We start from the raw sequence: 57,671 nt of genomic DNA, 5'->3' as shown, positions 1-57,671 counted from the left end.
ACATGGAGAAGCCGAAGGCGGCCAGCGCGAGCACGGCGTCACGGGCGAGGCGAGCCGGGCGGACCCGGTCGCGCTGCCCCGAGACGAGGAAGTACAGCTGGGCCGCCGTCGCCAGGAGGTACGGGACGGTCGCGGTGAAGGTCGTGACCAGCACCAGGATCTCGAACACCCGGGCCGTCCCGGCCATGTAGTTGTAGACAGTCAGCAGCGAGGCGAGGACGACCGTGACGGTCACGCCGAAGGTCGACACGCCCCGCCGCTTCACCGCGAAGCGTGCCGGGAACAGGCCGTCGCGGGCGGCGGCGTACGCGGTCTGGGCGCTGAGCAGCGTCCAGCCGTTGAGCGCGCCCACGATCGACACCAGCGCCGCGCAGGCGACCGCCGCGCCGCCCCACGTGCCGCCGAACATGGCGTTGACGGAGTCGGTGAAGGGAGCGCTGGAGGTGAGCAGCTTGTCGTGCGGGACGGTACCGAAGACGGAGAGGGTGCCCAGCAGGTACACCAGCGCCGCACCGAGCGTGCCGAGGACGGTCGCCCGCCCGACGTTGCGCCGCGGATTGCGCACCTCGCCCGCGCTGACCGCCGCCGACTCGACGCCGAGGTAGCTGAAGAGCAGGATCGCTGCGGACGCGGAGACCGCGCCCAGGGCACCACCGTCCGTGGCCTGGAAGGGACCGAGGTTGTCCGGGTCGAAGAAGAACAGCCCGCCGATCGCGACCAGCAGCAAAGGCACGAACTTCAGCACGGTGGAGACGAGCTGCACCGCGCCGACGTAACGGGTCCCGGCGAGGTTGGCGAGAGCCGGCAGCCACTGCACGACGAGTGCGGCGGTCATCATCAGCCACGGCGAGCCGTGCAGGGGCAGCAGCACGTCCAGGTAGCCCACGGCGGTGACGGCGAGCGCCGCGTTGCTCACCCAGGAGGTGATCCAGTACGACCAGGCAGCCAGGAAGCCCGCGAAATCACCGAAGGCCTCGCGCACGTAGACGTATGGCCCGCCGGTGCGCGGGTCGCGCTGCGCGAGCCGCCCGAAGACGAGCGCGAGCGCGATGGCACCGACGGTGAGCACGCCGAAGGCGACGAGGCTGATGGTGCCGTACGGGGCGACGGACACGGGGAGCAGGAAGATGCCGCCGCCGATGATGTTGCCCATGACCAGCGCGGTGGCGACCGGAAGCCCGAAGCGCCGGGCGTGCCGGCTGTCCCCTTCGCGCTCCGGGGCCGGAAGGTGCCCCGTCCGGGCGGAGGCGGGGCCGTGGGCCGGGGCGGGGCTGCCCGGGGCCGGAGCCGATTGCGAAACGGTTCCGGTGTCGTGCATGGGGATGGTGCGCCTTTCATCGTGCTGGGTACCGTCGCCTGCCCTGCGGTCGGCGCCACGGCCCCCCGGCCTGTGCAGCGGCGGCCCAACGTGCGGGCGCACGCCTGCTGCGGGAACGGCCGGGGGATGCATCCCATGGTCGGTTATCGGACACCGCGCATCAAATCGCCGGTGAATGTTCACTGAAGCGCCGTCTGCGACCGAAAATCGGACGGAACCGGGGCTGTGCGACCGCGCATCCTTCTCTGCGGGTGCGAAGGCGCCGACGGCCTCGGCGGCCGGCGAGCAGCCCGTCGGCGACCGGTCGGCGCAGGGGCGCCGCGGAGCCGGCCGACCCGAGCTCCGTCGGCCCATCTGCTGGTCGCCCGGCCGTGAAGCACGGCTCCCCCTCAGCCACGCCGTTGCCGGGCAGCGGGGACACACACCGGGCTCACGGCGAGGACACGACATGGGGCGCCCTCCGCCTCTGTGTCCTCGCCGTCGTGCGGCCCACGGCCGACGGCGGGAGAGTGGAGGTGACGAACCGGGCAGTGATGGGAGGGCCCGAGCAGGGAGCGGCGTGCTTCGTTCGATCGGGCTCCGGCCGGAGGGAGTCAGGCGTGAACGGCAACGACACACCGCGGACCCATCAGGGCAAGCGGCACTTCGACCCGGCCCCGGGGCCGGGTTCGCAAGACGAGCAGGAGAGCGGCGCCCCGCGCTTCGTCGTTCAGATCCATGATGCACGCCGCATGCACTTCGACTTCCGACTGGAAGTCGATGGCGTGCTGAAGTCGTGGGCAGTACCACGCGGCCCTTCGGAGAACCCGCGCGACAGACGGCTGGCCGTGCCGACGGAGGACCATCCGCTGGAGTACCGCGAGTTCGAGGGGGTCGTTGCGACGGGCCAGTACGGGGGTGGCACAGTCATTGTCTGGGACCAAGGCGCCTACCGGCCGCTCAGCCACGACCGGCAGGGCGCCCCTGTCCCGTTCGACGAGTCCCTGGGGAACGGCCACGCCACCTTCTGGCTCGACGGGGTCAAGCTGCACGGCGAGTTCGCCCTGACTCGCTTCCACGGCGGCCACAAGGGCGCCCCCGCCGGCGAGGAAGTGTGGCTTCTGGTCAAAGCAGACGACAACCGCGCTGTCCATGACAGACCCGGCACGCCCGACCCACACCGCGCGCGTTCGGCCCGCACCGGACGCACTCTGCGCCAGGTCGCCGCCGAGGAAGCGGGAACGCCGTCGTAGCCATCGCGCCGGCCGGCAGTGTGCCCGCCCCGATCGAGCGACTCGTGGCCCGGTGGACGCGGTCCTGCTCCCTCAGCCGGCCACCGGCAGCTGTGCGTCGTCCCGCAGCAGGAGTGGAATTCGGTCGAGCGGAGCATCGAGGGTGCGCCAGGTGCCACCCCCGTACGTCGTGCCCGTCCAGGCACACCTCCAGTGGGCACCTGCGGGCAGATAGGTCTCGCGGCTGATGGCACCGGATTCCGTGACGGGGGCGATCAGCAGATCCGAGCCGAGCAGGAACTGGTCGGCGACGGTCCAGGCCTGCTCGTCCTCGGGGAACTCAAGGAACAGCGGGCGCATCGGCGGCAGGCCCTCGCGGGCGGCTGAGGCCATCTGTTCGGCGATGTACGGGCGGAGGCGTTCGCGCAGCTCCAGGTAGCCACGCATGATCTCGTACGCCTCTTCGCCGTACGACCACACCTCGTTGGGCCCGCCCGCCATCTCGCCGCCCAGCGGCAGCCACGGCAACCGGAAGCCGTGCAGCCGGAAGATCGGGCACAGCGCGCCGAACTGGAACCAGCGGACGAGGACTTCGCGGTACGCCGCGTCGTCGGGATCGCCGCCGGCATTGTTGTCGGCCGTGTCCTTCAGTACGGCCAGGACGGGCTCGCTGCCCGTGGGGACGCGCGGCGTGCCCGGGCCGGCGCCGGCGGTCTGCGCCCACTGGTAACCCTGCCGGCTGCTGTCCCCATGCCGTCGCGCCCCACAGAGCGCTGCAGAAGGTCCGCATGGCGGCTTCCCGGTCGGCCCGCCGGCGGTTGGTGACGGTGCCGACGGCCTGGGTGAGCGGACAGCATCAGACCAGCCAGGAATGCCCGGACAGCGGCCGTCGACGTGCGCAGCTGAGTAGGCGTCAGACCAGCCGCGGGGCTCGGGTCGACGCCGAGCTCGGCGTATGTCCTGCAACGCCTCGTAGGCGTCCGAGAACTCATCACCCATCACTTCGGGCTGGAACTCCAGCTCGAAGTCATCGCCGATCTCGGCGACGTGAGGCTAGGTCCGGAGGGCGAAGGACTTCCTGGCCATGAGGGCTCCCATGTGTCGTGCAGTGCCCGGCCCAAAACCAGCGGCGTACACCGAAGGTTAGCCGGGCACTGCGGGACGTCGGCAGTTCCACCTCCTCATGGCGACGACGGCCCTCCACGCACAGCCTCAAAGATCTCCGTGGCCCGAGTGGCTCCACCCCGGTAGAGGAGCGTAGCGAGGGCCAGACCAACACCGCCGGTCAGATAGGTCTCTGCCCCTGAGGGAAGGTCGAGGAACGCTATGGCAGCGCCTGCGGCAGCCACCACCAGCGCGATGACGGCAACACGTACGGGCTCCCGGTCCGGTACGGGCTCAAGGCCATCCAGGTGGTGATCATCCAGCATCACACCTGTCATGTTCCGGGAGTATCGGTCGGCGATGATCAAGGCCAGATCCGATAGCTCGGAAACGGCCGCAGGCATATCTGTATCGAGGCGAAATTCCGCCTTCCGCAATGCGGCCACAACTTTACCAGCGTGATCTTTAAGAGCTTTGCGGCGATGCGGCCAGCGGTAGGCGTCTGCCGCCTCCCGGCGATATGCGCGACCCACCTCTCTGGCGAGAGAATTGACCGCAATCCCAACCGAGCGTTTCCCAGAAGATCTACCAGTCCATTTATCGGGGTGACGCTTGGCAAGTGCACAGGCACGAACGACCTGCCTCGCCCGATTGACGAGCAGATACCGATGTCGCACGCGGGACTTCCAAGAGAGGGCTAGCCGCCCCCCGGTCGCAGTTCGCAACATCGTGTAGCAAAAGTACAAGACGAAGCACAAAAAGATTGACACAGAAATATAGGGACCGACAACCTTGATCGGCCTCATCGGATCCTGCTCAAGGAGTCCTATGAAGTCATGCCCGTTCGCCTCGAAATCTCGCCGAGCCAAATACAGCGGCCGCCCTCCCTCGCTCTTCATGGAGCTGGTGAACGCCGTCACGGTGGTCACGAAGAGGACGTAAGACAGGAACATCGCGAGAATTCGGACAGGAATAAGGCCGAGGCTGTCGGCCCGCTCGTAGCGGCGCACGGCAATGCGCAGCCGGGGAGTGGGGTGTCTGCCCGCATGCAAGTACGCGACGTCAGCCTCGAATTGCTCAAGGATCCTCTTGGCGACGGAGCCGCGTATCAGTAGGGGGTACCTGCGCTGGAGCCACCTGATCATGGGGCAGATGATGGCACGAACATATTGCCGCCCGAATGGAAACGGGAGAAGCTCGCCCCCTCTCGCGTCGACGACAACCACCCGTGACCAGAGCGCTTCGCGCAGCGCCTGGGCCAGGAAGTTGTTCGCAACGTTGCCCGGGTGGTCGACCCGCTGCGCGAACACCGCCCGCCCGCTCGCCTGGAACCTCGGCGCTCGTGCACGGCGCGGGCGGATGACGTGGGGCCTGGTCCCATTGATGACGTAGATGCCGGCGGGGTGGGTTGAGGTGATGATCGCGGCCATGCCGCGGCCGCTGCCCTGGACGCTGAAGGTGATCCCGCGTCCCCATGCTGCCGGGGGCCAGCTGCTCGGCCCGTCGTACGACCGGTGCGGCCCGGCGCCGCAGGATGCGCTCGCCGATCCCGCCCGGCCGGCGCAGTGCGCGTTCCAGCCGGGTCGCGTCGATACGGACTCCACGCTCATGGTGAGACCTCCTCCGCACACGGGGCGCACCCGGGCAGGGCGACGACGACGCGCTGCTCGATACCGACGCATCCGCCCTGGGGGCCGATGATCCGCTGCCTGCCTCATCACGAAACGCCGACCGCGGCGTCCACCGGTATGGGGCAGGCAGCACATGAGGCTGTTGTCGACGGTGACAGCGTCGAGATGGGTCACTCGGGCCGCGGCCGCCAGCTCCTCGCAGGTGGGCGGGCAGCCCTGTTCGTCGAACATCGGGGCGCGCCGCAGGAGCGTGATGACTGACCAGCTCGACGGCAGTCGTCGGCGGTGGGGTGCATCCGCGCAGTCCGCGTACCTCTTGGTCCTCCTCGGGGAACCGGGTCGAGGGGTGGATCCGGGCGACGTTCACCGTGAGCTGTCCGCCGGCCGTGTCGCCGTTGCACGGGTCGACGCATTCGTCCCATGCCGGTGTCCCTGGCACGACGCAGGCCCGGCACGGGCAGCCGGGCTGTTCGGGGAGGCGGTGGCGGTCTGGTCGAGTGTGGCGCACACGCAGCCGAGGACGGCCTCAGTGAGGTCATGGAGGGCGAGAGGACTCAGGGCCGTTGCCGCACCACCCTGGGGCGTCGGAAGTCCGGCGAGTACACCCGGGACGCGCTCGCCTGCCGGTACGGGTTCACCGCGAACAGCCAGGCGTCAGCGAACGGGAGGCCGGTTCGGCCTTCGGAGTGGATGAGCGTCGGGTCGGCCTTCTCCCACTGAACGCCCTGCCTGGTCATGCGGGTGATGTTCGGGTTGGCCCTGCACCCGCACGAACCGCTGCCCCCCGTGCAGCCCTTCATGAGATGGCAGGTCAGTTCTGACACCGCAGCAATCGCCGCAGAGTCCAGCGGGAGGCCGGTCCTGTACGTGACGCACAGGGTGCCGGGTGTGCCACAGGGGGCGGCCAGCCATGTCCTGGCACGTCACCCAGCACTCGCCGTCCGTACGGACCAGCATGTTCGGGGAGTCGACCCGGTACGCCTCCGGCACCAGGACGTCCTCACCGTCCTGCACCGACACGACGTCGCACACCGGGCCGTCCAGGCGGATCTCGCACAGCTCACCTCACGCACAGTCCGAAGTACAGCCGCAGACGCTGGCGTTGCGCCACTGCCCATCCGCGCCGAGTTACGGAATCCACCCACCGGTGCTCTGTGCCCTGGTGGGGAACGAGTAGGAGTCAAGGCCCGCTTTGCGGCAGGGGCGGACCGTGGCGGGGCAGGACAGCCCGGTTCGGCGGTAGCAGGTCGACCCGAGCGGGGTGAGCATCGGGCCCGGGGTGCCGGCCGCGTCCTGGGCCATCACGTCATACGGACCGACACCCCACTTCCCGCCCGTCCTCGTCGAGCCCGTGAGGGTGAAGTTCACCGTCTCATTGGCGAGTTCGAGGTCACGATGATGCCGTTGGAGACCCACGGCATGAGGAAGTACTGCCAGACCCCTTCGCCGGTGGCCTCCTCGGGGCAGACGTCCTGTCCCAGGACGTCGGCCCACAGCTCCAGCGCGAACGCGGAACGGCAGGGGATAGAGCCGGAGTCGAACCGGTTCCGGGCGGGCCCATCGGATGACGGCGTCAGGCCTTCACGACCTTCAGTCCGCTCTCGCCCACGACCGTCACCTCGTACGGCCGGTCCGTGTCCGCCGTGACACGCACCATGTTGCCCTCGCGGACCACCTCGTACGTCGCGGCGGGCGCGCCCGTGAGTTCGGGGACCGTCACCGTGCGGGTGAAGTCGCCGATCCCCTCGGGGGCGTGGATCCGTAGCGTCAGGTTGTTCAGCCAGTCGCCGTCGGGGCGGGAGGGGTCCGCGCCCAGGGCCAGGACCGCACCGGGGCGGACCAGCAACGGAAGGCTGTCGAAGCCGTGGACCTCGTGGTGCCACGCCGGGCCGGTGACGGTCTCGCCGGAGAGCAGGTGGGTCCAGGTGCCCTCCGGGACGTAGTACTCGACCTGGCCGTCCTCGCTGAAGACCGGGGCCACCAGGAGGTCCGGGCCCAGCAGATACTGGCGGTCCACAGTGCGGGTGGCCGGGTCGTGGGGGAATTCCAGAAGCATGGGGCGCATCGTCGGGACACCGGTGCGATGGGCCTCGACGGCCGCCCCGTACAGGTACGGCATGAGGCGGTGCTTCAGCTCGGTGAACTGCTTGGCGACCTCGACCGCCTCGTCGCCGAACTCCCACGGCACCCGGTAGGACGAGGAGCCGTGCAGGCGGCTGTGCGAGGAGAGCAGGCCGAAGGCGAGCCATCGCTTGAAGACCGCGGGGTCGGGGGTGCCCTCGAAGCCGCCGATGTCATGGCTCCAGAAGCCGAAGCCGGACAGGGAAAGTGAGAGTCCGCCGCGCAGGGACTCGGCCATCGCACCGAAGGAGGACCAGCAGTCGCCGCCCCAGTGGACGGGGAACTGCTGACCGCCGGCGGTGGCCGAGCGGGCGAAGAGAACCGCGTCGCCCTGGCCGCGCTCCTTCTCCAGGAGTTCGAAGACGGCCTTGTTGTAGAGGTGCGTGTAGTAGTTGTGCATCCGCTCCGGGTCGGAGCCGTCGTGCCAGACGACGTCGGTGGGGATGCGCTCGCCGAAGTCGGTCTTGAAGCCGTCGACGCCCTGGTCGAGGAGGACCTTCAGCTTGCTCTGGAACCAGGCGGTGGCCTCGGGGTTGGTGAAGTCCACCAGCGCCATTCCGGCCTGCCAGCGGTCCCACTGCCAGATGTCGCCCTCGGGGGTGTGGACGAAGTAGCCCTTCGCCGCGCCCTCCGCGTACAGGGCGCCCTTCTGCGCGATGTACGGGTTGATCCAGACGCAGATCCGCAGGCCCTTCTCCTTGAGCCGGGCAAGCATGCCCTCCGGGTCGGGGAAGACCCGCGGGTCCCACTCGAAGTCCGACCACTGGTACTCGCGCATCCAGAAGCAGTCGAAGTGGAAGACGGCGAGCGGGATGCCGCGCTCGGCCATGCCGTCCACGAACGAGGTGACGGTCGCCTCGTCGTACGAGGTGGTGAAGGAGGTGGTCAACCAGAGGCCGAACGACCAGGCCGGCGGCAGCGCGGGGCGGCCGGTGAGTGCGGTGTAGCGGGTGAGGACGTCCTTGGGGGTCGGTCCGGCGACGACGAAGTACTCCAGCGTCTGGTCCTCGACGCTGAACTGCACCTGGCCGACGGCCTCGGAGCCGACCTCGAACGAGACCTTGCCGGGGTGGTTGACGAAGACGCCGTAGCCGCGCGAGGAGAGATAGAACGGGATGTTCTTGTACGCCTGCTCGCTGCTGGTTCCGCCGTCCGCCTGCCAGATGTCGACGACCTGGCCGTTCTTGACGTACGGAGTGAAGCGCTCGCCCAGGCCATGGATGGTTTCGCCGACTCCGAGGGCGAGCTGGGCGAACATGTGGTGGCCGCCGTCCTGGACGGTGGCGAAGGCGGTGCCCTTGTGTCCGGCCGAGGTCAGCAGGTGGCCGTCCGCATCCAGGAACTCCAGGCCGAAGGTGCCCTCGGTGGGCAGCCGCAGGGTCAGCGGGCCGCTGGTCAGCTCGGCGACGGGGCCGTCCGTACGAGTGGTGCCGACGCCCTGCCCGGTGGCGCCCTGCAGTTCGAAGTCGGGGCCGGGGCGGCACTTGCCCGCGAGGTGGGTGATGCGTACACCGATGATGCCCTCTGCGGGCGAGTACGCGTCCACCGTGATCAGGGGGGCGTTGAGGGTGTCACCACGCCGTTCGACGCGCTTGACGGCGGCGAAGGCAGTGAGGCGGTCGGTGTCCTGGTGCAGGTCGCGGACTTCGGTGGCGTATGAGGCGTGCACACCGTCTCGCATCTGCCAGAAGCCGTCGGTGAACTTCATGGGGGTCTTCCTTAGCCGTTCAGGTTTTCCGGAGTTCAGTCAGGAGATCAGGAGTGACGGAGTGGCTCGGTCGAGGACGGCGGTCACCCGGTCCAGCCAGGCGTCCGGGCCGGGCTCAGCGGTGAGAGCTGCGGCCTGAGGGGCGGAGCGGGTGTCGTTCCACAGGAGTGCGGGGCGCAGAGGTGCGCCGTCGGCGTCCAGGGTCGCCAGGCCGTGCTGCCGGCCGGCCAAGGCGGCCGGATCGGGGCCGGACGCGGCAAGGGCGGCGGCGACCGAGGTGCGGAGCGCCTGGCACCCGGTCTCGGGGTCGCTCTCGCGCGCGCCGTCGCGGCCGGTCACGGTGTGCAGGGCTCGGCGCACCGCGAGCAGCCGGCCGGTCGACACGTCGACGATCACGGCCTTCGTGGACCGGGTGGAGCTGTCCGCTCCGATGACGGTCGATGCCGGTGCGCCGGCCGCTTTCGTGGCTGGTCGCAGCGGCATGACGTACCTCGTTCCTATGAGTCCCGATTTTGATCGTACACAAAACAAATCTTTTGTCGAAGCGCTTCGACAGTGCGCGAACACCCTTCCGACCCACCCTGGTCAAGCGCAGGACCTCATGGACAGCAGTCAGGTTGCCCACATGTGACGCATGTGCCACGGGGCTGCTCTAGAAACAAACGCTGAGATGCCGTATTAGTACTGCCAGCCAACAAATCGGCCGGCCGGCAGAGAAGTCGTCCGGGCCCTTGTCGACAAGAGGCAGACCAATGTCGAACCGCTTCACCTCCGCCGCGGGCAAGCTCACCTTCGACCTGCTCGGCATCCGCTGACACCTCGGGGTGTCCGGCGACGGACCGCCGCCGGACACCCCCGCCTCGCCCGGTACGGACCTGCCGACCCGTACCCGGGCGTATGAATCTCCTGGTCGGGACGGAGAGGTCCCGCCGGGCCGGCACCCCTCTCATGCAAGGGCACCCACGTGACAGCATCTTCCCGGGACGGTCTGCGCCATCGGCGCCGTCGTCGTAATCGGCGGGTCATCGTCCCGCTCACCGTTGTCTCCGCGATAGTCGCCGGCACAGTTCTCTCAGGTTGTGGCCAGCAGCGGGACGACAACGTGTACACCGTCCTGAACTCCTCGACCGACGACTCGTACCACAGCTGGGACGCCGCCACCCTGTCGCGGTGCAGCAAGAAGCTCGGCGTCACCATCGAGCAGCAGAGCGTTCCGGCCGCACAGGTCATGACGAAGTCGCTGCGGATGGCCTCCTCGAAGTCGCTGCCGGACATCGTCCAGTTCGACGGTTCCGAGATGCCGACGTTCGCCGGGACCGGCGGGCTGGAGGACCTCAGGAAGCTGGGCGTCTCCACCGACGACATCCCCCAGGGCATCGTCGACTACGGCTCGTACAAGGGCACCTATTACGGCGCGGCGCGCACGGTGAACACCCTCGCGCTGTTCTACAACAAGGACGTCCTGGACAAGGCCGGCCTTAAGGTGCCCACCACCTGGGCCGAGATGCAGGAGAGCGCGAAGGAGCTCACCCGGGGCAGCCGGTACGGCATCGCCCTGAGCGCGGGCGGCGCGGAGGACGGCGTCTACCAGTTCACGCCGTTCATGTGGTCCAACGGCGGAAGCGAGACCGACCTCGGCAGCAAGGAGGTCGTCGAGGCACTGGACTACTGGAAGGCGCTGCTCAAGGACGGCTCGCTGTCCAAGTCCACGGTCAACTGGACCCAGGCGGACGTCAACGACCAGTTCATGGCCGGCAACGCCGCCATGATGATCAACGGTCCCTGGCAGGTCGAGACCCTCAACGCCAAGAAGGGGCTCAACTGGGGCATCGCGCAGATCCCCGTCCCCGAGACCGGCGACGACTCGGTCGGTCCGCTGGGCGGCGGCATGCTGACCATCCCCGACATCGGTGACACCGCCCGGGAGAAGACCTCCGCCCGCATCATCAACTGCATGACCAGCGAGCAGGAGGAGATCACCTACGCGCTGAACAGCTGGATGATCCCGGCCAACCAGAAGGCCGCCGACACCTGGCGCAAGAAGGTTCCCGAGCTGAGCTCGCTGGCCGACCAGGTGGCCACCGCCCGGTCGCGCACCGCCGAGCTCGGCGCGGGCTGGTCCTCGGTGTCGCTCGCCCTGCAGAGCGCCTTCCAGGCCGCTCTCACCGGCCAGTCCAGCGAGAGCGTCCTCAAGCACGCACAGCAGCGTGTCGAGAGCGGGAACTGAGGTAACTGAACATGTCGACCACCACTGCTCCCGCGCCCGTCGCGCCGATCGCCACGAGTACGAAGACTCCTGACCCGCTGAGGGCCAAGCGCCGCAGGAAACTCTCCCAGTGGGGCTTCCTCGCCCCCGCGGTCGTCTTCATGCTGCTGTTCTTCGGCTACCCGCTCGTCCGCAACGTCGTGATGAGCTTCCAGGACTACTCGCCGTCCACCTTCTTCACCGGTAAGGCCCCGTTCAACGGGTTCGACAACTGGAAGAACGTCTTCCAGAACGACCTGTTCGGCAAGGCTCTCCGGCAGACCATCCTCTTCACCATCGGTTCGTTGATCGGCCAGTTCTGCATCGGCCTGGCGCTGGCGGTGTTCTTCACCAAGCGGTTCCCGCTCAACGGGGTGCTCCGCTCGCTGATCCTGCTGCCGTGGCTGGTCCCGATGGTCGTCTCCGGCATCGTCTGGCGGCGCATCCTCGACCAGGACACCGGTGTCCTCAACTCCTTCCTCGGCATCTTCGGCCTCGGTGACACCCCCTGGCTCACCAGCACGAGCATGGCCCTGGTCTCCGTCGTCCTGGTCAACATCTGGATCGGCATCCCGTTCAACATGGTGATCCTCTACGGCGGACTCCAAGAGGTCCCCAAGGAGCTGTACGAGGCCGCCGCGCTCGACGGTGCCTCCGCCTGGAGGGCCTTCCGGTCCATCACCCTGCCGCTGCTCAAGCCCGTCATCACCGTGGTCCTGGTGCTCGGCTTCATGTCGACCGTCAAGATCCTCGACCTGATTCTGGCCCTCACCGACGGCGGACCCGCCGACTCCACGCAGACCCTGGGCACCCTGACGTACCAGAACTCCTTCGTCTCGCTGGACTTCGGAGCCGGTGCTGTGGTCGGCAACATCCTGATCCTGATATCCGCCGTCTTCGCGGTGTTCTACCTGCGGGCCAACCGCAACGAGGGGAAGTGACCGGCATGGCGACCATCACCCACATCCCCGCCGTCCCGTCGCAGGCCGACCGGAACAGGCCGAAGCGGCGCTGGGGCTCCATGACCGCGGGCCTCGTCATCCTCTGCGTGATGCTCTTCCCGCTCTACTGGATGATCAACACCGCGCTGCAACCCGAGTCCGGTCTGCTGGAAGTGGACGCGATCCCGCACAGCCTGGACCTGTCCGGCTTCAGCTCGGCCATCAGCGAGCAGGGCACCAACCTGCTGACCTCGCTGGCCGTCGCACTCGGCGCCGTCGTCATCTGTCTGGCCATCTCCGCGCCCGCCGCCTACGCGCTGGCCCAGTTCAGGCTGCCGGGCACCAAGATGATCGTCTTCGGCACGCTCATCACCCAGATGGTCCCGGGCATCGTCATCGCCAACGCCCTCTACAGCGCGTACGTGGACCTCGGGCTGGTCAACTCGTACTTCGGCCTCATGCTGGCGGACTCCTCGCTGGGCATCCCGTTCGCGATCGTGCTGATGCGCTCGTTCATGGTGGCCATCCCGCGGGAGGTCATCGAGGCCGCCGAGGTCGACGGTGCGGGACGCTTCCGTACCTTCGTCCAGGTCGTGCTGCCGATGAGCCGCAACTCGCTGATCACCGCCGGTCTGTTCTCGTTCCTGTACGCGTGGAGCGACTTCATGTTCGCCCTCACGCTGAACACCACCGACGACGTCAAGCCGATCACTCTGGGCATCTACCAGTACATAGGCGCGCACGTCGGTGACTGGGGTTCGGTCATGGCCGCGGCCGTGCTGTCCGCGATCCCCGCGGCGATCCTGCTCGTCCTCGCCCAGAAGTACATCGCTGCCGGTATCTCCGGTGGCTCCGTCAAGTAAGGTCCGTCATGAGTGAGTTCCCCGCCTTCCCGCCCGGTTTTGTCTTCGGCGCGGCCACGGCCTCGTACCAGATCGAGGGCGCCGCGCAGGAGGACGGCCGCGGCCCCTCCATCTGGGACACCTACAGCCACACGCCCGGCAAGACGGACGGTGGCGACACGGGTGACGTGGCCTGCGACCATTACCACCGCTACCCCGAGGACATCGCGCTCCTTCGCGACCTGGGCGTGGAGTCGTACCGCTTCTCCATCGCCTGGCCGCGGATCCAGCCCGACGGCAGCGGGCCGGCCAACCGGAAGGGCCTGGACTTCTACTCCCGGCTCGTCGACTCGCTGCTCGAAGCGGGCATCGAACCGGCCGCCACCCTCTACCACTGGGACCTGCCCCAGGCGCTGGAGGACCGAGGCGGCTGGCGGGTGCGGGAGACCGCGGAGCGGTTCGGCGAGTACGCGTCGATCGTCGCCGAGCACCTCGGCGACCGGGTGCCGCGCTGGATCACGCTCAACGAGCCGTGGTGCAGCGCCTTCCTCGGCTACTCCGTGGGCCGGCACGCGCCGGGTGCCAAGGAGGGCAACGGGGCGCTGGCCGCCGCGCATCATCTGCTCGTCGGTCACGGCCTGGCGATGAAGGCGCTGCGCGCCGCGGGTGTCCGCGAGGCGGGGATCACACTCAACCTGGACCGCAATGTCCCGGCCACCGAATCGGACGCCGACCTCGCCGCCGTCGTCCGCGCCGACACCCAGCACAACCTGGTGTGGACCGAGCCGATCCTCGCGGGCCGCTACCCGGCGACCGATGAGGAGACCTGGGGCGAGCTGATCACCGCGCAGGACTTCCGCCGTGCGGGCGACCTGGAGCTGATCTCCCAGCCGCTGGACTTCCTGGGCATCAACTACTACCGCCCCATCGTGGTCGCCGCCGCCCCGTACCGCGAGGCGGACCCCGCGCTCCGGGTTGCCACCGACAACCGGTACACGGAGACGGACTACCCGGGCGTCCGGCGCACGGCGATGGGCTGGCCGGTCGTCCCCGAGTCCTTCACCGATCTGCTGACCGCGCTGAAGCAGACGTACGGTGCCGCCCTGCCGCCGGTGCACATCACCGAGAACGGCTCCGCCGAGTTCGACACCGTCGACCCGGACGGTGCCGTCCACGACGCCGACCGGGTGGGCTACCTGCGGAGTCACCTCACGGCTCTGAAGGCGGCGATGGACGCCGGTGTCGACGTACGCGGCTACTACGTCTGGTCGCTGCTGGACAACTTCGAGTGGGCGCTGGGCTACGCGAAGCGGTTCGGGATCATCCGGGTCGACTACGACACCCAGGAGCGGACCCCGAAGGACAGCTACCGCTGGTATCAGCAGCTGATCGCCGCGAACCGGTCGTGAACGACGTCCTCAATCGCCGGACGGGCTGGATTCCGGCCTGTCCGGCGATTGAGTCCTCGTACACCTCCGGACCGCCGCACCCCGCACCCCGCACCCCGGCATCAGCCCGCGGAACATCCCGCCCAGGGCGACCGCCTCCGGGGTCGAACAGGTTCACCGCGCCGGAGAGCGCCAGGCCCATCGTGTCGCCGTCCAGAACGCGGCGGAACCCTGGGACACCTGATCGGAGCACCGGTGAACCGGTGAAATTCGAGGTGACACCGCCAGTCGTACCGCCGTCCATGCCGGCAGGCTCCACCATCGATTCAACCGGGAGGAACGGTGGACCGATGACGCAGGACCTGCAGGAAACCGCGTCGGCCGAGCCGGTGGCCAACAGGCGCATCAATGCTGGTGTAAGACTCATGGGCTGGCTGACGACCACGGACCACAAGGTCATCGGCAATCTCTACATGGTCACCGCGTTCGGGTTCTTTCTGTTGGCCGGAGTGCTGGCCATGCTCATGCGAACGGAGCTGGCCCGGCCGGGACTTCAGATCGTCAGCGCAGAACAGTACAACCAGCTGTTCACCATCCACGGCACCATCATGATGCTGCTGTTCGCCACGCCGATGTTCGGCGGCTTCGCGAACGCCATCATGCCGCTGCAGATCGGCGCACCCGACGTCGCCTTCCCTCGCCTGAACGCGCTCACCTACTGGCTCTTCCTCTTCGGCGGAATCATCGTGGTGTCCGGATTCGTGGTGCCCGGCGGCGCGGCACACTTCGGCTGGTTCGCCTACGCCCCGCTGAACAGTGCCGTCTTCTCGCCCGGCGCCGGCGGAGACCTCTGGACCATGGGCCTGGTGCTGTCGGGGATCAGCACGACCCTGGCATCGGTCAATTTCATCACTACGATCGTCTGCCTGCGCGCCCCCGGTATGACCATGTTCCGGATGCCGATCTTCACCTGGAACGTTCTGTTCACCTCGATCCTCGCGCTGCTCGCCTTTCCGGTGCTCGCTGCCACACTGCTCGCCCTCGAAGCCGACCGGAAGTTCGGGGCGCACGTCTTCGACTCCGCCAACGGCGGGGCACTGCTGTGGCAGCACCTGTTCTGGTTCTTCGGCCATCCCGAGGTCTACATTGTCGCGTTGCCCTTCTTCGGAGTGGTGAGCGAGATCATTCCAGCGTTCAGCCGTAAGCCGATGTTCGGGTATTTCGGAATGGTGATGGCCACGGTCAGCATCACCATGCTCTCGGCGGTTGTCTGGGCCCATCACATGTTCGCTACGGGGGCCGTTCTCCTGCCGTTCTTCTCCGCCATGTCGTTCCTCATCGCCGCGCCCACCGGTGTCAAGTTCTTCAACTGGATCGGCACCATGTGGCACGGCAGTATCTCGTTCGAGACACCCATGCTCTGGGCGATCGGCTTCCTCGTGACTTTTCTCCTCGGTGGCCTCAGTGGGGTGCTGATCGCCTCGCCCCCGCTGGACTTCCATCTCACCGATTCGTACTTCATCGTCGCCCACCTCCATTACGTGCTCTTCGGAACAGTGGTCTTCGCGATGTTCGGCGGCTTCTACTTCTGGTGGCCCAAGTTGACCGGACGCATGCTGGATGAGCGCCTCGGACGTATCCATTTCTGGACCTTGTTCGTCGGCTTTCAGCTGACCTTCCTGGTCCAGCACTGGCTGGGGGAGGTCGGAATGCCCCGGCGTTACGCCGACTATCTCGCGGCGGACGGATTCACCCTGCTCAATACGATCTCGTCCGTCGGCTCCTTTCTGCTGGGCCTGTCGACACTGCCGTTCCTGTACAACGTGTGGCACACCAGCCGTTACGCACCGAAGGTCGAGGTGGACGACCCGTGGGGGTTCGGCCGTTCCCTGGAATGGGCGACCTCCTGTCCACCCCCGAGGCACAATTTCCGGGCTCTGCCCCGCGTACGTTCCGACTCGCCGGCCTTCGACCTGCACCACCCCCTGAAGGAGAAGCCGGGCCTCGGCCGAGGCGGGTCCCACTCCATTTCGGGCGCTGAGGAGGAGTCGGGCGAATGAAGACCGAGGCCATTCTCTTCGCCGGAGTCGCGGGGTTCTTTCTCGTGACCGATGCTCTCTACGCCGTGTGGTCCCGGGATCCGACAGGCACGGCGGCGCTCACCATCTCGTTCCTCATGGCGCTGCTGGTCGCGTTCTTCTTCGCCACCAACTACCGAAGGAAGGGGCTGCGCCCCGAGGACCGCGGAGACGGGAAGATCCATGAGCGGTCCGGCCCGGTGGACTTCTTCTCTCCGCACAGCATCTGGCCGCCGCTGACAGCCGCGGGGATGGCCCTGCTCGCTCTCGGTGTGGTGTTCGGTCTGTGGCTCTTCCTGATCGGGCTGGGCCTGGCCCTGGCGGGGGTGTTCGGAATGGTCTTCCAGTACGCGCGTGTGCAGGGCTGAGGGCGGCTCTCAGTCCTCGGGCTCGCGGACCAGCTCCGGCGGCGCAGTCCGCTCCACGACCCGGGACCGTTGCTCGTCCGTGGCGGGCAGTTCCACGAGGTCCCCGTAGTACCAGCCGCTCAGTACGGTCCGAAGCCGCCGCCGACGCGGGATCGGGCCCTCCGCGGGAAGCTCCAGGGGCGTCGGGACATCGCGCATCAGAATGCGGTAGCGGGCTGTCGGGCTCAGGCTGCGGTGGCTCTCCGAGAGATCGCCGTTCATCGACTGGGTCACCTGGCCGGTCTCCTCGCCCTCGGTCAGCCGGCGGCGGTCCCTCATCTGAAGGGCGAGGCACAGGCGCTTGGTCAGCGCGAAGGCCAGGAGCGGGGCGGCGATCAGCGCGATCCTGAGGATCCAGGTCATGACCTCGACCGAAACCCTGAACGAGAAGGCGACGACATCGTCGCCACCGGCGACCAGGAGAACGGCATAGAAGACGATGGCCGCCACGCCGAGCCCGGTGCGGGTCGGCCGGTTGCGCGGCCGGTCGCACAGATGGTGTTCCCTGCGGTCGCCCGTCACCCACTGCTCGAAGAAGGGGTAGAGGAACAGCAGTGTGAAGACCACGCCCGGCAGCACGAGCGTCGGAATGAACACATTCCACATGACGGTGTGACCCGCGATGTCGGTCTCCCATGGCGGCATCAGCCGGAGCGCGCCCTCCAGGAACCCGACATACCAGTCCGGCTGTGCGTTACCGGAAACCTGGTCGGCACGGTAGGGACCGTAGTTCCATACGGGGTTGATCTGGGCGAGCCCGCCCAGCAGGGCCAGTACGCCGAACACCATGAGGAAGAAACCTGTGGTCTTCGCGGTGAAGTACGGGAACGCCGGTGAGCCGACGGCGTTCTTGTTGGTCTTCCCCTGCCCCGCCCAGTGGGTGTGTTTGAGGTGGACCACCAGAATGAGATGAGCGGTGATCAGCGCCACGATGAGGCCGGGCACGAGCAGGATGTGCACGGCGTACAGACGAGGGATCACGTCATTGCCCGGGAACTGCCCTCCGAAGACGAACAGTTCCACGTACGTTCCGACGACAGGGATCGACCCCACAATGGTGGCCGCCGTCCTCAGGCCCGTACCGGACAGCAGATCGTCGGGCAGCGAGTAGCCCGCGAATCCTTCGAGGAGCGCGAGTACGAACAGTGTCACGCCCACGACCCAGTTGGCCTCCCGCGGCTTACGGAAGGCGCCCGTGAAGAAGATCCGCAGCATATGGACGGCGATCGCGGCGACGAACACCAGTGCCGCCCAGTGGTGGATCTGACGGATCAGCAGGCCTCCTCGCACGTCGAAGCTGATGTCGAGGGTGGTGGTGTAGGCCTGCGTCATCCTCACGCCCTGCAGGGGCGCATAGGAACCGGTGTAGACGCTCTCCATCATGCTCGGGTCGAAGAACAGGGTGAGGTACACGCCGGTGAGGAGCAGGACCACAAAGGAGTAGAGGGCGATCTCGCCGAGGAGAAAAGACCAGTGGTCGGGAAAGGCCTTGCGCAGCAACTGCCTGGCCACCTCGCTGACGGGCAGGCGCCCATCCACCGCACCGTATCCGCTCACTGCCGTCTGCCTGGCCGGGGCCTTCAGCTGCGCCTTACGTCTCCGTAGGGGCATGCACCACTCTCCCGTCGATCTCCCTTCTGCCACCCGTCCCTTATTGTTCCGGTTCGCCCTTTACGAGTAACGCATTACTCGAAGGGATTACGCAGAATCGCGGTATCGGCACCTGATCGGCCGACCTGGCCCTGACGTGCCGGGTGGGGCCGCGCCGGTGCGTCGGGCCCACCCCGCGAGCGATGTACGGGCCCCGCCGACGACGGCGGCGGCGGCGGAAGCGGTGTTCTGCTCGGGGCGGTGCAGGTCGGGGCGGTGGCGGAGGCTTCGGCGGGCCCCTGCCCGAGGACACGCGATGAGCAGAGCCACGTCATCGTGGTGCTCCGGGTCGATCAGTGCGCCGAGGAGCCGGCCGCATGTCTCTTCCGAGGGGCGCTGGGGCCTTCCAGCAGCGGGAGCAGGCCGTTCAGACGCTCGTCGATGGGACGTCGGGCTCGATGGCTTCGGTGTCCAGGAAGGGCAGGGCTTCATGAACGTTCCGGCCGATGTGGTCGGCGGCGGGCAGGCCGTTGATATGGGCCGCGGGCCGGAGAGGGCTTGGCTGACGGGCGGCAGGCGGCAGGCCGCTGCGCGGTCACCGGTGCCCGCGCCATGACCGTCGGCGTCACGGTGGCTCTGCCCGCGTCGTCAGCGGCCACTGGGCTGCCTTCCTGTACCGTGCCGCGCTCGCCGAGGCAGCGCCGCGGTCCCGCCGGACCGGACGCTCGGCAGTCCGGTACCACTGGTCCTGCTGACAGCGGCGTAGATCATCCAGCCGGTCTCCCGTGGCGGGCCTCCTCGCCTGCGGCGAAAATGGTGACCTGAAGGCAAATGAGGAGGTTGGCATCCGGTGTGAAGCTCTCCCGTAGCCGTGCCGCGTCCGACTCGCGGCTCGCGCTCGGCTCAGGCGCGGGTAGGAAAGGGCTCAAATCCGGCGCCCTGGGACTGTGTTCCTCCGTTGCCATCGGCCTGGCATCCACCGCCCCGGCGTACAGCCTCGCGGCCACGCTCGGCCTCATCGTGGCGGCCGTCGGCCTGCAGGCCCCGATCATCACGATGCTGGCCTTCGTCCCGATGCTGCTGATCGCGTACGCCTACAAGGAACTCAACGCGAGCAACGCCGACTGCGGGACCACCTTCACCTGGGCAACCCGTGCCTTCGGCCCGCGCACCGGCTGGATGGGCGGCTGGGGCATCATCGTCGCCGACATCATCGTCATGGCGAACCTCGCCGAGATCGGCGGCATCTACAGCTTCCGGCTCCTGGGCTACGACTCACTCACGGAAAACAGGGTGTGGACCACCATCGCGGGCGTCGTCTGGATCATCGTGATGACCGCGATCTGCTACATCGGCATCGAGATCTCGGCTGCCGTTCAGCGCTGGCTCCTGTTCATCGAGGTGGCCGTACTGGTGCTGTTCGCCGTCACCGCCCTGGTGAAGGTCTATACCAGCGACCCCGAGACGGCGATCCATGTCTCCGCCTCCTGGTTCAACCCCCTCCACGTGCCATCGGCCGAAGCGCTGACCTCGGGCATCCTCGCCGCCGTCTTCATCTACTGGGGCTGGGACACCGCCGTCACGGTCAACGAGGAGACCGTGGACAGCACGCGCATCCCCGGGCGCGCCGCCGTCATCTCCGTTGTGCTCCTGCTGGTCATCTACGCCCTGGTCGCCACCTCGGCGCAGGCCTTCGCCGGAGTCGGCTCCGCCGGAATCGGGCTGGGCAACAAGGAAAACGCGGGGGACGTGCTCTCGGGCCTGGGCAACGCCGTCTTCGGCAGCCACGGCCTGGGGCCCTTCCTCTCCAAGCTGCTGATCCTCATGGTGCTGACCTCTGCGGTGGCCTCCGCCCAGACCACCATCCTCCCGATGGCCCGGACCGTCTTCTCCATGGCCGTGCACAAGGCCGTCCCCTCCCGATTCGCCCGCCTGCACCGCAGATTCCTCACCCCGACCTGGTCGACCATCGGCTTGGGCCTGGCCTCCATCGGCTTTCTCGTCCTCCTGACGGCAATCAGCCGCAACGTCCTGGCCGACTCCATCGAGTCGGTCGGCCTCGCGATCGCGTTCTACTACGGCCTCACCGGCTTCGCCTGTGTCTGGTACTTCCGCAGGGTGCTCACCCGCAGCCCCAGGGACTTCCTGTTCAAGGGCCTGCTGCCGGGTCTGGGCGGGCTGACGATGCTCTTCCTCTTCTGCTACGCCGCCTTCGGCGTCTACGCCGCCCCCGACTACGGTGAGACCTCCATCGACCTGCCGTTCATCGGACCGACGGGCGGGGTGACCGTCGTGGGCCTCGGAGCCCTGCTGCTCGGCGTCGTGCTGATGCTGGTCGTCACGCGCGAGCACACTGCGGCCCTCAGGCTTCAACGCAGCCTGCTGCCTCACCGGCTGCCGGAGCGGACCGCTGTCGAGATGGCGAGCCGCTATGTGCCCGCCGACAGCCGGTCCGGGGTGGGCGGTGACTGGTTCGACGTCATCCCGCTGTCGGGCACGCGTGTCGGCCTGGTCGTCGGGGAGGTGACCGGCCACGGACTGCTCGCCGCCGCCACCATGGGGCGCCTGCGTACCGGCGTACGCGTCCTCGCCCGCCTGGACCTCGCCCCGGACGAGCTCCTCTCGCGCCTGAACGACCTGGTCGGCCAGACCGCCAAGGAGCGGGCGGCCGCTCAGGGCGCAGGCGGCGCGCGGTCCCAGGATGACGAAGCCCTGGGGGTGACGTGCCTGTACGCGGTGTACGACCCGGTGTCGGGACAGTGCAGCATGGTGCGTGCAGGCCATTCGCTGGCTGCGTTCGTCCTGCCGGACAGCGGCGTCGCCACCTACCCGGAGCTCCCGCCGGGCCCTCCGCTGGGACTGGGTGGTCTGCCCTACGAGACCGCCGAATTCCAGCTGCCGCGGGGCAGCCTTGTCGCCCTCTTCACCGACGGCCTCGTCCAGACGCCGGCCGACGACCTCGACGTCGGACTCGGCCTGCTCGCCGAAATCCTCGCCCAGTCCCGGCGTCCCTTGGAAGAACTCTGTGACCGCGCAGTCGCGAACCTGGTGCCGGGGCCGGCGAACGACGACGCGGTCCTGCTCCTCGTACGCACACGGGTGCTCGACGATCACCAGGTGGCTGTGTGGGAACTGCCCGCGGAGCCGGCGATGGTCGGCAACGCCCGCGCCATGGCCACGGGGCAACTCGGAGCATGGGGATTGGACGAGCTGTCGTTCACCACCGAGCTCATCGTCAGCGAGTTGGTCACCAACGCCATCCGCTACGCCGCCGGGCCGATCCACGTCCGGCTCATCCGCGACCAGACCCTTATCTGCGAGGTCGCCGACACAGGTCACACCTCACCCCATCTGCGCCACGCCGCGGCTGACGACGAAAGCGGCCGCGGCCTGTTCATCGTCGCCCAGATGGCGCAGCAATGGGGCACGCGCTACACGCCCACCGGCAAGACCATTTGGGTGGAGCAGGCCCTGCCGGCAGCCCCTGCCGTCGGCGAAGCGCCCTGAGGCGTCGTTTCTCATGGTCGGGTGAGTCGACTGCTACCGGCGCACCCGACCGGTGGCCGGCTGTCATTGGTCTGGCGTCATGGTGGATCTCGATGAGCCCATCCACGTGGTGGCCCACGACCCAGCCTGGGCAGAGATGGGTCATACGCTCGTCCGTGACACCTCACGTCAGCTGCTGCGGGCCTCCGCTGACGTCGAACACATCGGCTCCACGTCCGTGCCCGGACTGGACGCAAAGCCAGTCATCGACGTGCAGGTGGGCTGTGCGTCCGCTCGTATCCCGGCTGTCGTCGAAGCCGTCCAGCGCTTGGGATTCGAGCATCTTGGCCCCGCCGGTGTCCCGGGACGCGAGTACCTCAGGCGACGCTGCCGGCGGGGTCAGCCCGACTTCGGCGGCTTCTGCGCGTCGAAGGCGAAGAGAGTGTTCTTGGCCGCGGCCACGATCAGTGCACGCCCCGCGACGGTCACGCGCGGGCTTGCGCCCTGCTCGCCCGTCAAACCATCCGCCTGCGGATCTGTTGTCCACAGGGGTTTGCCATCGTACGGCGACAGCGCGACCACCCGGCCGGTGGCCGAGCTGAAATACAGCGCGTCGGTTCCCGCCACGGGACCCGACGCGCCCTCCACGCCCATCTGCCGCGACCACTTCTTCCGGCCGGTCGCGGGGTCGAGCGCCGTGACGAGACCGGTCTGCCCGCTCACGTAGACGGTGCCGTCCGCCATGCCGGGCGTCCCCGCGTATGTCGTGGCCAGTCGGGAGTACGCGACCTTCCGCGAGGCCGGGTCGACCCGCGCCACCCCGTCGTACCCGGCCGGCGCCGTTCCCTCCATGTGCTCCTGAAGGAGTACGAGCCTGCCGTTGGCAACGCCCATCGGCACGGCGGGGCCGTTGACCGCGATGGGCCTGCCCAGCGTCCCCGAGGCGCGGTCGACCGTGTACAGGGTGGGGTGGCGCACCTCTGAGGCATCCACCTCCGCGTTCGTCGCGCACATCGCCAGGAGCTGCGCGCCCATCGGGACGGGAGCGCACTGCGTACCCGCGGGGAACGGCGTCGTCCAGGTAACCCTGCCGCTGTGCGCGTCCCGGGCCTCGAAGCGGGAGTTGGAAGCGTCGACCGTCACGACGGCGGAGCCGACCACAAGGGCGTCCTGGGTCCGGCCCGTGACGGCCCTCGACTGGGCGCCGGACGGCACAGACCACAGCTCCCGGCCATTATTCGCGTCGATGGCCACCACTTCGCTGGGAGGGTCCTGCGGGGCGTCCTGGGAAGCGAAGCGGTAACCGAGCACCGTGTCGTCGGTGGCGCCCACCAGGTGCATGCCCTGGACGGGGACGCCCGGGCTCTTCGCCGTCCACACCCGTGAGCCGTCCAGGGCCCTGATACGGGTCGCGACAACACCGCCGCCCCCGCAGAACAGCGCGTCGCCGCGCGCGACGCAGCGCAGCTCGTCGGGGATGTCCTCGCGACCGCCCTGCACGGTCTTGCGCCACGGCCCGAAGCCGTCCGGAAGTGCGGCACCCGGCACCGCAACGCTGTTGCCCTTGTCGCCGCCGCTGTTCTCCCCAAAGCCGCCCACCTTCAGCGCGGCGACTCCCCCGCCGATCGCTGCCACCGCGACCGCGGCCGCGAGCACAGGCCGCCATCGGCCGCGCAGACGGCGGCCGATGGGGGCGCCGGTGTTCCCTGTATCGGGACCGGCCGGGGCGGTGGTCGGGGCAGTCGGCGCCGGGGTGGCCCGCGTCGCGAAGTGATGCTGGGTGATCATGTCGCGGGTGCGGCCCGCGCCAACCCCGTTCGCGTCGGTGCCGCCGAGGTCGGCCGGCAGGTCCCGCAGCAGCACGAGGAGTTCGTCCGCCGAGGGGCGCCCCTTGGGCTCCTTGTCCAGGCACGACTCGACGACCGCACGCAAAGCCACCGGCACGGCACCCAGCGACGGCTCCTCGTGCACCACCTGATACGCCGTCATGTATGGGCTGTCCGCGTCGAAGGGCCCGTGGCCCGTCGCCGCGTACACCAGCAGCGTCCCCAGCGAGAAGACATCGGACCGCGGCCCGACACCACGCGGCGCCTGCAACTGCTCCGGCGACATGAAGGGCGGCGTACCGATGACCCGCCCTGTCATCGTCAGCGTCTGCTGGTCCACGGCGCGCGAGATGCCGAAGTCGATGACGCGCGGGCCCTCGGGCGAGAGCACGACGTTCGAGGGCTTCAGGTCACGGTGGACGACCCCCACCCGGTGGATGTCGCGCAGCGCCTCCGCCAGCCCGATGGCGAGCCTCCTCAGCTCCGCTCCGTTCAGCGGGCCCTTCGTGGCGATGCGCTGGGCGAGCGTGTGCCCTTCGATATAGGTCGTCGCCATCCACGGCTGCTCGGCCTCAGGGGCGGCGTCGACCACGGCGGCGGTGAACGCGCCGCTCACCCGCCTCGCCGCCGCCACCTCCTGCCGGAAACGGATGCGGAACTCGTCGTCCCCCGCGAACTGCTGGTGGATCAGTTTGATCGCGACAGGTCGCCCCGAACTCGTACGGGCCAGAAAGACCGTGCCCATGCCACCCGAGCCGAGCCGCGCCTCAAGTGGATAACCGCCGATCTCGGCTGGATCACCTCCGCGCAGCGACACTCTTCCCGACCTCCCGTCCCCCGTGCACCTCTGCCGCCACGGGCCTGCGTACCTGTCCTGCACACAAACTAGCCGCAGGGCAGTACGGCAGAACAAAGCGGGTGACGAACAGGGAGCCAAGGGCTGCTCCCGTGCCGCACACGACGAAGCCCGCCAAGAGAGGCGGTCCCAGGCGCGCCAGGGTGCCCGGCGGCGGCCATCTCACCCCTGTCTCGGGGTACGGTTTCTGGCCCGCGGTGCTCGACTGATGCCTCGCCTCCGATGAGCTCGACTGGTGCCTCGCCCTCGGTGAGGGCGACCGGACGTCGACGTAGGGTGGGTGGCCATGGACTATCTGAAACTCGGCACGACCGGTCTCGATGTCTCCCGCATCTGCCTGGGTTGTATGAGCTACGGCGTCGCCGACCGCGGTAACCACAGCTGGACGCTGGACGAGGAGGCCAGCCGGCCCTTCGTACGGCAGGCCGTCGAGGCAGGGATCAACTTCTTCGACACCGCGAACGTCTACTCCGACGGCACCAGCGAGGAGATCGTCGGCCGGGCGCTTGCCGACTTCGCCCGCCGCGACGAGATCGTGCTGGCCACCAAAGTGCACGGCCGGATGCGGCCGGGGGCCAACGGTGGCGGGCTGTCCCGCAAGGCGATCATGACCGAGATCGACCACAGCCTGCGCCGGCTGGGCACCGACTACGTCGACCTTTACCAGATCCACCGCTGGGACGGGGCGACACCGATCGAGGAGACCATGGAGGCCCTGCACGACGTCGTGAAGGCGGGCAAGGCCCGCTACATCGGGGCGAGTTCGATGTACGCATGGCAGTTCTCCAAGGCGCAGTACGTCGCCGAGCGGCACGGCTGGACCCGTTTCGTCAGCATGCAGAACCACTACAACCTGCTCTACCGCGAGGAGGAGCGGGAGATGCTGCCTCTGTGCGCCGACCAGGGTGTCGGGGTCATCCCGTGGAGCCCGCTGGCCCGCGGCCGGCTCACCAGGGCCTGGGACACCACCAGCGCGCGCAGCGAGACCGACGAGTTCGGCAAGACCCTCTACCAGGACACCGACCGGCACATCGTGGACGCCGTCGCTGCGATCGCGGACGAGCGCGGTGTCACCCGCGCCCAGGTCGCGCTGGCCTGGCTGCTGCGGCAGCCGGGAGTGACCGCGCCGATCGTCGGTGCGACCAAGCCGCAGCACCTGGACGACGCCGTCGCGTCGGTCGACCTGCGGCTGAGTGACGACGAGTGCAAGCGCCTTGAGGAGCACTACAGCCCGCGCGGCATCGTCGGCTTCGCGTAAGCCCGCCCGGCCCGACGCACAGGAGCGGCCCGGCCGTTCGGCCGGACCGCTCCTTCCCGCGCTGCTGGTTACGCCACCGTCACCTGTACGGTGGCCGGTTCCGCCGGGGTTCCGGTCGGGTCGGCCGCGGTGGCTTTGAACGTGTGCGGCCCCGCGGCGAGTTCGCCGGACCCGGTGCAGGTCCAGCTGCCGCTGTCGGAAACGGCGGCCTTGCACAGCGCCGCGTCGTCGGACGTCACGGTCACCGTCGCGCCGGGCTCCGCGGAGCCCGAGACGGCCGGGACGGCACCGACGGTGTCGCCCGCCGCGGGCGAGGCGACCGTCACCGGCGGCGCGAAGTGGGTGACGTTCGGGACGCCGTCACCGCTGATCTTCACCGCCACGCTGTGCACCGTCAGTTGACCACTGCCGTTGCGCAGCCGGAAGTCCGCCGCCGAGTGCTGCTGGCCGCCGAAGTAGGCGTCGGTGGCCGTCACGGTCGCGGTCTTCCAGGTGTTGCTGCCGGTCAGCGCGATTCCCGCGGTGGACTTGTACGGGTCGGAGCCGCCGTTGTCGTACTGCACCGAGAAGGAACCGGTGCCCTGGTCGTAGTAGGAGAGGGTGAAGGTCGCCGTGTAGTACCCGGCGTGCGCGATCGAGTCGTCGATGTCGAAGTAGATATTGCCCTGGGTGCTGGTGCGCGCGGACAGGCCGTCGACCACCGAGGCGGTCGTCGGGCCGTCGAAGCCGCCCGAGGGCCGCTCGTCCTCGCTCATCCCGTACGCGTGGTCGGTGGCGCCGACGACCGAGCCGACCACGGCGGTGCCGGGCGGCAGGTCGGAGGCGTCGAAGGCGACCCCGGCCGAGGCGTCGCTGACCATGCCGCCCGGGGCGGCGACCTTCGCGGTGGCGGTCTGCCGCCCCGGGGTGAAGCCGCCGTCGGGAGCGCAGCTCCAGGCGCCGCTGTCGTCCGCGGTGGCGGTGCACAGCACCCCTGACGCCTCGCGCACGGTCACCGTGCCGTCGGGGATCGCCGTACCGGACACCGCCGAGCCCAGCTTGACGGTGGCGCCGCCGCGCGGGGTGGTGATCGCCGAGGCCGGCGGGAAGGCGTGCCGGTCGGGCACCCGGGCGCCGGTGACCGTCAGGCCCACACTGTGCACGGTGAAGGGGCCTGCCGTCGAGTGCAGCCGCAGGTCGCCGCCCGCGCTCTGCAGCCCGCCGAACCAGGCACCGCTGAGGGTGACGTCTGCGGTCTTCCAGGTGTCGGTGCCGGTCAGCGCGATGGTGCCGGCCTCGTGGTAGCGGTCCTTGGCCCCGGCGTCGTACTGCACGGACAGCGAGCCGGCGCCGGAGTCGTAGTACGACACCGTGACCTTGGCGTCGTAGGACCCCGTCGCGGCCACGTCGTCGGCGACGTCGAAGGACAGGTCGTCTTCTGTGGTGCGGGCGGCGAGCCCGGCCACGTCACCCGCGGTGGTGGGGGAGCCGGCGTCCTCGGTCTGGCTGAGGCCGTAGTCCCGGTTGGTGCCGCCCAGCACGGTGCCGACGGTGGCGCTGCCGGACCGGGTGGCCGCGTCCAGGCCGAGCTGTACGCCGCCCAGGTGCCGGGCCGCGGTCGGCGCGCTACCGGTGACCTGCGTGAACGGCAGGGCGGTGGTGGGCGCGGCGACCTGCTGCACCAGATAGGACTTGCCGGACTTCACGGGGACGTTCAGCAGGTCCGCGGTGCTCGCGTGGACGACGGCATGGCCGTTCTTGCCGTCCACGACCTCGGTGAGCTGCCCGGGCCACGGGATCTTCACCCGCAGGGTGCCGGAGGTGCCGGCCTCGATCGCGGCGGTGACCAGCTTGCCGCCCTGTACCTGCACGTCCACCCTGCTCTTGCCCTGGATGTAGACGCTGCCCGCGCCGTCCCACTCGGCCGGCCAGGCCGGTGCGAAGCGGACGATGCCGTCGTAGTCCTGGGCCAGCGCCTCGCCGACCGCGGTCGCGACGCCGGACTCCTGCTCGATATAGGGCTGGAAGCCGACCGAGTTGCCGAGGTCGGCGAAGCCGTTGGGGTAGACCTGGTGCCCTTCGGTCAGCGAGATCAGGTTGCCGCGCACCTCGGCGGGGTTCTGCAGCCGGGCCGCGTCGATGGCGTCCATCGACCAGTCGTTGCCGCCCTTGTTGGGCCGGTGCGCGTAGCTGCGCTGCTCGAGCGAGAACAGGTTGGCGTCCTGGTCACTGACGGTGTTCCAGGGCCACAGCGGCTCCAGTTCGATGTTCTCGCCGTTCCTGCGCTCGGCCGCCGGCTCGTACGAGATCGCGATCATGTCCGTGCCGGTGGCGTCCGCGGCCGCGGTCTCGGCCGCGGTGTAGCCGGGGTTGAGCAGCTTGCCGCGGGTGGCCTGGTCGGTGCGCGGGTAGGGCGGGATCTGCGTCTGCGCGGTGGCGACGCGGGCCACCAGGGCCTTGTCGGCGCCGCGGTCGGTGCCGAGCACACGCGCGATCTTGCCGATCAGCGGGAAGACCGCCTGGTCGAGCGCGATGTCGGTGGTTGGGTCCTGGACCGCCCACTGGGTCTCGTGGGCGTTGGCGTTGGCGTGCAGCAGGCCGTCGGCGCCCACGGTCTGGTAGGCCAGCTGGAATTCGGTGACCGACTTGATGAACGGCCAGTACCGCTTCAGCGCGGCCTTGTCGCCGGTGCCCTGGTACTGCTCCCACATGTAGAGGGCGACCTCAGGACCCGAGGAGATATCCAGGGCGTTCCAGTTGGGGCTGCCCGGCTCGCTGCATGAGCCGTTCTCGCCGACGCCGGGGGAGATGCCGTTGCCGTTGAAGCGCATCGTCTCCGACAGGCAGGCGCCAGGACGGCCGCCCATCTGCTGCTTGGTCCACGCCTCGATGGCCGGCAGGTCGTCGGCGTACATGTCGAAGATCGGGGTGTTGAGCTGGTAGTTGCCCGAGCTCATGTTCGCGGCGATCTGGGTGCGCAGATTCCACAGCCAGTACGCGGACGGCGTCCAGGTCTGGGTGTCCCTGTTCCAGGCGAACATGTCGGCCTCGCCGGCCTGGCTGCCCGGGTAGATGCCCTTCTTCATCGACGCCGCCTCTTCGTAGAGGTACAGCGTGCGCAGGTTCTCGATGTATTCGGCACTGCCGTCCGCCGAACTCATCGCGATCAGGCCCGAATGCGCCCAGAAGCCGTCCCACCAGCGGTCCTGTGCGGACGTCAGGGTCCGTACGGACGCGGTCGCGTCATGGCCGATCACCTTGGCGGCGGTCTTGGCGGCGTTGCCGCCCGTCCAGCCCGGCGAGGCGACGACGACCCGGAAGGTGCCGTCGGCGTGCGGGGTGAAGCTGACCTTGACCTGCGTCGGGCCGCTGACGGTGGTGCTCACCCGGCGGCCGCCCGCGGTGATGGCGGCGAGCGAGCCGAAGGTCTTTCCGCTGCCGATCGGCGGGCTGCCGTCGGCCCAGGTCTCGGCCAGGGTGCCGACGGTGCCGGACACGGCGGCGGCGGGCTTGCGCGGCGACCACAGGTTGATGGTGGCGGTCTGCGCCACGCCCGGGTCCGCGCCGGAGACGTCGACGATCAGCTCGTCCTTCTCCGCCGCGACCCAGGCCTTCATCGACATGCCGCCGCCGGACTCGCGCAGCACGCCGTCGGTCAGGTCCAGCTGTCCGCGGAAGTCGGCGGCGTGTGAAATGACGGACAGGCCGGGGATGTTGAGCCGGCCGGGCGACTTGCGGTCCGGCATGGTGTCGGAGCGGTTGAGCTGGGCGGTGAAGCCGCCCGCTGCCCAGGCCGCCACGCCGAGCGATCCGTTGCCCAGCGGCATGGACGCGGTCGGGTCGGAGTTCGGCGAACCGAGCACGATGTCGGATCGGCTGACGACACCTGCCGGGTCCAGCGCGAAGTCTCCGTGCTGCCAGGCGGTGGTCGGTCCCGCGGCCGCGGCGGCGGTGCCGCCGTCGACCACGGCGGCGCCCGCGAGGGCGGTGAGCGCCGCCGAGCAGAGCGCGACGACCCGTCTGTACGGAACCCGCCGGCGACGGCGGGGGAATTTCTGCACGATGCCCTCCAGGGCGGTACGGCTCTCAGTCAACGGTGTTGACTCAGTAGTCCGATGAATGCGCCTGCCTCCGCGCATGACTCCACTGCGGCGTGCAGAAATCAGACGCCGGACTCGCGTAACATCGGATGACTGTCGTTCTAGACCATCCGTGGCGACGGCGTAAAGACCCCGGACGCACGAAAGTGCCGGCCCGCGGACGCTCCACGGGGGCGTACGGGGACGAAAGTGCCGCCGCCCGACCACCCCGCCCGAGGAATTGACCGAGCTGGTCCGCGACTTCCTGGACGCGGCATGAGCGCCCCCCGCTTCGGTCTGCGCCTGCCGCCGTGCGCGCCGGCCCGCGAGGTCGCCGACGGTGTGATCCTCGCCGCCGGCACCGCACCGCCACTGGTCGAACGCGGTACGGGCCTCGTCCGCGCCGGAGCCCAGCGCGGACGGCGAAAACGCCAGCGGAGAGTGCTGGAGACTTTCGATGCGCTGCTGGAGCTCGGTCAGCCGGCCCGTGAGGCAGCGGCCTACGTGGCGAGCAGGACGGGGACGCTGTCGCCGGCCCACTCGGCGCCCCGGCGGCGATGGCCGGTTGCCGCCTTCGGCGCGGCCCTTGAGCTCGCGGATCTGGTGGACCTGGCCGTCGTCCGTCCACAGGGCCAGCAGACGAAGAACCTGCCGGCAGGCTTCACAGCCCATGCGGCAGCTACGCACGCTGCTCAGTTGGTGCGGCCGGACTTTCGCTCTAGAGTCCCACCGAAGCGACCCACTAGCCGAGGAAGCTCAGCCGCACCCGACGGTTGGCGTTGTCCCTGTTCGTGTCCACCAAACTCCGTTAAGACAACTGCCACGCTACCTGGTCGTGCCCTCCACTCGATGTGTCATCGTAAAGATGTCACCAAGCGCGGGGAAAGAAAACCCGCAGGTCAGCGCAGGTCCTTTCGGCTCACGAGGCGATGCCTCAGAACCGGAGCGTCAAATGAGCGTCATGGTCAACACGGCGCTGGGCTCGTCGGCGCGTGACAGCGCTCGGTCGCCGGGAGTCGATGCTGCAGCACCGCGGAGCCACGGTTTGCAAAGAACCGCGCGGCCGGGTTGTAGCCCCGACTGCCCGGGGTCCAGGGACTGCCGTGGACGAACAGCGCCAGCGGGAGCCCGGACTACTCGATGCCGACCACCAGCGTCAGGCCCGGGGTCCCGTGCTGTCCGGCGCGGGCAGTGGAGAGGGACTGCGAGGCGGCGGGCACTCTTCGCGCGCCGCATCGCCGGCCCTTGCGTCAGTTCCGGCCCGGGCTCCTGCGCACCCATGCCAGCAGTTCGTCCACATCTGCGAAGTCCAGCGGGACGATGGGCAGTTTGGCGAGCTGGCTGAGCCTCATGTTCGCGATCATCCGGTAGCGGTGGCTGCCCTCCTTCGGGTACGCGTCGCGCATGGTTTCCCGTACGCGCTCAAGGAGACGGTCGACGGCGGGGCCGCCGACCGGGTGCGCGCGCCACTCGCCGATAGTCGAGTCGGCGTCCAGGAGGGGGGCGTACGGGTCTCCCTCGACCGTGACCGTCGTGGTCAGGCGGATGTCGCGGCTGGAGGCGCCTACGTCGACGCGGTATTCGAGTCCTTCGACGAGCCAGGCGTCGACGCCGATGTCGAAGTACGCGAGGTCCGTGCGGGCTACGCGAAGGGTGACATCGCGAGTGTCCCCCGGGGCGAGGGGCACCGTGGCGAACGCCTTCAACTCCCGTACAGGGCGGCGTACTTGCGAGCTCAGTGCACCCACGTACACCTGCACCACCTCGTGCCCGGCGCGCGGACCGGTGTTCGTGACCGTCACAGTGACGTCGAGCCCGGTGGCGTCCTGGGCCACCCGCAGATCGGTCTGCTCGAAGGTCGTGTACGACAGGCCGTGCCCGAAGGGGTACGAGACCTCCATCTCGCGGGCGTCGTAGTGGCGGTAACCGACGAACAGCCCCTCGCTGTACCGCGCGTGGCTCCTCTCTCCCGGCCAGTCGAGGTGGGCAGGGGTGTCAGCGAGGCGCAGCGGGACGGTTTCGGTGAGGCGGCCGGACGGGTTGGCGTGACCGAAGAGCAGGTCCGCGGTGGCGAGGCCACCGGCCTGGCCGGCCAGCCAGCCCTCCAGGACGGCCGGTACGTCGTCGATCCAGCCGGAGAGGCGGACGACGCTGCCGTTGGCGAGGACCACGACCGTGTTCGGGTTGACTGCCGTCACTGCGGTGAGCAACTCGGTCTGCTCGACGGGGAGTTCGATGTGGTCGCGGTCGTACCCCTCGGACTCGAAGCTCGGCGGGAGACCGAGGAAGAGGATGACCACGTCGGCTTCGCGGGCGGCGCGTACGGCTTCCTCGCGCAGACCGGTCACGTCGCCGTCCGGGTCGTCGACGGGGAAGCCGGGCGCGAAGTCGATACGCGCGCCGGGCGCGGCGGTGGTGAGCGCGCCGAGCGCATCGTCCAGCCGGGTCGGGGTGACGCGCGAGCTGCCCGCACCCTGGTAGCGGGGCGTACGGGCGAACTCGCCGAGTACCGCGATGCGTGTGTCGGTGGCCGGGTCGAGGGGGAGCAGCCCGCCCTCGTTCTTCAGGAGTACGGCACCACGGGCGGCGGCCTCGCGGGCGAGGGCGTGGTGGGCCTCCTGGTCGTAGGAGGCGTCCGGGTCTGCGTGCAGTACCGCCCTGCGGGCGAGTGCGACGACGCGTGCGGCGCTGATGTCGAGGGCCTTCTCGTCGATTTCGCCGGAGGCCACCGCCGCGACCAGCCGGGCGGGACCGAATCCCGAGGACGAGGGCATTTCGAGGTCGAGTCCGGCGGCGAGGGAACGGGCCCGGTCGACGACGGCGCCCCAGTCCGAGACGACGACGCCTTCGTAGCCCCATTCGTCGCGCAGCAGCTCGGTGAGGAGCCAGTGGTTCTCCGAGGAGTGCACGCCGTTGAGGCGGTTGTAGGCGCACATGACGGTCCACGGCTTCGCTTCGGTGACCACGCGGCGGAAGGCGGGGAGGTAGATCTCGCGCAGGGTGCGGGCGTCGATGTCGGAGCTGACCGTCATGCGGTCGTTCTCCTGGTTGTTGGCGGCGAAGTGCTTGAGGGAGGTGCCGACGCCCTGCGACTGAACGCCATTCACCCAGGCGGTACCGAGGACGCCGCTGAGCAGCGGGTCCTCGGAGAAGTACTCGAAGTTGCGCCCGCACAGGGGGCTGCGCTTGATGTTGACGCCGGGGCCGAGGAGGACGTGCACGCCGTGGGCGAGCGACTCGCGGCCCAGCGCCCGGCCGACGCGTTCGGCGAGAGCGGTGTCCCAACTGCTCGCGAGGGTGACGGCGGGCGGGAAACAGGTGGCCGGGGCGCTGCCGATGATGCCGAGTTGGTCGACCCGGTCGTCGTTCTGCCGGCGCAGTCCGTGCGGTCCGTCGGCGAGGCGGAACTCCGGGACGTCCGCGTGCGGGAAGCTCTCGGTGATCCACCAGCTCGCCCCGGTCGTCAGGGTGGCCTTCTCTTCGAGGCTCAGCCGGGCCACCGCTTCTTCGGGGGTGGTGGCTGCCGTGGGGTCGGTCACTGTGTGCTCCTTGCGTGGTCTGATTGCGTGTTCTGAAGGGAAGTCGGGAGTTCTCAAGGGAAATCGGGGGCTGTCAGCGCACGCTGCGGACCCGCAGGACCGCGATCGCGCCGAGCACCCCGAAGATCGCCGCTGCGGGGAACAGGGCCTGGTAGCCAAGCCCGAGGACGACGGCCGCGGCGAAGGCCGGTGCGAGCGCCTGCGGCAGGGCGGCGGCGATGTTGATGACGCCGAGATCGCGGGCGAACGACTCGTGGGAGGGCAGCACTTGGGAGATGAGGGCGGTGTCCACGCCCTGGAAACAGCCGAAGCCGACGCCCACCAGGAACGCCATCACGAGCATCCCGGTCATGGTGGGCGCGGCCGGCGGAACGAGCATGGCGCAGCCGATGAGGGAGGCCGAGGCGACGACGAAGGGTTTGCGTCTGCCGAGCCGGTCCGAGAGCGGGCCGCAGATCAGCGTGGCCGGGAGTATTCCGGCGACTCCCGCGACAGCGAGGGCGGGCACCTTGTCGATCGCCCCGTCCCCGAGGCCGATGTAGTCCTGGAGGATGTAGAGCTTGTACCCGATGACCAGGAAGTACGACTGGAAAGTGCAGAGCCGGCCGACGAAGACCCAGAAGAAGTCGGGGTGCTTACGCGGGTTGGGTAGCAGGCCCCGCAGGAACTCGCCGGCGCGGAACGGCTCTTGGGGCACGTCCCGGCTGGACCGGTCCGGGTTGAGCGTGACGAACACGGTCACCGCGACGACCGAGAAGGCTGCCAGCAGTACGTACGCCAGGGTGATGCGGGCCTCCAGTACGGAACCCAGGATCTGCCCGAACAGTGATCCGCACATCGAACTGAGCCCCAGCACCGCCGAGTACTGGCCACGCCTGGCGACCGGCACCCGGTCGGGCATCGCGGCGGACAGCGGGGCCATCGCGAAGTTGTAGCCGAGTTGCACGAAGCACCAGGCGGCCAGGATCCCAGGCACGGAGCTCATGAACGCCATGGCGACCAGCGCGGTGCCGCCGGTCAGTGCACCGGCCACGAGCCAGGGTGTGCGCCGGCCGAACCGCGTTCGGGTCCGGTCGGAGACCGCACCGGCGACGGGCTGCGCCGCCATGGCGACGATCGCACCGACGGTGGTGACCAGCGCCAGGGAGCCGACCTTGGCCTCCTCGCCGACGGTGCGCTGGATCTGGAGGGCCAGCAGGATGCCAGGCACGGCGCCCCAGACGAGGGCGATACTCAGGGTGGCGGGCCCCGCACAGGCCATCATGCGCCGCAGCGGCCGTCCGCTCACGGTCGGGCCGGTGCCCGGAGCGACGGGCGGGGCTACGGATCTCTCAACGGGTCCTTGCACGGGCGGGACCTTCTCTCGTCCGGACACAACGGTGTGCACCAGCTGCGGATTGTGCGGGATCGCGCGATGCTTCGAAACAGTACGGCGTACTGTTTTTGAGGACAAGGGTCGACCGGCCCCGAATTCGCTGCGGCACATAGGCTGACCCCGTGAAAGCGAAGAGCTCGTACGCCAAGGGCGTCGCCAAGAGAGAGGAGATCCTCCGGGTCACCCTGGAGATCTTCGGCCGGGAGGGCGAGCGGAACACCACGCTGCGTGCGGTCGCCAAGGAGAGCGGCATCAGCCTCACGGGCCTGATGCACTACTTCGACTCCAAGGACCACCTCCTCACCGAGGTGCTGCGGGCGAGCGACCGTGCGGCCGAAACCCGGTACCGGGCCCCGGACGCGGTACGCGACCCCGGTGAATTCCTGGCCCTGGCACTTACGGCGAACGCCACTGATGCGGCCCGCGCCCGTCTGTACATCACCCTGGTCGCCGCGTCGACGGACCCCGCCCACCCTGCGCACGCCTATTTCCGGGAGCGGTTCGCCCTGCTGCGCGCCACCATCGCCGAGCATCTCGCGGCCGAGGAGGCCGCTGGCCGGATCACCCCCGGGCTCGACCCGGGCTTCACGGCCTCGGCGATCGTCGCGGCATCGGACGGCATCATGGTCCAGTGGCTGAGCGATCCCGCGATCGACATGGCCGAGCACGTGCGCCGGGTGTGGTGCGCCCTCACCGCTTCGAAGGCCGCCGGCTGACTGTCCTGAACCCGCAGTTCCCGCTGCTGGAACCGGGGGTGTTGGCCGAGCGGGCCGCCACCCGGTAGCGGTGACAGTAGGAGTGGTGGCACAGGTACGAGCCGCCGCGCATCACCCGCCGCTCCCCGCTCTCCGGGCCCCGGGGGTCCGCGGCGGGCGAGTGCACGTAGTAGTCCGGCGCGAACCAGTCGGCGCACCACTCCCACACGTTCCCGGCCACCTCGTACAGACCGAAGCCGTTGGGTGAGTAGCTGCGGACGGGCGCGGTCGCGAGATGGCCGTCGGCACCCGTGTTCTCGTACGGGAAGCGGCCCTGCCAGATGTTGCACAACCACCGGCCGCCTGGGCGCAGTTCGTCGCCCCAGGCGAAGCGGCGGCCTTCGAGGCCGCCCCGGGCCGCGTACTCCCACTCGGCCTCGGTCGGCAGCCTGCGTCCCGCCCACGCGCAATAGGCGACGGCGTCGTCCCAGGCCACGTGCACGACGGGGTGGTCGGGTTCGGCGGCGGAAAGGGGGCCGTGCGGGTGCCGCCAGTCCGCGCCCCGCACCTCCAGCCACCACGGGACGGCCGGGTCGGGCCGTACGACGTCGGCCCGCTCTGCGGCGACCGCCAGGTGGAAGACGGCCGAGCTCCCCTCCCGCTCGGCCACGGTGACGTACCCGCTCTCCTCGGCGAACGCGCGGAACATCGCCACGGTGACGGTGGTGAAGTCGATGCCGAACGGCGCGACGCGCACCGCGTGCACAGGTCGTTCACCATCCGCCGGGTACCCCTCGCCGAAGCCGTCACCCATCGAGAACTCCCCGCCTGTCAGTGCTACTTGGGCGTGCACGGGAGGCTCTGCGGCCGGCGCGGGGAGCGGTCCGGGGGCACCGGGCCGGGGAACGGATGCGCAGCATTCCATTGACGTCTCCATGGCCCGAGTATATGAATACGCACATAGGTGAGAACACACATAGGGAGTCGCCAAGGTGAAATTCGAGTACGTGCTGCTGGGCCTGCTGGCTCGCCGCCCCTACAGCGGCTACGACCTGCGCAAGTGGCTGGAGACCGAGGGTCAGTTCGTGTGGGCGAAGGCGCATCACAGCCAGATCTACCGAAAACTCGCCCAGATGGAGGCCGAGGGCTGGGTGCGGCACGAGATCGACGCACGCGAGGGCCGCCCGGACGCGAAGATCTACCGGCTGAGCGAGAGCGGGCACGACGCGCTGATGGACTGGGTGCGCACGCCGTACGAGCCCTCGGCCCGCCTTCAGGACATCGACTTCACCGCCCGCTTCAGCGTGTCCGCACCCCTGGACAGAGACACGGCGATCGGTCTGCTCCGTACCGAACTCGACTACCGACGTGCGCAGATCGCGAAGAACCGACACCGGAACCGCACCCTGCACTACGAGGACCCGCTGCCGGGCCTCGACCAGGACCTCGACCGGGAGGTCCAGGAATCTCTGCACCTGCTGGGCGCGAGGGCGATGGACACCTGGGTCGACTGGCTGGAGCAGACCCTGCACCGGCTGACCGGAAACCGTAGCGACGACCGCACAACCGGCGAGGAGCCCGTCCGATGAAGGCCATCATGGTCATGTTCGACAGCCTCAACCGCCGCATGCTGCCCCCGTACGGCGGCGACTGGACGCACGCCCCGAACTTCGCCCGGCTCGCCGAGCGGGCCGTCACCTTCGACAACGCGTACGCCGGATCGATGCCGTGCATGCCGGCCCGGCGCGAGATCCACACCGGGCGGCACAACTTCCTCCACCGCAGCTGGGGCCCGCTGGAACCGTTCGACGACTCCATGCCGGAACTGCTCAAGCAGAACGGCGTCTACACCCACCTCGTCAGCGACCACCCGCACTACTGGGAGGACGGCGGCGCGACCTACCACGGCCGCTACCACACCTGGGAGTTCTTCCGCGGGCAGGAGGGCGACCCGTGGAAGGGACAGGTGGCGGACCCGCCGATGCCCGAGGACCTCAAGCGGATGCGGTTCGGCCCCGGCTACCGGCAGGACTGGATCAACCGGCAGCACACGGCCACCGAGGACCGGCACCCCCAGACCCTCACCTTCGACGCCGGCCTCGAATTCGTCGCGGCGAACAAGGACGCCGACCGGTGGTTCGTCCAGATCGAGACCTTCGACCCGCACGAACCCTTCTTCAGCCCACAGCGCTACAAGGACCTCTACCCGCACGACTACGAAGGACCGCACTTCGACTGGCCCGACTACAAGCGCGTGGTGGAGACCGACGAACAGGTCCACCACGGGCGGATGGAGTACGGGGCGCTGCTGTCCATGTGCGACCACTCGCTGGGACGCGTCCTGGACACCATGGACGAACTGGAGCTGTGGGACGACACCCTGCTGATCATCAACACCGACCACGGACTGCTGCTCGGCGAGAAGGGCTGGTGGGGCAAGAGCGTCCAGCCCTGGTTCAACGAACTGGTCCACCTTCCCCTGTTCGCCTGGGACCCGCGCACGGCCGCCGCGGGCGCGCGCCGGGAGGCGCTCGTGCAGACCGTCGACCTCGCCCCGACCTTCCTCGAATTCTTCGGCGTCGAGCGCCCGCGCGACATGCAGGGCGTACCGCTGCCGTTGGCCGACGACACCCCCGTACGGGAGGCCGGGCTCTTCGGCATCCACGGCGGACACGTCAACGTCACCGACGGGCGCCACGTGTACATGCGCGCGCCCGCCTCGCCGGACAACTCCCCCTTGTACGAGCACACGTTGATGCCGACGCATATGCGAGGCCGGTTCTCACCCGCCGAACTCGCCGGCCTGGAACTGGCCGAACCGTTCGACTTCACCAAGAACGTCCGCACGGTACGGGTGCCGGGCCGCACCCTGTTCAACCCGTACCACCACGGCACCCTCCTCTTCGACCTGGAGAGCGACCCCGAACAGAGCACCCCGCTCGTCGACGACGCGGTCGAGCTGCGCATGGCGACCCTGATGACCGAGCTGATGCGGGCCAACGACGCACCGCCCAGCCAGTACGCACGCCTGGGTCTGCCCGAGCACGGACCAGTCACGGACACGCACCTGCTGGTACGGGCCCAGCGCGCGCAGGCCGAACGTGCGACGCAACCGCTGCCGCGCGCGGCAGACTTCCCGGAGGGCAGACTCTCGCTGCGCACCCCGTTCCGGGCACTCATCGCCGACCCGTTCGCCGTCGAGGTGCTGCGCACCCACCTGCCGGGCGTCGTGGACTCCGAACTGATCCAGACGATCGGGTCGACACCGCTGATCGATCTCGCGGCGGCAGCGGGAGCACTGTTCCCGACCGAGGCGCTGCGCCGGGTCGCCGAGGACCTCGCGCAGCTCTGACCACGCCCGGCCGCCCCTCTCCCGCACGGCCCCTCGCCGGGCCCGCTGCTCGCTGCCTCGCCGCACAGAATCGAGAAGGCACGAATGACCGAGCTCAGCAAGGACGCTGCGCCCCCCGGCGCGGAATTCGGTTCAACTCCCGCACAGGTCAAGGGACGCTCTGGGCAACTCTCCCTGCTCGGCGGCACCATGCTCGTCGACAACACCGAGGCCAGCCTGGTCAGCAGTCTTTTCCCGCTGATCAGGCAGTCCCTCGGCGTCTCGCTCGGCGCCCTGGGCATCCTCACCGCGGCCAGCAAGATCGTGGGTGCTTTCACCGGCCCGTTCTGGGTGTGGGCGGCCCAGCGCTGGTCGCGCAAGAGCGTGCTCGTCGTGGCCACCGGCCTGTGGGGCGTCTGGGGAGTGGCCGCCGGCTTCGCTCAGAACTTCACCCAACTCCTCATTCTTTACACCATATTGGCGGCGGGCTACGCCGCCGCGAACCCGATCATCACCGAGATCATCGGCGACCTCTTCGGCAGCTCCTCCCGCGGCCGTGCCGTCGGCATCCTCTACGGAACGATCTCACTGGTCAGCGCGGTGATCGGGCCGCTCAACGGGCAGCTCGCCGACGTGGACGAGGGCTGGCGCTGGGGCCTGTGGGGCATCGGCACGTTCAACATCCTGCTCGGTTTCGCCCTGCTGGTCTGGTTCCGCGACCCGGGCCGGGGCGCCGCCGAGGAGCAGCTCGCCGACCTCGACCAGGCCACCCGTGAGGCCCACTCGAAGCTCACCTGGGCCAAGGCGTTCTCGCTCCTCGAGATCCGCAGCCTGGTAATCCTGATCGTCTCGCGCCTGCTGTCCGGGCACCTGCTGGTGGGCACGTTCGGCGTGGTCTTCCTGGTGGACGTGCACGGTTTCAGCACCCAGAAGGCCGCACTCGTCACCCTGCCCTTCGGCGTCGGCTACCTCGTCGGAACTCTCTTGGGCGGGGCCGCCGCCGACTGGGCTTCCCGGCACAGCCCCCGCTTCGGACCGGTCGCGGTCCTCCAGGCGGCGCAGTTCACCTTCGCCGTCTTCGCCTTCTTCGGCAGCCAGTTCCACTACGACAGCATCCTCGTGTACGGCGTCTTCTTCGCGCTGCTAGGCGCGTCACAGGGCATCAACCCGAGCGTCAACCGGCCGATGGTCATGGCCATCACCCCACCCGAACTCCGGGGTGCCGCTTTCGCGTTGTACGTGTCCGTCGCCGAGGCGATCGCCTGGGCCGGCTACAGCCTGGGCGCGGGATTCCTCGCCGATGCCGTCGGGCTCCGCGTGGTCTTCCTGTGGGTCCTGGTCGTCCTGATGCTGGTGAACGGCCTCTTTCTCACACTGCTCTACCGCCCGTACGCCGCCGACGCCGCCCGCGTGCAGCGGGAACTGGACGCCCGGCGCAGGGCCGCCCTGACCGAACCACGGTAACCGCAACCAATACTCAGGATCGAGAACAGCCCATGGCACACGCACGACGACTCCCCGACGGCTTCCTCTGGGGCGCTTCCACCTCCGCGCACCAGATCGAGGGCAACAACACCAACAGCGACTGGTGGCTCTTCGAACACACAGAGAACCCCTACGTCAAGGAACCCAGCGGCGATGCCTGCGACAGCTACCACCGCTGGCCCGAGGACATGGACATGCTGGCCGAACTGGGCTTCACCGATTACCGGTTCAGCATCGAGTGGGCGCGCATCGAGCCCGCTCCAGGCGAGTTCTCCCAGGCCGCGATCGCCCACTACCGGCGCATGGTCGAAGGTGCGCACGAGCGCGGGCTGCGCCCCCTGGTGACGCTGCACCACTTCACCACCCCCCGGTGGTTCCTGGAGCGCGGCGGCTGGGCCGCCGCCGGATCCGACGAGCTTTTCGCCCGGTACCTCACGGCAGCCGCGCCCGTCTACGCCACCGACGTGGCGCACGCGTGCACCATCAACGAGCCCAACATGGTCGCCTCCATGGCCACCCTCTACCGGGCCCAGGTCTCCGACAGCCCGCCGCCCACCTTCGGGCTGACGACACCGGACGGTGCCACCACTGAGGCCCTCGTACGCGCTCACGGCCGAGCCGTCGAGACGGTCAAGTCCCTTGCTCCACATGTACGTTGCGGCTGGTCCGTCGCGAATCAGGTGTACCAGCCGCTGCCCGGGGCGGAGGACGTCGCAGCGGCGTTCCGCCACCCCCGTGAGGACGTCTTTCTCGAAGCGGCCCGCGACGACGACTGGCTCGGCCTGCAGTCGTACACCCGCACTCGCATCGGCCCCGACGGCCCTCTGCCCGTACCGCCGGAGGCGGAACACACTCTCACGGGCTGGGAGTTCTACTCCCGGGCCCTGGGGGAAGCGCTGCGTCACAGTGCCGCCGTCGCCCCCGGCGTCCCCCTGATCGTCACCGAGAACGGCATCGCCACTGCCGACGACACCCGCCGCATCCAGTACACCTCAGAGGCTCTGGACTCCCTCACCAGCGCCATGGACGACGGCATCGATGTCCGCGGCTACTTCCACTGGAGCGCTCTGGACAACTACGAGTGGGGTCGCTATGCGCCCACTTTCGGGCTCATCGCCGTCGACCGTGAAACCTTCACCCGCACCCCCAAGCCCTCGGCGGCCTGGCTCGGCGCCATGGGACGCCGTCGCATCCTGGCCTAGCGGGAAAAGTGACACCGGCACGAGCCGCTGCAGCGGCGATGTACCTGACCGTCGGGGCCTGCCGGCACTGGCAGGCCCCGACGGACCCAAGGGTGGGGCAACAAGGGCGGCGGGTAGTCAGTGGACAGGGGCCGGTCGGAAGTGAGTACTCCGACCGAAGCGACCGGGGCACGCCCGAGACTTAACTTCGGGAGTATGTCCAGCCGGTCTCGTCGGCGACGCTGTCGTCCATACGGTGTCCCAGGGGCGGGGGCACCACCCGTCGCCGTTCACGCGCCCGGTGACGGCGCTCCGCAAGGTAGATCCTCACCCATGCTCAGAGGCGAAGGCGATCCACTCAGGGGGCCTCTCCACTCACAACATCAGCCTGGCACGTCCGTGGGCGGCGGCCGACGCCTTGGACCATCCTCAGGGGTAGTCGGCCAGCTCATGCCCCGTGACTGCGCGAGCGTGGGCGCGTAGGGCGGTGATCACGTCGGCACGCGTGCGGCGGCCGGCGAGGACCTCCATCTGGTAGCCGTCCTCCATGGCGACGAAGTTCGCGGCGAGAAGTCGGGGTGGGTCCTGGAGGACGAAATGACCTTGAGCCTGCCCGAGGACCAGGATCCCTGAGTACACCGCGATCTGGCGCTCCGTGAGCGCGCTGTCGAGCGCGGCGGCCCTGGCGTCGCGCAGACAGCGCGGCCAGTACTCGAATAGCAGCCGGGTCAGCGCGTCGTCGGGCCCAACGGCGACGCCGTTGTCAATGCAGGCCCGCAGCTGATCGCGGGCATCGGCGAACCGGCCGGCGGCCCGCTCGCGCTCCTGGCTGTAGCGCTCGATGGCCTGCTGGTACGCCTCGTGGACCAAGGCATCGAGGTCTCCGTAGTAGAGAACCGCGGCGGGAGTGACGCCCGCCTCCTCGGCGACATCACGCAGCCGCAGCCCCTCAAGCCCGCGCGCCATCAGAGCGCGCTCCACCGCTTTGCCCAGCTCGGCCCGACGGGCCTCCTTGCTGCTGCCCTTTCTCGCCGCCACACTGATCCTCTCACCACACTGTTGTAACCAGATTTAACAGTAGCCCAGCCCCTATTGACAGGGCAACGACACAGGTTTTAAATCTGCGTTTAACAAATCTGCGGCTCACGGAGGCCCCATGCCCAACCCAACCGATACCGGGGCCAGAACAGGGTCCGCGCCAGCCCCGGCCAAGGGGCTGCGCGGGGGTTCGGTGGGGCTACTCGCCTCCGTCACTCTCGGACTGTCCTGTGTCGCCCCGGCCTACAGCATCGCCGTCACCCTCGGCTTCGTGACCCTGACCGTCGGGGATCTCGCGCCTGCCGCACTGCTGCTGGGCTTCGTGCCGATCCTGCTCACCGCATTCGCCTTTCGTGAGCTGAACCGCGAGATGCCGGACTGCGGCACCACCTTCGTGTGGACCACGCGCGCCTTCGGGCCGCTGGCCGGCTGGCTCACCGGCGGCTGGGTGGTGCAGATCGCCACCCTCATCGCGATGACAGCGCTCTCCCAGGTCGGCGCCACCTACCTGCTCCAACTGCTCGGCCTGCACTCACTCGCCGACAGCAGCACGGCGGTGGCCATCACCGCGGTGGCTCTGTTGGCGGCGGTCACCTCGATCGCCTACCGGGGCCTGCATCTCGCGGCCTCCGTCCAATACGTACTGCTCGGGCTGCAGTTGACCGCCCTGCTCGGCTTCGGCGCCACCGCGTTCGCCCGCCACGGTGCAGTCGCACCCTCCCTGGCCTGGCTCAACCCCTTCGCCTTCGGCGGCTTCGGCCCTTTTGCCGAGGCGGTCATGCTGTGCCTGTTCATCTACTGGGGCTGGGACGCGCTGATCACCGCGAACGAGGAGACACGCGACGGGGATCGCGTCGCAGGCCAGGCCGCCGTCATCTCCACCCTCGTCCTGCTGGGCACGTATCTGTTCACCGCCTTCGCGGCGATCAGTTTCGCCGGCACGGGCACCAGCGGCACCGGGCTCGCCAACCCCGACAACGCCGCCGACGTCCTGTCCGCCCTGGCACCGCCCGTCCTCGGCACGGCGCTGGCCAAAGTAATGCAGCTGGCCGTCTGCGTCTCCGCGGTCTCCGCCCTGCTCACCAGCCTCGTAGGCTCCTCGCGCGGCACCCTGTCCATGGCCGCCCACGGCGCCCTGCCTACCGCCTTCGCCCGTATCCATCCCCGGCACCGCACCCCCGGCTTCGGCACCGTGTTCATCGGCGTCACGGCCGCCTGCCTGCTTGTTCTGCTCACGCTCGTCTCCACCGACTTCCTCGGCGACGCCATCCTGTGCGTCGGACTGCTGATCGCCTGCTACTACGGCACCACCGCTCTCGCCTGCGTCTGGCACTTCCGCGGTCAGCTGCGCAATTCGCTCCGCGACCTGCTGCTCCGCGGCATCCTTCCTCTGCTCGGCGGGCTGATGATGCTGGCCGCCTTCGCCCGCAGCGCCCACGACATGTACGACCCGGCCTACGGCAGTACGTCCTTCCACGGCATCGGCGGGGTTTTCCTCCTCGGCGCCGGCTCCATCGTCACCGGAGCCCTGGCCCTGGCCGTCGTCCGCACCCGCTTCCACCGCTTCTTCCGCGACGGCCGCACCACGGTGGCCGAACTGACCATCACCGAGGACTGAATCATCCATGCGCACACTCGCCCTCGCCGCCCTGCAGACCGTCCCCGTGCCCCACGATCTCGAAGCGAGCTGGCAGCGCTTCGCCGACCAGGTTCGAACCACCCACGATCTGTTCCCTCATGTACAACTCGTCGTCGTCCCCGAACTGTTGCTCGCTGCGGAAGGTTCTCTGCTGCAGCCGGCCGCCGACGACTGGATGGAACAGGCCGCGGTCACGATCCCGGGCCCGCTCACCGATCGGATCTGCGCCCTGGCCGTGGAGACCGGCCTGTGGCTGATCCCGGGAAGCCTCTACGAACGAGCCGAGGACGGGCGCATCTACAACACTGCCCTGGCTGTCTCACCGGAAGGTGAGATCGCCGCCCGCTACCGCAAGGTCTTCCCCTGGCAGCCGTACGAGAAGACCACCCCCGGCCACGAGTTCACCGTCTTCGACATCCCCGGCGCCGGCCGGGTTGGCCTGGCCATCTGCTACGACGGCTCCTTCCCCGAAACCGTGCGCCAACTTGCCTGGCTGGGCGCGGAGATCGTCATCCAGCCCACCCTCACACCCACCCGCGACCGGGAGATGGAACTGGTCTGCGCCCGCGCCAACGCCTGGACCAACCAGGTCTACGTCGTCAACGTCAACGCCGGCGACCCCGCCGGGGTCGGACAGAGCGCCGTCGTCGACCCGGAAGGCATCGTGCGCCAGCAAGCGGGTCCCGGCGAGGAGATCCTCGTCGACGTACTAGACCTCGACACCGTCATCCGAGTGCGCCGCTACGGCAGCGCCGGCATCAACCGCCCGTGGAGCCAGCTCGCCCGCTACGGGAAGTCGGTGAAGCTCCCGATGTACGGCGGCGAAGCAATCCACACACCGGACTGGCTCGAAGGCGACACCCTGTAACGACTCCCCTGTGGAATCAATCACCGATGCCGGTATCCGCGGCCGCCGGGCCCATCGGGGCGTCCCCCCGCGGCCCTCAAGGCCATCCGACCGGCCCCCGCGACACGGCCGCCGTGGCGCTACCGGGCCAGAAGGGCACTGACGGTTTTGCCGCCGTGCACTCGGCGGGTGACAGCCGTGGTGAAAGCGGGGTGGTTGGCCATGGGCCGGCCCCAAGCCTCCAGTGCTGCCCTTCAGGTCGGGGATACGCATGCGTGACCACCAGGAACACCGCCTCTGCGGCATCGGCTGCAATCGCGGGTACGAGGCTCACGAGAGTGCGCGTCATCCAGATCGCCGAACGTCTCGGGAGTACCAGGCAGACAGTGGGCCCTCTGGTCGACGAATTGGTGGCCAAGGGCTACCTTCACCGCCGCCGCGATCCCGCAGACACGCGAGCCAAACTCGTCGCGTTCACCGCCGAGGGAACCAACGCAGCCGAGGCGGCGTGGCGCAGTGCGGAGAGTGTGCACCGGCTGTGGGCCGATCAGGTCGGCCCACAGCGCCTGGCGGAATGCCGCGCCATCCTCTGAGAATTGGTCACAGGACCGCACTGACCGCTCCACTCGACGACAGAGCCGGGAAGGGAGCGGCAAGCTCCTGACCCCGGAGCGTCAGCTGAGCGTCAAGACTGTGGCGCACCGATACTGCCCGGCTCATGGCACGAAGCTCACCACCCCTAACGCCGACGGCCGAACCCGCAGGTCAGAGATGCCCGGGCGTACTGGCGCGTGCTTCACCTCATGCACGGAGGGAAACAGGTCGAGCGATCAATCCTGCCCACAGAATCGCAGGTCAGGCACCCTTTTCGGCAGGTTCAAGAATCGCCACGCACTCCACGTGCGAGGTCATCGCAAACAGGTGGACGAAGCGGAAGCGGGGTTGCTACCCCGAGATGGAGCGAAGCCCAGTAACCCGCAGGCCTGCGGACGACCGTGCGCACCACTCAGTTGGCGCGGCCGGACTTCCCCTCTACAGTCCCACCGAAGCGACCACTAGCCGAGGAAGCTCAGCCGCACCTGACGGTTGGCGTTGTCCCTGTTCGTGTCGACCAGACATACCGACTGCCACGTCCCCAGTTCCAGCCTGCCCCCGATCACCGGCAGGGTCGCGTGCGGCGGGACGAGGGCGGGGAGTACGTGGTCGCGGCCGTGGCCGGGGCTGCCGTGGCGGTGTTGCCAGCGGTCGTCGGCGGGAAGCAGGGTGTGGAGGGCGGCCAGGAGGTCGTCGTCGCTGCCCGATCCGGTTTCGAGGAGGGCGATGCCGGCGGTCGCGTGCGGTACGAAGATGTTGAGCAGACCGTCCCTGGCGGCCGCGGTCCGGGTGAGAAACTGTTCGCAGTCGTGCGTCAGGTCGGTGACGGTCTCCGTCGATCCGGTGGTGATGTGCAGGACGCTGGTGGTGAAGGCATGGGGCATTCCTCCATCCTCTCGCTCATGGGGCGAGATCACGCGTCCACGTGCCGAGACGCCATTGACCGTTTCAGCCATGGATCGCTACGTTCAGCGACATGTTCCGTTCAGCTCTGCTCACTTCGCGCGGTCACATCGACCTGCTGCGGGTGGCTTCCGCCGCGTGTTGTCGCGGCTGCTGACGTCCTTTCAGCGCATCTCCCCCCGCCGGTGACCGGCCGCTCAGGCCGCCCGTTCCCGCTGCCGTACGTGCCTGTTCGCATGTGCCCCGGCGTATTCCGCCTCGTCGACCGCATGCCGTAGCCCCTGTGCCGTAACGGCGGCAGTGGTTCGCGCACGCGTGTGGCCGGGGTGCGCCTCCCCCCTGTCCGTGCACTGCTCGTGGAGCCCTCATGACCATCGGCCATGCTCTCGCCCCACCGGATATATCACCGGAATCCGGTAAGAAATCTGTTTCCTCCTCCCGTCGGCCGCTCGATCTTGAGCCGGTGGTTCCGGCCTCTGCCCGGGGTGTCCGCCTACGGGCAGTGCCCCGTTGGATCCGGCGTACCGTCGGGCCGCTGCTGCTGCTCGTGCTGTGGCAGGTGCTCAGTGCCACCGGGGTCCTGCACCCCGATGTACTCGCATCACCCGGCACCATCGCCCGTGCCGGGGCAGATCTGGTCGCGGACGGGACACTGCCATCGGCGATGGGGATCTCGTTGCAGCGGGTTGCCGTGGGGCTGGTGCTCGGGGGTGTCGTCGGCACGGCGCTTGCGCTGGTTTCCGGGCTCTCACGGCTCGGCGAGGATCTCGTGGACGCGAGCGTGCAGATGCTGCGCACCATTCCCTGGGTCGGGCTGATCCCGCTGTTCATCATCTGGCTCGGGATCGGCGAGGCGCCGAAGGTGGCGCTCATCGCGCTCGGCGTGGCTTTTCATCTGTATCTCAATGTGTACGCGGGAATTCGCGGGGTCGATGCCCAACTCATCGAAGCCGGTGAGTCGTTGGGGCTCGGACGTTGGGGGCTCATCCGGCATGTGGTGGTGCCGGGCGCGCTGCCCGGGGCGATGACGGGGCTGCGCTATTCGCTCGCCACCGCATGGCTGGCACTGGTCTTCGGCGAGTCCATCAATGCCGATGCCGGGATCGGCTTCCTGATGAATCAGGCCCGGGAGTTCTTCCGTACCGACGTCATCGTCGTCTGCCTGGTCGTCTATGCCTTCCTCGGCCTCGCCGCCGATGTCATCGTCCGCATACTCGAAAGGCTGCTGCTGCAATGGCGACCGACCTTCACAGGGCAGTGAGCTCCCCCGCTCCGGCCGACCGGCCCGAGACCGCCGTGCGGGTCGAGGGGCTGACCCGTTCCTTCGATGGGAGGGCCGTCGTCGACGGGCTCGATCTCACGCTGCGGGCCGGGGAGTTCACTGCTCTCCTCGGACGCAGCGGCTGCGGGAAGTCGACCCTGCTGCGGGTGCTGGCGGGGCTGGACCGCGAGATCGAGGGCACCGTGCTCGTACCGAAGCGACGCGCTGTTGCCTTTCAGGCGCCTCGGCTGATGCCGTGGAAGCGGGTCTGGCGCAATGTGCTGCTGGGACTGCCCGGAAAGCCCGAACGGGCGGTCGCCGAGCGCGCGTTGGCGGAAGTCGGACTCGGGGAGCGGTCCGGGGCGTGGCCCAAGACGCTCTCCGGGGGTGAGGCACAGCGCGCCTCGCTGGCTCGGGCGCTGGTGCGTGAACCCGATCTGCTGCTGCTCGACGAACCGTTCGGCGCGCTCGACGCGTTGACCCGGATCAAGGCTCAGCAGCTGGTGGCCGAGCTCTGGCAGCGGCGTGGCTGCGCCGTGCTGCTGGTCACACACGACGTGGACGAGGCGCTGCTGCTGGCCGACCGTGCGCTGGTGATGCGGGACGGAGCGATCGCGTACGAGACGCCCGTCGCCCTGGACCGGCCGCGCGTCGTGGGCAGTCCCGAGTTCGCCGCACTGCGCTCGCGGCTGCTGAGCGAGCTGGGTGTCGAGAGTGCGGCCGGACCCGCCAGGGCCGCCTGAACATTCAGTCATCCGTTGATCGCCGATTTCCGGCCCGCCCCGATGAAAGAAAAGCCGATGCGAGAGAAGCCGATGAGAAGCCGTACCCTGCCCGCCCTGCTCGTCCCCCTCACTCTGCTGCTGGCCGCCTGCGGCGGGGCCACGTCCGCCTCCACCACGGACAACACCGACGGGAAGGACAGTGTCACCCTCAACATCGGTGACCAGAAGGGGGGTTACGAGGCAATCCTGCGCGCCTCCGGTGAGCTGGACGACCTCGACTACCGGATCAAATGGTCGACCTTCACCTCGGGGCCGCCCCTCCTTGAGGCGGTCAACGCCAAGGCCGTGGACATCGGGGGCGTCGGCAACACCCCGCCGGTCTTCGCCGCAGGTTCCGATTCCAAGATCGTCGTGGTGGGGGCCAGCCATGGCTCGTCCACGGGCGAGGCGCTCGTGGTCCCGGAGGACTCGCCGCTGCGGAATCCGGCGCAGCTCAAGGGCAGGTCGATCGCCGTGGCGCAGGGCAGCTCGGCCCACTACCAGCTGGTGGCCTCGCTGAAGAAGGCGGGGCTCGGCGTCTCGGACGTGAAGCTGAAGTACCTTCAGCCGGCCGATGCGCTGGCCGCGTTCAGCCGGGGCAAGGTCGATGCCTGGGCCATCTGGGATCCGTACACCTCGCAGGTGCTTCGCAGCACGAAGGCCCGGGTGCTGACCACCGGTGAGGGCATTGTGAACGGTCTCAGCTTCCAGGTGGCCTCGCCCTCCGCGCTGAAGGACGCCAAGAAGTCCAAGGCCATCGGTGACCTGCTGCGCCGTCTGCAGCGGGCGCAGGACTGGGTGTTCAAGCACCCGGAGGCATGGGCGAAGGTCTGGGCGAAGGAGACCGGGCTGCCGTACGAGGTGGCCCTGGACGCGGTCAAGCGCAGCTACGGGACCCGGGTGCCCGTTGCCATCGATCCTGCCGCGATCGCCTCCGAGCAGTCGATTGCCGACACGTTCGCCGATCTGAAGCTCATTCCGCGGCGCTTCACCTTCAAGGACTACGTCGACACCCGCTTCAACCGCGATCTTCCCCCGTCCTCCACAGCTCCCCGTTCGTACGGAAAGGCCTCGTCATGAATGTTCATCTGCACTGGTTCCTGCCCACCGGCGGTGACGGACGTACGCTCGTCGACCGGCACGCCTACACCGACGGCGGGATCAAGCGGGACCGGATCACTCCGGTGAGCGGGGTGCGTGCACCCGACATCGAGTATCTGGCGCAGATCGCCAAGGCCGCCGAGCAGCTGGGGTTCGAGGCCGTGCTGACGCCCACCGGAACCTGGTGCGAGGATGCCTGGCTGACGACAGTGGCACTGGCTCAGCACACCGAACGGCTGAAGTTCCTGGTGGCGTTCCGGCCGGGCGTGATCTCGCCGGTGCTCGCGGCGCAGATGGCCGCGACGTATCAGCGGATCACCCGGGGGCGGCTGCTGCTCAATGTGGTGACGGGCGGCGACTCCACGGAGCAGCGGCGCTTCGGTGACCATCTGGATCACGACCGGCGCTATGCGCGGACCGCCGAATTCCTTTCGGTGGTGCGGGGTGCCTGGAGCGGGCGGCCCTACGACTTCGACGGTGAGCACTACCAGGTGGAGGGCGGACTGACCGCGCTGCCGCCGGACCCGCTGCCGGACATCTTCTTCGGCGGGTCGTCGGCAGCGGCGGGGCCGGTGGCCGCCGCGCATGCCGATGTCTATCTGACCTGGGGCGAGCCACCGGCCGCGGTGAAGGAGAAGATCGACTGGATCCGCGGGCTGGCGGAGGAGCAGGGCCGTACGGTCCGCTTCGGTATCCGGCTGCACACCATTTCCCGCGACTCGTCCCGGGAGGCGTGGGCGACGGCCGACCGGCTGCTGGGCGATCTCGATCCCGAGACGGTCGCCGCCGCTCAGCAGGCTTTGGGGCGGAGCGAGTCGGTCGGGCAGCAGCGGATGCTGGCGCTGCACGGCGGCTCCCGCGACAAGCTGGAGATCTCGCCGAATCTGTGGGCGGGCGTCGGTCTGGTGCGGGGCGGTGCGGGCACCGCACTGGTCGGGAGTCATGCGGAGGTCGCCGACCGGATCGAGGAGTACCACGCACTGGGTGTGGAGCACTTCGTGCTGTCCGGTTACCCGCATCTGGAGGAGGCGTACTGGTTCGGCGAGGGTGTGACGCCCGAGCTGGCGGCGCGCGGTCTGCTGTCGACCGTACCGGCGTCGCCGTTGCTCGGGGTGCCCGCGGCGAACGGCCGGCCGGCGTCCGCGCCGGGCGGGGCTCCGCTGCTGGTTGCCGGTGGCCGCTGAGGCAGGGCGTGCGTCGGCGGGCCAGGAGGCCGGGCCGGTCCGTCGGCGGGCAGGTGAGAAAGAACCGCAGCTGCTCGCGGGAAGATCCTCACCTCCGAAGAAGTTGGTAGAAGCGTGAACAACTTCGGGGTGGGCGCAGCACACACGGTCGATGTCGTCGTGGTAGGCGCCGGACAGGCAGGACTGTCCGGCGCCTACCATCTGCGACGCGCGGGCATGGAGCCCGACCGTGATTTCGTCGTGCTCGACCATGCCCCGCGCCCCGGCGGCGCCTGGCAGTTCCGCTGGCCCTCGCTGACGTACGGCAAGGTGCATGGCATGCACGCGCTGCCCGGTATGGAACTCACCGGAGCCGATGGCAGCCGGCCCTCGTCCGAGGTGATCGGTGAGTACTTCGACACGTACGAGCGCACCTTCGGCCTGCGGGTTCACCGGCCGGTCGAGGTGAGCGCCGTGCGTGAGGGCGACCGCGGGCGGCTGCTCGTCGAGACGTCCGAGGGTACGTACGCCACCCGTGCCCTGATCAACGCCACCGGCACCTGGGACCGGCCGTTCTGGCCGCGCTACCCGGGCCAGGAGAGCTTCCGGGGGCGGCAGCTGCACACCGCGAACTACCCGGGGCCCGCCGAGTTCGCCGGGCAGCGCGTGATGGTGGTCGGTGGCGGCGCCTCCGGAACGCAGCATCTGATGGAGATCGCCGAGGTGGCGGCAGAGACGTACTGGGTGACGCGTCGGCCGCCGGTCTTCCGGGAGGGGCCGTTCGGCGCGGACCAGGGGCGGGCCGCCGTGGCAATGGTGGAGGAGCGGGTGCGGCGCGGACTGCCGCCGCAGAGTGTGGTGAGCGTGACCGGGCTGCCGCTCACCGACGCGGTCCGGCACGCCCGCGAGGAGGGGGTGCTCGACCGGTTGCCGATGTTCGACCGGATCACGCCGACCGGAGTCGCGTGGGACGACGGCCGGGCGGTCGAGGCGGATGTCATCCTCTGGGCAACCGGGTTCCGGGCCGCCATCGATCATCTCGCACCGCTGAAACTGCGCGAGCCGGGCGGCGGCATCCAGGTCGAGGGCACACAGACGGTACGGGACGAGCGCATCCATCTCGTCGGGTACGGGCCGTCCGCCAGCACGATCGGCGCCAACCGGGCGGGGCGGGCCGCGGTGCGTGCGATCACACGACTGCTGGACAAGACCGAGGCGGAGACCGAGGCAGAGACCGGGGCGGAGGTGGAAGCGAGGGCGGACGGGGAGCTCGCGCCGGCCGTGGTGTGACGGCGCAGTTGCTCAGCCGCCGGAAGCGCTGCGGCGGTTGCGGTTGAACTCCTCCACGTTTCTCTGCTGTTCTGCATAGCTGCTGGTGAAGCGGGTGTCCCCCGGCGCGACCGTGACGAAGTACAGCCACGGTCCGGGCGTGGGGGCGATCGCCGCCATCACTGCCTGCTCTCCCGGGTTCCCGATGGGTGCGGGCGGCAGCCCCTTGCGCTCGTAGCTGTTGTACGGACTGTCGATCTTCGTGTCGCCCGTGGTGGTGTCCAGGGTGCTGCGGTTGAGCGCGTAATTGAGTGTGGAGTCCATCTGGAGCGGCATGCCCCGGTCGATCCGGTTGTGGATGACCCTGGCGACCTTGCCCATGTCGCCCTCGGTGTCCGCCTCGGCCTGCACGATGCTTGCGATCGTCACCGTCCGGTACACCGAGACGCCATTGCGCCGCGCGCCTGCGGTGATGTGGTCCGCGCCGAACCGTTTGACCGCTGTGTCGACCATGTACCTGAGCAGGCTCTGCGGGGTGGTGTCGGAGGTGACGGGGTACGTCGCCGGGAAGAGGTACCCCTCGGGATTGCCCTTCGCTTCGGCCGGAAGCGGCAGATCTGCCGTACCTGCGGCCTTCTCGGTGGTGCCTGATGCGACGGCAAGGGTCTTGTCGGCTGCGGCGTACACCTGGGACGCCCGCCATCCCTCGGGGATCACGAGCGGGCGGGCCCGCTCGACCTTCGGCCCCCGCGTCAGCAGCGGTACGAGGACGGCTGCGGCCACGACGAGGACGAGAACGATGCCGATGAGCAGCGCCAGACGGCCGCGCCGCGTCGGGCGGAGAGTGCGACGGGGCGGGGTGTCCGGGGACTCGTTCGCCATGCGGGCACGCTATCCCGCCGTCCGGAACCCCTACCTGGACGACACGGGCCCACACTCCACGAACCAGAACACACGAACAGGGGATCGGGTGTTCGCTGGAACGTGTGATCGTTTCGCTGTTCGTTGCTCAACTCCCCTGCGGCGGATGATGATTACAGGGCGCAAGCGACGGGCTGCAGACCGCGACTGCGCAGTCCCACAGATGCACCATGTACAAGGAGAAACACCGGATGAACCTCATCACCAACCTGCTGGCCGGCATCGTCCACTTCGTGGGTTGGCTCGTCTGACCATTGCTCCGCACGGCGCCGTCGCTCCCCGTCCCACGGGAGCGGCGGCGTCGCCGCATGTACGGCCTCGGCAGGGGGCACGCCCATCCCCGCCGAATCAGCTCGGTGCGGGGGCCAGTTGGCTGTCGCGCCGGACCAGGGCGGCATAGCGGCCGTCCTGTTGGAGGAGTTCGTCATGGCTGCCGCGCTCGGCGGTTCGCCCCCCGTCCAGGACAACGATCTGGTCGGCGTCGCGGACGGTGGAGAGCCGGTGCGCGATGGTGATGGTGGTGCGTCCCGCGGAGAGCGCGTCGATCGCCTCCTGCACGGCGAATTCCGTACGGGTGTCGAGGGCGCTCGTCGCCTCGTCGAGCACCAGGACGGGTGGGTCGCGCAGGATCGTACGGGCGATGGCAAGGCGCTGTTTCTCGCCGCCCGAGAAGCGGTAGCCGCGTTCACCGACCAGGGTGTCGTAGCCGTCGGGCAGTGAGGCGATGTGGTCGTGGATCTGCGCCGCACGGGCGGCTGCCTCGATCTCGGCGTCGGTCGCATCCGGCTTGGCGAAGCGCAGGTTGTCGGCGACCGAGGCATGGAAGAGATACGTCTCCTGGGAGACCACACCCACGGCCCGCGCCAGTGTGTCGAAGTCCAGATCGCGCACATCGACACCGTCGAGCGTGACCCGGCCGCCGGTGACGTCGTAGAGCCTGGGCACCAGATAGCTGAGCGTGGACTTGCCGGACCCGGTCGGTCCGACGACCGCCAGGCTGCCGCCGGCCGGCACGGTCACATCGACGCCGCTGAGGGTCGGGCCGCTCTTCTCGTCGTAACTGAAGTCGACGTCCTCGAAGCGGACCTCGCCGCGGATCTTCTCCAGCCGGACGGGGTTCTCGGGCTCGGTGATGTCCACCTTGAGATCGAGGTACTCGAAGATCCGCTGGAAGAGCGCGAGGGACGTCTGCATCTGCACCCCGGTGGAGAGCAGGCTCACGGCGGGCCGGAAAAGACCCTGTTGGAGCGAGACGAAGGCAACAAGCGTGCCGATGGAGACGGCGGGGCCGCCGGACTGCAGGGCCATGCCCGCTGCCCAGTAGATGACGGCGGGCATGGCGGCCATGACGATGCCGATCGTCGACATCCGCCACCGCCCGGCCATGCTGGAGCGCACTTCGAGATCGACCAGCTTCTCGGACTCCTCGGCGAAGCCCTTGGTGAGGGAGTCCGCCCGGCCCATCGTCCGGCCGAGCAGAATGCCGCTGACGGAGAGCGACTCGGTGACCGTGGCCGCCATGGCGGCCATCTGCTTCTGGCGCTGGGTGGTGATCTTCCTGCGCTCACGGCCGACCCTGCGGCTGATCCAGACGAAGACCGGCAGCAGGAGGAGCGAGACGAGGGTGAGCCGCCAGTCGAGCGCCAGCATGGCGACGACCGTGGCGACGACCGCGGTGAGATTGGAGACCAGTGACGTCGCGGTGGAGGTGACGGTCGCCTGCATGCCGCCGATGTCATTGGCGATGCGGGACTGCACCTCGCCCGTGCGGGTCCTGGTGAAGAAGGCCAGCGGCATCCGCTGCAGCTGGGCGTAGACCGCGGTGCGCAGGTCGTGCATGACGCGCTGGCCGACCGTGGTGGAGATCAGGGTCTGCAGGACTCCGAAGACGCTGTTCATCACGGCGGTGAGGATCATGCCGAGGGCGAGCAGCGACAGCAGTCCCGTACGCCCCTGCGGGATGGCGGTGTCCAGGATTTCGCGCAGCAGGAACGGCGAGGCGACCGACACCAGCGACGAGGCGCCGACGAGCAGCCCGACCAGGGCGAGCCGGCCTCGGTAGGGATGGAAGAGGCGCAGGATGCGGCGCAGCTCGGCGGGCGGGCGGCTCCCGTCCCGGGGCGGGGGTGTCCAGGTGATTTCGTCGGGTTTCATGGGCTCCTTCGTCGGGCGTGCGACAACGGGACTTCAGGCTGGGGACTCAGACTGGGGACTCAGCTTGAGGACTCGGACCGGGACTCAGAACGGGGACTCAAACTTTTGAGAGCATAGCTCATTGTTACCTATACTCACAATGTACAAGGTCCTGATATTGTTCCCTGCATGGACACCTCCGACGCCGATGGCGTGCTCGCCGAGCAGTTGCTGCGGGTGACCCGCAGGCTCCAGCGGATTCAGAGCCGCCAGCTGGAGCCGATCGGCATCACTCCCGCTCAGTTCAGGCTGCTCCGCACCGTCGCGCATTACGACGGTCCGCCCCGGATGGCGGACCTCGCGCAGCGCCTGGACGTCGTCCCGCGCGCCGTGACCAGTCTGGTCGACGGCCTGGAGGCGAGCGGCCGGGTGCGCCGCGCCCCCGATCCGGACAGCCGCCGGGTGGTCCGTATCGAGATCACCGAGGAGGGCCTCGCCACCCTCCGGTCGCTGCGCGACGCGCGCCGGGCCTCCGCAGAGGAGATCCTGGCTCCATTGACCGCCGATCAGCGCGAGGTGCTCGGTGGACTGTTGTCCGCCCTGGTCAACGGAATGCCGGAGCGCCGCTGCTGAACCTGTACGGACGCACGTACGCCCGATGGGTGCTGCATGTGAGCTGTCGCCGAACCGAACCGCCGAGGAGAGACCGACATGCCACTGCTGGAGCCGAAGCCGGAAACACTCCGCCCCGGTGCGGTGCGTACTCCGTCCCTGGACCGGGTCCCCGACCGGCAGGCTCCGGGCACGCCCGAACCGCTGCGCGGCGAGCTGATCGGCCTACTGGGGCCGGAGAAGGTGCTGTGGAAGGTCTCCGACCTGGTGAAGTACGCCTCCGACGCCAGTCCCTACCGGTTCGTCCCCCAGGTCGTCGTGGTCCCGGAGGACATCGACGACATCTCGGCGATCCTGTCGTACGCGCACGGCAAGGGCCGCGAGGTCGTCTTCCGGGCGGCCGGCACCAGTCTCAACGGCCAGGCCCAGGGTGAGGACATCCTTGTCGACGTACGCCACCACTGGGCGGGCATCGAGGTCCTGGACGACGGCGCGCAGGCCCGTATCCGGCCGGGGACGACGGTCATGCGGGCCAACGCCACCCTCGCCCGGCACGGCCGGCTGCTGGGGCCGGACCCGGCCAGCGCCATCGCCTGCACGATCGGTGGAGTCGTCGCCAACAACGCCTCCGGAATGACCGCGGGAACGACCCGCAACTCGTACCGCACCGTCTCCTCGCTCACCTTCGTGCTGCCGAGCGGCACGGTCGTCGACACGGGCGACCCTGCGGCGGACGAGGACCTGGCCCATGCCGAGCCGCGGCTGTGCGAGGGGCTGCTGGCGCTGAAGGCGGAGATCGAGGCGGATGCCGGGCTCACGGCCCGGATCCGCGCCAAGTACGAGATCAAGAACACCAACGGCTACCGGCTCGACGCCTTCCTGGACGGCTCGACGCCCGTGCAGATCCTGCGCGGTCTGATGGTCGGCTCCGAGGGCACCTTCGGCTTCATCTCCGAGGTCGTGTTCGACACGCTGCCGCTGGACCGCCGCATCTCCACCGCCCTGCTGTTCTTCCCCTCCCTGACCGCCGCGGCGGCCGCCGTGCCCCGCTTCAATGAGGCGGGGGCGATCGCCGTCGAGTTGATGGACGGCAATACGCTGCGCGCGTCGGTGAGCGTCCAGGGCGTGCCCGCAGACTGGGCCGAGCTGCCCAAGGAGACCACGGCGCTGCTGGTGGAGTTCCGGGCTCCGGACGAGGCGGGCCAGGAGGCGTACGAGCGGGCGGCGGCGGCCGTCGTCGAGGAGCTCGACCTGGTCGCGCCCGTGGCCTCGGTGACCAATGAGTTCACGCGCGAAGCCAAGGTCATCTCCGGCTATTGGAAGGCCCGCAAGGCGTTCGTCGCCGCGGTCGGCGGCTCCCGGCCCTCGGGTACGACGCTGATCACGGAGGACTTCGCGGTGCCGCCCTCCCGGCTGGCCGATGCCTGCGAGGCCCTGCTCGGACTTCAGGCGGAGCACGGCTTCGACGCCGCCGTCGCCGGCCATGCGGCGCACGGCAATCTGCACTTCCTGCTCGCCTTCGACGCGGCGAAGCCGTCCGACGTCGACCGCTACGCCGCGTTCATGGACGACTTCTGCCGGCTGACGGTGGAGCGCTTCGACGGCTCCTTGAAGGCGGAGCACGCCACCGGCCGCAACATCGCCCCCTTCCTGGAGCTGGAGTGGGGCCCGAAGGCGACCGAGCTGATGTGGCGCACCAAGCAGATCATCGACCCCGACGGGGTCCTGGCGCCCCGGATCGTCCTCGACCGA

General features: G+C 69.0%; 40 protein-coding genes and 3 pseudogenes (2 of these 43 cut by a window edge). 26 read left to right on the top strand and 17 right to left on the bottom strand.

Features of this window, described 5'->3' with window-relative positions:
* Positions 1–1,318, bottom strand: partial view of an amino acid permease gene (locus ACGFU7_RS16720; RefSeq protein ID WP_393696429.1) — the 5' portion only. 107 nt of this gene lie to the left of the window's left edge; the window shows 1,318 of its 1,425 coding nt (coding positions 1–1,318); its start codon is at positions 1,316–1,318; its stop codon lies beyond the left edge, outside the window.
* Between the two features lie 599 nt (positions 1,319–1,917).
* Between ACGFU7_RS16720 and ACGFU7_RS16715 the strand changes: the two genes are divergently transcribed.
* Positions 1,918–2,550 carry a DNA polymerase ligase N-terminal domain-containing protein gene (locus ACGFU7_RS16715; RefSeq protein WP_393696427.1) on the top strand — a complete coding sequence of 211 codons (633 nt, stop codon included), beginning with the start codon at positions 1,918–1,920 and terminating at the stop codon, positions 2,548–2,550.
* Between the two features lie 72 nt (positions 2,551–2,622).
* Here ACGFU7_RS16715 and ACGFU7_RS16710 read toward each other — a convergent pair.
* The 6 genes and pseudogenes from ACGFU7_RS16710 to ACGFU7_RS16685 form a co-directional block, all read right to left on the bottom strand.
* Positions 2,623–3,153, bottom strand: a pseudogene (locus ACGFU7_RS16710) (TIM-barrel domain-containing protein); the annotation flags it as partial.
* A gap of 557 nt (positions 3,154–3,710) precedes the next feature.
* Positions 3,711–5,243: a hypothetical protein gene (locus ACGFU7_RS16705; RefSeq protein WP_393696425.1), complete on the bottom strand. Its 1,533-nt coding sequence runs from the start codon at positions 5,241–5,243 to the stop codon at positions 3,711–3,713.
* 575 nt (positions 5,244–5,818) lie between these two features.
* A complete protein-coding gene (locus ACGFU7_RS16700; protein ID WP_393696423.1) occupies positions 5,819–6,001 on the bottom strand; it encodes a hypothetical protein in 183 nt (60 codons plus the stop codon).
* 391 nt (positions 6,002–6,392) lie between these two features.
* Positions 6,393–6,680, bottom strand: a complete 288-nt coding sequence (locus ACGFU7_RS16695; protein ID WP_393696421.1) for a hypothetical protein — start codon at positions 6,678–6,680, stop codon at positions 6,393–6,395.
* A gap of 157 nt (positions 6,681–6,837) precedes the next feature.
* Positions 6,838–9,093, bottom strand: coding sequence for an alpha-xylosidase (gene yicI / locus ACGFU7_RS16690; protein ID WP_393696419.1), 2,256 nt, complete (start codon positions 9,091–9,093; stop codon positions 6,838–6,840).
* 75 nt (positions 9,094–9,168) lie between these two features.
* A pseudogene (locus ACGFU7_RS16685) lies at positions 9,169–9,576 on the bottom strand (FGGY family carbohydrate kinase); the annotation flags it as partial.
* A 481-nt stretch (positions 9,577–10,057) separates the two neighbouring features.
* Here ACGFU7_RS16685 and ACGFU7_RS16680 point away from each other — a divergent pair.
* From ACGFU7_RS16680 to ACGFU7_RS16655, 6 genes are all read left to right on the top strand, one after another.
* A complete protein-coding gene (locus tag ACGFU7_RS16680; protein WP_393696417.1) occupies positions 10,058–11,320 on the top strand; it encodes an extracellular solute-binding protein in 1,263 nt (420 codons plus the stop codon).
* 11 nt (positions 11,321–11,331) lie between these two features.
* Positions 11,332–12,279 (top strand): carbohydrate ABC transporter permease, encoded by a 948-nt coding sequence (locus ACGFU7_RS16675; protein ID WP_393696415.1) that lies wholly within the window; start codon positions 11,332–11,334, stop codon positions 12,277–12,279.
* A 5-nt stretch (positions 12,280–12,284) separates the two neighbouring features.
* The gene (locus ACGFU7_RS16670) at positions 12,285–13,142 is read left to right on the top strand and encodes a carbohydrate ABC transporter permease (RefSeq protein WP_393696413.1); all 858 of its coding nucleotides are present in this window, start codon (positions 12,285–12,287) and stop codon (positions 13,140–13,142) included.
* A gap of 8 nt (positions 13,143–13,150) precedes the next feature.
* A complete protein-coding gene (locus tag ACGFU7_RS16665) occupies positions 13,151–14,530 on the top strand; it encodes a GH1 family beta-glucosidase (RefSeq protein ID WP_393696411.1) in 1,380 nt (459 codons plus the stop codon).
* 404 nt (positions 14,531–14,934) lie between these two features.
* Positions 14,935–16,569: a cytochrome c oxidase subunit I gene (gene ctaD / locus ACGFU7_RS16660; protein WP_393696627.1), complete on the top strand. Its 1,635-nt coding sequence runs from the start codon at positions 14,935–14,937 to the stop codon at positions 16,567–16,569.
* Entirely contained in the window at positions 16,566–16,955 is a 390-nt protein-coding gene (locus ACGFU7_RS16655; protein WP_393696409.1) for a cytochrome c oxidase subunit 4, read from the top strand. The genes ctaD and ACGFU7_RS16655 overlap by 4 nt, the downstream gene beginning before the upstream one ends.
* Positions 16,956–16,964: 9 nt before the next feature.
* Here the strand turns inward: ACGFU7_RS16655 and ACGFU7_RS16650 are convergent, their stop codons facing one another.
* Positions 16,965–18,605: a cytochrome bc complex cytochrome b subunit gene (locus tag ACGFU7_RS16650; RefSeq protein WP_393696407.1), complete on the bottom strand. Its 1,641-nt coding sequence runs from the start codon at positions 18,603–18,605 to the stop codon at positions 16,965–16,967.
* Between the two features lie 831 nt (positions 18,606–19,436).
* On the opposite strand from ACGFU7_RS16650, the gene ACGFU7_RS16645 reads away from it, so the two are divergent.
* Together ACGFU7_RS16645 and ACGFU7_RS16640 are read left to right on the top strand one after the other, a co-directional pair.
* A complete protein-coding gene (locus tag ACGFU7_RS16645) occupies positions 19,437–22,091 on the top strand; it encodes a SpoIIE family protein phosphatase (RefSeq protein ID WP_393696405.1) in 2,655 nt (884 codons plus the stop codon).
* Between the two features lie 79 nt (positions 22,092–22,170).
* Positions 22,171–22,398, top strand: a pseudogene (locus ACGFU7_RS16640) (GrpB family protein); the annotation flags it as partial.
* A 71-nt stretch (positions 22,399–22,469) separates the two neighbouring features.
* Here the strand turns inward: ACGFU7_RS16640 and ACGFU7_RS16635 are convergent.
* Positions 22,470–24,713, bottom strand: coding sequence for a PQQ-binding-like beta-propeller repeat protein (locus ACGFU7_RS16635; protein ID WP_393696403.1), 2,244 nt, complete (start codon positions 24,711–24,713; stop codon positions 22,470–22,472).
* Positions 24,714–25,038: 325 nt separating this feature from the next.
* Here ACGFU7_RS16635 and ACGFU7_RS16630 point away from each other — a divergent pair, with 325 nt between their 5' ends.
* On the top strand, positions 25,039–26,010 hold the full coding sequence (locus ACGFU7_RS16630) for an aldo/keto reductase (RefSeq protein ID WP_393696401.1): 972 nt from the start codon (positions 25,039–25,041) through the stop codon (positions 26,008–26,010).
* Between the two features lie 68 nt (positions 26,011–26,078).
* On the opposite strand, the gene ACGFU7_RS16625 is transcribed toward ACGFU7_RS16630, so the two are convergent.
* The 3 genes from ACGFU7_RS16625 to ACGFU7_RS16615 all read right to left on the bottom strand — a co-directional run bounded on the left by ACGFU7_RS16625 (position 26,079) and on the right by ACGFU7_RS16615 (position 34,895).
* Positions 26,079–30,083, bottom strand: a complete 4,005-nt coding sequence (locus tag ACGFU7_RS16625; RefSeq protein ID WP_393696399.1) for an Ig-like domain-containing protein — start codon at positions 30,081–30,083, stop codon at positions 26,079–26,081.
* A gap of 1,235 nt (positions 30,084–31,318) precedes the next feature.
* Positions 31,319–33,607: a glycoside hydrolase family 3 C-terminal domain-containing protein gene (locus tag ACGFU7_RS16620; RefSeq protein WP_393696397.1), complete on the bottom strand. Its 2,289-nt coding sequence runs from the start codon at positions 33,605–33,607 to the stop codon at positions 31,319–31,321.
* Positions 33,608–33,680: 73 nt separating this feature from the next.
* Positions 33,681–34,895, bottom strand: coding sequence for an MFS transporter (locus tag ACGFU7_RS16615; RefSeq protein WP_393696395.1), 1,215 nt, complete (start codon positions 34,893–34,895; stop codon positions 33,681–33,683).
* Between the two features lie 209 nt (positions 34,896–35,104).
* On the opposite strand from ACGFU7_RS16615, the gene ACGFU7_RS16610 reads away from it, so the two are divergent.
* On the top strand, positions 35,105–35,698 hold the full coding sequence (locus tag ACGFU7_RS16610; protein ID WP_393696393.1) for a TetR/AcrR family transcriptional regulator: 594 nt from the start codon (positions 35,105–35,107) through the stop codon (positions 35,696–35,698).
* Here ACGFU7_RS16610 and ACGFU7_RS16605 read toward each other — a convergent pair.
* Entirely contained in the window at positions 35,673–36,602 is a 930-nt protein-coding gene (locus tag ACGFU7_RS16605) for a formylglycine-generating enzyme family protein (protein ID WP_393696626.1), read from the bottom strand. The two genes, ACGFU7_RS16610 and ACGFU7_RS16605, sit on opposite strands and share 26 nt — an antisense overlap.
* A gap of 67 nt (positions 36,603–36,669) precedes the next feature.
* On the opposite strand from ACGFU7_RS16605, the gene ACGFU7_RS16600 reads away from it, so the two are divergent.
* The 4 genes from ACGFU7_RS16600 to ACGFU7_RS16585 all read left to right on the top strand — a co-directional run bounded on the left by ACGFU7_RS16600 (position 36,670) and on the right by ACGFU7_RS16585 (position 41,695).
* Positions 36,670–37,266 carry a PadR family transcriptional regulator gene (locus ACGFU7_RS16600; RefSeq protein WP_393696391.1) on the top strand — a complete coding sequence of 199 codons (597 nt, stop codon included), beginning with the start codon at positions 36,670–36,672 and terminating at the stop codon, positions 37,264–37,266.
* Positions 37,263–39,029: a sulfatase gene (locus tag ACGFU7_RS16595; RefSeq protein ID WP_393696389.1), complete on the top strand. Its 1,767-nt coding sequence runs from the start codon at positions 37,263–37,265 to the stop codon at positions 39,027–39,029. The genes ACGFU7_RS16600 and ACGFU7_RS16595 overlap by 4 nt, the downstream gene beginning before the upstream one ends.
* Positions 39,030–39,113: 84 nt before the next feature.
* Positions 39,114–40,472, top strand: coding sequence for an MFS transporter (locus ACGFU7_RS16590; RefSeq protein WP_393696387.1), 1,359 nt, complete (start codon positions 39,114–39,116; stop codon positions 40,470–40,472).
* A 32-nt stretch (positions 40,473–40,504) separates the two neighbouring features.
* Positions 40,505–41,695, top strand: coding sequence for a glycoside hydrolase family 1 protein (locus ACGFU7_RS16585; protein ID WP_393696386.1), 1,191 nt, complete (start codon positions 40,505–40,507; stop codon positions 41,693–41,695).
* A 408-nt stretch (positions 41,696–42,103) separates the two neighbouring features.
* Here the strand turns inward: ACGFU7_RS16585 and ACGFU7_RS16580 are convergent, their stop codons facing one another.
* Positions 42,104–42,712, bottom strand: coding sequence for a TetR/AcrR family transcriptional regulator (locus ACGFU7_RS16580; RefSeq protein ID WP_393696384.1), 609 nt, complete (start codon positions 42,710–42,712; stop codon positions 42,104–42,106).
* A gap of 118 nt (positions 42,713–42,830) precedes the next feature.
* On the opposite strand from ACGFU7_RS16580, the gene ACGFU7_RS16575 reads away from it, so the two are divergent.
* The 3 genes from ACGFU7_RS16575 (at position 42,831) to ACGFU7_RS16565 (ending at position 45,791) form a co-directional block, all read left to right on the top strand.
* Positions 42,831–44,330 carry an APC family permease gene (locus ACGFU7_RS16575; protein ID WP_393696382.1) on the top strand — a complete coding sequence of 500 codons (1,500 nt, stop codon included), beginning with the start codon at positions 42,831–42,833 and terminating at the stop codon, positions 44,328–44,330.
* A gap of 7 nt (positions 44,331–44,337) precedes the next feature.
* Positions 44,338–45,219, top strand: a complete 882-nt coding sequence (locus tag ACGFU7_RS16570; RefSeq protein WP_393696380.1) for a carbon-nitrogen hydrolase family protein — start codon at positions 44,338–44,340, stop codon at positions 45,217–45,219.
* Between the two features lie 317 nt (positions 45,220–45,536).
* A complete protein-coding gene (locus ACGFU7_RS16565) occupies positions 45,537–45,791 on the top strand; it encodes a MarR family winged helix-turn-helix transcriptional regulator (protein WP_393696378.1) in 255 nt (84 codons plus the stop codon).
* A gap of 462 nt (positions 45,792–46,253) precedes the next feature.
* Here the strand turns inward: ACGFU7_RS16565 and ACGFU7_RS16560 are convergent, their stop codons facing one another.
* Positions 46,254–46,676: a secondary thiamine-phosphate synthase enzyme YjbQ gene (locus ACGFU7_RS16560; protein WP_393696376.1), complete on the bottom strand. Its 423-nt coding sequence runs from the start codon at positions 46,674–46,676 to the stop codon at positions 46,254–46,256.
* A 92-nt stretch (positions 46,677–46,768) separates the two neighbouring features.
* Between ACGFU7_RS16560 and ACGFU7_RS16555 the strand changes: the two genes are divergently transcribed.
* The 6 genes from ACGFU7_RS16555 (at position 46,769) to ACGFU7_RS16530 (ending at position 52,274) form a co-directional block, all read left to right on the top strand.
* The gene (locus ACGFU7_RS16555; RefSeq protein ID WP_311307964.1) at positions 46,769–46,852 is read left to right on the top strand and encodes a putative leader peptide; all 84 of its coding nucleotides are present in this window, start codon (positions 46,769–46,771) and stop codon (positions 46,850–46,852) included.
* A gap of 210 nt (positions 46,853–47,062) precedes the next feature.
* Positions 47,063–47,956, top strand: a complete 894-nt coding sequence (locus tag ACGFU7_RS16550; RefSeq protein ID WP_393696374.1) for an ABC transporter permease — start codon at positions 47,063–47,065, stop codon at positions 47,954–47,956.
* Positions 47,929–48,699 carry an ABC transporter ATP-binding protein gene (locus ACGFU7_RS16545; RefSeq protein WP_393696372.1) on the top strand — a complete coding sequence of 257 codons (771 nt, stop codon included), beginning with the start codon at positions 47,929–47,931 and terminating at the stop codon, positions 48,697–48,699. Before ACGFU7_RS16550 ends, ACGFU7_RS16545 begins: the two co-directional genes overlap by 28 nt.
* A 72-nt stretch (positions 48,700–48,771) precedes the next feature.
* A complete protein-coding gene (locus ACGFU7_RS16540) occupies positions 48,772–49,800 on the top strand; it encodes an ABC transporter substrate-binding protein (protein ID WP_393696370.1) in 1,029 nt (342 codons plus the stop codon).
* Positions 49,797–51,005 carry an LLM class flavin-dependent oxidoreductase gene (locus ACGFU7_RS16535; protein ID WP_393696368.1) on the top strand — a complete coding sequence of 403 codons (1,209 nt, stop codon included), beginning with the start codon at positions 49,797–49,799 and terminating at the stop codon, positions 51,003–51,005. Before ACGFU7_RS16540 ends, ACGFU7_RS16535 begins: the two co-directional genes overlap by 4 nt.
* A 114-nt stretch (positions 51,006–51,119) precedes the next feature.
* Positions 51,120–52,274: an NAD(P)-binding domain-containing protein gene (locus ACGFU7_RS16530; RefSeq protein WP_393696366.1), complete on the top strand. Its 1,155-nt coding sequence runs from the start codon at positions 51,120–51,122 to the stop codon at positions 52,272–52,274.
* A gap of 12 nt (positions 52,275–52,286) precedes the next feature.
* Here the strand turns inward: ACGFU7_RS16530 and mltG are convergent, their stop codons facing one another.
* Together mltG and ACGFU7_RS16520 are read right to left on the bottom strand one after the other, a co-directional pair.
* Positions 52,287–53,135 (bottom strand): endolytic transglycosylase MltG, encoded by an 849-nt coding sequence (gene mltG / locus ACGFU7_RS16525; protein ID WP_393696364.1) that lies wholly within the window; start codon positions 53,133–53,135, stop codon positions 52,287–52,289.
* 387 nt (positions 53,136–53,522) lie between these two features.
* Positions 53,523–55,328 carry an ABC transporter ATP-binding protein gene (locus tag ACGFU7_RS16520; protein ID WP_393696362.1) on the bottom strand — a complete coding sequence of 602 codons (1,806 nt, stop codon included), beginning with the start codon at positions 55,326–55,328 and terminating at the stop codon, positions 53,523–53,525.
* A 168-nt stretch (positions 55,329–55,496) separates the two neighbouring features.
* On the opposite strand from ACGFU7_RS16520, the gene ACGFU7_RS16515 reads away from it, so the two are divergent.
* On the top strand, positions 55,497–55,940 hold the full coding sequence (locus ACGFU7_RS16515; RefSeq protein WP_393696360.1) for a MarR family winged helix-turn-helix transcriptional regulator: 444 nt from the start codon (positions 55,497–55,499) through the stop codon (positions 55,938–55,940).
* Positions 55,941–56,018: 78 nt separating this feature from the next.
* Positions 56,019–57,671, top strand: partial view of an FAD-binding and (Fe-S)-binding domain-containing protein gene (locus ACGFU7_RS16510; protein ID WP_393696358.1) — the 5' portion only. It continues 1,299 nt past the right edge of the window; only the first 1,653 of its 2,952 coding nucleotides appear in the window; the start codon lies at positions 56,019–56,021; its stop codon lies off the right edge, out of view.

It is taken from the genome of Streptomyces sp. NPDC048473, assembly GCF_043200155.1.
GTDB lineage: Bacteria > Actinomycetota > Actinomycetes > Streptomycetales > Streptomycetaceae > Streptomyces.
This window is presented reverse-complemented; position numbering and strand designations above follow the sequence as displayed.

What these genes read in the sequence shown, in the direction of transcription:
- ACGFU7_RS16705 (WP_393696425.1), bottom strand. Translation starts at nt 5,243, where the DNA reads ATGAGCGTGGAGTCCGTATCGACGCGACCCGGCTGGAACGCGCACTGC.
- ACGFU7_RS16700 (WP_393696423.1), bottom strand. Translation starts at nt 6,001, where the DNA reads ATGACCAGGCAGGGCGTTCAGTGGGAGAAGGCCGACCCGACGCTCATC.
- yicI (WP_393696419.1), bottom strand. Translation starts at nt 9,093, where the DNA reads ATGAAGTTCACCGACGGCTTCTGGCAGATGCGAGACGGTGTGCACGCC.
- ACGFU7_RS16675 (WP_393696415.1), top strand. Translation starts at nt 11,332, where the DNA reads ATGTCGACCACCACTGCTCCCGCGCCCGTCGCGCCGATCGCCACGAGT.
- ACGFU7_RS16670 (WP_393696413.1), top strand. Translation starts at nt 12,285, where the DNA reads ATGGCGACCATCACCCACATCCCCGCCGTCCCGTCGCAGGCCGACCGG.
- ACGFU7_RS16665 (WP_393696411.1), top strand. Translation starts at nt 13,151, where the DNA reads ATGAGTGAGTTCCCCGCCTTCCCGCCCGGTTTTGTCTTCGGCGCGGCC.
- ctaD (WP_393696627.1), top strand. Translation starts at nt 14,935, where the DNA reads ATGGGCTGGCTGACGACCACGGACCACAAGGTCATCGGCAATCTCTAC.
- ACGFU7_RS16655 (WP_393696409.1), top strand. Translation starts at nt 16,566, where the DNA reads ATGAAGACCGAGGCCATTCTCTTCGCCGGAGTCGCGGGGTTCTTTCTC.
- ACGFU7_RS16650 (WP_393696407.1), bottom strand. Translation starts at nt 18,605, where the DNA reads ATGCCCCTACGGAGACGTAAGGCGCAGCTGAAGGCCCCGGCCAGGCAG.
- ACGFU7_RS16630 (WP_393696401.1), top strand. Translation starts at nt 25,039, where the DNA reads ATGGACTATCTGAAACTCGGCACGACCGGTCTCGATGTCTCCCGCATC.
- ACGFU7_RS16605 (WP_393696626.1), bottom strand. Translation starts at nt 36,602, where the DNA reads ATGGAATGCTGCGCATCCGTTCCCCGGCCCGGTGCCCCCGGACCGCTC.
- ACGFU7_RS16595 (WP_393696389.1), top strand. Translation starts at nt 37,263, where the DNA reads ATGAAGGCCATCATGGTCATGTTCGACAGCCTCAACCGCCGCATGCTG.
- ACGFU7_RS16590 (WP_393696387.1), top strand. Translation starts at nt 39,114, where the DNA reads ATGACCGAGCTCAGCAAGGACGCTGCGCCCCCCGGCGCGGAATTCGGT.
- ACGFU7_RS16585 (WP_393696386.1), top strand. Translation starts at nt 40,505, where the DNA reads ATGGCACACGCACGACGACTCCCCGACGGCTTCCTCTGGGGCGCTTCC.
- ACGFU7_RS16575 (WP_393696382.1), top strand. Translation starts at nt 42,831, where the DNA reads ATGCCCAACCCAACCGATACCGGGGCCAGAACAGGGTCCGCGCCAGCC.
- ACGFU7_RS16570 (WP_393696380.1), top strand. Translation starts at nt 44,338, where the DNA reads ATGCGCACACTCGCCCTCGCCGCCCTGCAGACCGTCCCCGTGCCCCAC.
- ACGFU7_RS16560 (WP_393696376.1), bottom strand. Translation starts at nt 46,676, where the DNA reads ATGCCCCATGCCTTCACCACCAGCGTCCTGCACATCACCACCGGATCG.
- ACGFU7_RS16555 (WP_311307964.1), top strand. Translation starts at nt 46,769, where the DNA reads ATGTTCCGTTCAGCTCTGCTCACTTCGCGCGGTCACATCGACCTGCTG.
- ACGFU7_RS16550 (WP_393696374.1), top strand. Translation starts at nt 47,063, where the DNA reads ATGACCATCGGCCATGCTCTCGCCCCACCGGATATATCACCGGAATCC.
- ACGFU7_RS16545 (WP_393696372.1), top strand. Translation starts at nt 47,929, where the DNA reads ATGGCGACCGACCTTCACAGGGCAGTGAGCTCCCCCGCTCCGGCCGAC.
- ACGFU7_RS16540 (WP_393696370.1), top strand. Translation starts at nt 48,772, where the DNA reads ATGAGAAGCCGTACCCTGCCCGCCCTGCTCGTCCCCCTCACTCTGCTG.
- ACGFU7_RS16535 (WP_393696368.1), top strand. Translation starts at nt 49,797, where the DNA reads ATGAATGTTCATCTGCACTGGTTCCTGCCCACCGGCGGTGACGGACGT.
- mltG (WP_393696364.1), bottom strand. Translation starts at nt 53,135, where the DNA reads ATGGCGAACGAGTCCCCGGACACCCCGCCCCGTCGCACTCTCCGCCCG.
- ACGFU7_RS16520 (WP_393696362.1), bottom strand. Translation starts at nt 55,328, where the DNA reads ATGAAACCCGACGAAATCACCTGGACACCCCCGCCCCGGGACGGGAGC.
- ACGFU7_RS16515 (WP_393696360.1), top strand. Translation starts at nt 55,497, where the DNA reads ATGGACACCTCCGACGCCGATGGCGTGCTCGCCGAGCAGTTGCTGCGG.